This is a genomic window from Amycolatopsis sp. CFH S0740, assembly GCF_004522315.1.
Taxonomy (GTDB): domain Bacteria; phylum Actinomycetota; class Actinomycetes; order Mycobacteriales; family Pseudonocardiaceae; genus Amycolatopsis; species Amycolatopsis nivea.
On sequence record NZ_SDLS01000001.1, the window covers coordinates 274,243 to 328,949 of the forward strand.

Annotated in this window: 53 protein-coding genes (2 of these 53 only partly in view); 23 read left to right on the forward strand and 30 right to left on the reverse strand. The window is 70.3% G+C overall.

The annotated features are described in order from the left end of the window. The 3 genes from EIZ45_RS01380 to EIZ45_RS01390 all read right to left on the reverse strand — a co-directional run. Nucleotides 1-497, reverse strand: the 5' portion of a protein-coding gene (locus EIZ45_RS01380; RefSeq protein ID WP_043834366.1) for a GAF and ANTAR domain-containing protein. 325 nt of this gene lie to the left of the window's left edge; 497 of the gene's 822 nt are visible here — the first part of the coding sequence; it begins with the start codon at nt 495-497; its stop codon lies off the left edge, out of view. A gap of 144 nt (nt 498-641) precedes the next feature. Further along, nucleotides 642-818, reverse strand: coding sequence for a CsbD family protein (locus tag EIZ45_RS01385; protein WP_043834367.1), 177 nt, complete (start codon nt 816-818; stop codon nt 642-644). A gap of 72 nt (nt 819-890) precedes the next feature. After that, nucleotides 891-1,382: a hypothetical protein gene (locus EIZ45_RS01390; RefSeq protein ID WP_043834369.1), complete on the reverse strand. Its 492-nt coding sequence runs from the start codon at nt 1,380-1,382 to the stop codon at nt 891-893. 251 nt (nt 1,383-1,633) lie between these two features. Between EIZ45_RS01390 and EIZ45_RS01395 the strand changes: the two genes are divergently transcribed. Continuing rightward, nucleotides 1,634-2,068: an ATP-binding protein gene (locus EIZ45_RS01395; protein ID WP_134661608.1), complete on the forward strand. Its 435-nt coding sequence runs from the start codon at nt 1,634-1,636 to the stop codon at nt 2,066-2,068. Between the two features lie 183 nt (nt 2,069-2,251). Here EIZ45_RS01395 and EIZ45_RS01400 read toward each other — a convergent pair whose 3' ends face one another. From EIZ45_RS01400 to EIZ45_RS01415, 4 genes are read right to left on the reverse strand one after another with little or no spacing between them, the layout of a single operon-like run. Further along, nucleotides 2,252-3,712, reverse strand: a complete 1,461-nt coding sequence (locus tag EIZ45_RS01400; protein WP_043834372.1) for a glycoside hydrolase family 3 protein — start codon at nt 3,710-3,712, stop codon at nt 2,252-2,254. After that, nucleotides 3,709-4,539, reverse strand: coding sequence for a carbohydrate ABC transporter permease (locus tag EIZ45_RS01405; protein ID WP_043834374.1), 831 nt, complete (start codon nt 4,537-4,539; stop codon nt 3,709-3,711). The genes EIZ45_RS01400 and EIZ45_RS01405 overlap by 4 nt, the downstream gene beginning before the upstream one ends. After that, the gene (locus EIZ45_RS01410; protein ID WP_037805758.1) at nt 4,536-5,522 is read right to left on the reverse strand and encodes a carbohydrate ABC transporter permease; all 987 of its coding nucleotides are present in this window, start codon (nt 5,520-5,522) and stop codon (nt 4,536-4,538) included. Before EIZ45_RS01410 ends, EIZ45_RS01405 begins: the two co-directional genes overlap by 4 nt. Next, a complete protein-coding gene (locus EIZ45_RS01415) occupies nt 5,519-6,811 on the reverse strand; it encodes a sugar ABC transporter substrate-binding protein (RefSeq protein WP_134661607.1) in 1,293 nt (430 codons plus the stop codon). The genes EIZ45_RS01410 and EIZ45_RS01415 overlap by 4 nt, the downstream gene beginning before the upstream one ends. Before the next feature lie 663 nt (nt 6,812-7,474). Here EIZ45_RS01415 and EIZ45_RS47570 point away from each other — a divergent pair. Genes EIZ45_RS47570 through EIZ45_RS46395 form a run of 3 tightly spaced genes read left to right on the forward strand, consistent with a single transcriptional unit; the run spans nt 7,475 to nt 9,710 of the window. Beyond that, nucleotides 7,475-8,779, forward strand: coding sequence for a lysozyme (locus EIZ45_RS47570; protein WP_134661606.1), 1,305 nt, complete (start codon nt 7,475-7,477; stop codon nt 8,777-8,779). Nucleotides 8,780-8,838: 59 nt separating this feature from the next. Next, nucleotides 8,839-9,204: a DUF2568 domain-containing protein gene (locus EIZ45_RS01425; RefSeq protein ID WP_134661605.1), complete on the forward strand. Its 366-nt coding sequence runs from the start codon at nt 8,839-8,841 to the stop codon at nt 9,202-9,204. A gap of 53 nt (nt 9,205-9,257) precedes the next feature. Further along, nucleotides 9,258-9,710, forward strand: coding sequence for a hypothetical protein (locus EIZ45_RS46395; protein WP_134661604.1), 453 nt, complete (start codon nt 9,258-9,260; stop codon nt 9,708-9,710). A 4-nt stretch (nt 9,711-9,714) separates the two neighbouring features. Here the strand turns inward: EIZ45_RS46395 and EIZ45_RS01435 are convergent, their stop codons facing one another. Next, nucleotides 9,715-11,925, reverse strand: a complete 2,211-nt coding sequence (locus tag EIZ45_RS01435; RefSeq protein ID WP_134661603.1) for a serine/threonine-protein kinase — start codon at nt 11,923-11,925, stop codon at nt 9,715-9,717. Nucleotides 11,926-12,015: 90 nt separating this feature from the next. Between EIZ45_RS01435 and EIZ45_RS01440 the strand changes: the two genes are divergently transcribed. Next, nucleotides 12,016-13,605 (forward strand): acyl-CoA synthetase, encoded by a 1,590-nt coding sequence (locus EIZ45_RS01440; RefSeq protein WP_134661602.1) that lies wholly within the window; start codon nt 12,016-12,018, stop codon nt 13,603-13,605. Between the two features lie 55 nt (nt 13,606-13,660). Further along, nucleotides 13,661-14,194 (forward strand): GNAT family N-acetyltransferase, encoded by a 534-nt coding sequence (locus EIZ45_RS01445; protein ID WP_134661601.1) that lies wholly within the window; start codon nt 13,661-13,663, stop codon nt 14,192-14,194. Here EIZ45_RS01445 and EIZ45_RS01450 read toward each other — a convergent pair. Beyond that, a complete protein-coding gene (locus EIZ45_RS01450) occupies nt 14,184-14,633 on the reverse strand; it encodes a MarR family winged helix-turn-helix transcriptional regulator (protein ID WP_134661600.1) in 450 nt (149 codons plus the stop codon). The two genes, EIZ45_RS01445 and EIZ45_RS01450, sit on opposite strands and share 11 nt — an antisense overlap. An 89-nt stretch (nt 14,634-14,722) precedes the next feature. Between EIZ45_RS01450 and EIZ45_RS01455 the strand changes: the two genes are divergently transcribed. Further along, nucleotides 14,723-16,969 (forward strand): FUSC family protein, encoded by a 2,247-nt coding sequence (locus EIZ45_RS01455; RefSeq protein ID WP_134661599.1) that lies wholly within the window; start codon nt 14,723-14,725, stop codon nt 16,967-16,969. A 12-nt stretch (nt 16,970-16,981) separates the two neighbouring features. Here EIZ45_RS01455 and EIZ45_RS01460 read toward each other — a convergent pair whose 3' ends face one another. Beyond that, nucleotides 16,982-17,623, reverse strand: coding sequence for a S1 family peptidase (locus EIZ45_RS01460; RefSeq protein WP_134661598.1), 642 nt, complete (start codon nt 17,621-17,623; stop codon nt 16,982-16,984). A 322-nt stretch (nt 17,624-17,945) separates the two neighbouring features. Between EIZ45_RS01460 and EIZ45_RS01465 the strand changes: the two genes are divergently transcribed. From EIZ45_RS01465 to EIZ45_RS01485, 5 genes are read left to right on the forward strand one after another with little or no spacing between them, the layout of a single operon-like run. Then, nucleotides 17,946-18,887, forward strand: coding sequence for an ABC transporter permease (locus tag EIZ45_RS01465; RefSeq protein WP_037805769.1), 942 nt, complete (start codon nt 17,946-17,948; stop codon nt 18,885-18,887). After that, nucleotides 18,884-19,885 carry an ABC transporter permease gene (locus EIZ45_RS01470; RefSeq protein WP_240690521.1) on the forward strand — a complete coding sequence of 334 codons (1,002 nt, stop codon included), beginning with the start codon at nt 18,884-18,886 and terminating at the stop codon, nt 19,883-19,885. The genes EIZ45_RS01465 and EIZ45_RS01470 overlap by 4 nt, the downstream gene beginning before the upstream one ends. 19 nt (nt 19,886-19,904) lie before the next feature. After that, complete coding sequence (locus tag EIZ45_RS01475; RefSeq protein WP_043834389.1) at nt 19,905-21,593, forward strand: ABC transporter substrate-binding protein; 1,689 nt, start codon at nt 19,905-19,907, stop codon at nt 21,591-21,593. 4 nt (nt 21,594-21,597) lie between these two features. Beyond that, nucleotides 21,598-23,214: an ABC transporter ATP-binding protein gene (locus tag EIZ45_RS01480; RefSeq protein ID WP_134661597.1), complete on the forward strand. Its 1,617-nt coding sequence runs from the start codon at nt 21,598-21,600 to the stop codon at nt 23,212-23,214. Nucleotides 23,215-23,267: 53 nt separating this feature from the next. Continuing rightward, entirely contained in the window at nt 23,268-23,786 is a 519-nt protein-coding gene (locus EIZ45_RS01485; protein ID WP_134661596.1) for a dihydrofolate reductase family protein, read from the forward strand. Nucleotides 23,787-24,008: 222 nt separating this feature from the next. Here EIZ45_RS01485 and pip read toward each other — a convergent pair whose 3' ends face one another. After that, on the reverse strand, nt 24,009-24,953 hold the full coding sequence (gene pip / locus EIZ45_RS01490; RefSeq protein ID WP_134661595.1) for a prolyl aminopeptidase: 945 nt from the start codon (nt 24,951-24,953) through the stop codon (nt 24,009-24,011). 588 nt (nt 24,954-25,541) lie between these two features. On the opposite strand from pip, the gene EIZ45_RS01495 reads away from it, so the two are divergent. Next, nucleotides 25,542-26,198 (forward strand): hypothetical protein, encoded by a 657-nt coding sequence (locus EIZ45_RS01495; RefSeq protein ID WP_205669771.1) that lies wholly within the window; start codon nt 25,542-25,544, stop codon nt 26,196-26,198. A 55-nt stretch (nt 26,199-26,253) separates the two neighbouring features. After that, a complete protein-coding gene (locus EIZ45_RS01500; RefSeq protein WP_043834396.1) occupies nt 26,254-27,108 on the forward strand; it encodes an SAM-dependent methyltransferase in 855 nt (284 codons plus the stop codon). Between the two features lie 3 nt (nt 27,109-27,111). On the opposite strand, the gene EIZ45_RS47310 is transcribed toward EIZ45_RS01500, so the two are convergent. From EIZ45_RS47310 to EIZ45_RS01530, 7 genes are all read right to left on the reverse strand, one after another. Further along, on the reverse strand, nt 27,112-27,984 hold the full coding sequence (locus EIZ45_RS47310; protein WP_255442918.1) for an APC family permease: 873 nt from the start codon (nt 27,982-27,984) through the stop codon (nt 27,112-27,114). Continuing rightward, entirely contained in the window at nt 27,947-28,588 is a 642-nt protein-coding gene (locus EIZ45_RS47315) for an amino acid permease (protein ID WP_255442920.1), read from the reverse strand. Before EIZ45_RS47315 ends, EIZ45_RS47310 begins: the two co-directional genes overlap by 38 nt. Before the next feature lie 31 nt (nt 28,589-28,619). Beyond that, nucleotides 28,620-29,963, reverse strand: a complete 1,344-nt coding sequence (locus EIZ45_RS01510) for an MFS transporter (RefSeq protein ID WP_037805780.1) — start codon at nt 29,961-29,963, stop codon at nt 28,620-28,622. A gap of 154 nt (nt 29,964-30,117) precedes the next feature. Next, a complete protein-coding gene (locus EIZ45_RS01515; RefSeq protein ID WP_134661593.1) occupies nt 30,118-31,524 on the reverse strand; it encodes an aspartate ammonia-lyase in 1,407 nt (468 codons plus the stop codon). 25 nt (nt 31,525-31,549) lie between these two features. After that, nucleotides 31,550-32,674 (reverse strand): M20 family metallopeptidase, encoded by a 1,125-nt coding sequence (locus tag EIZ45_RS01520; RefSeq protein ID WP_134661592.1) that lies wholly within the window; start codon nt 32,672-32,674, stop codon nt 31,550-31,552. After that, nucleotides 32,674-33,351: a DUF1028 domain-containing protein gene (locus EIZ45_RS01525; RefSeq protein WP_134661591.1), complete on the reverse strand. Its 678-nt coding sequence runs from the start codon at nt 33,349-33,351 to the stop codon at nt 32,674-32,676. The genes EIZ45_RS01520 and EIZ45_RS01525 overlap by 1 nt, the downstream gene beginning before the upstream one ends. Continuing rightward, entirely contained in the window at nt 33,348-33,770 is a 423-nt protein-coding gene (locus EIZ45_RS01530) for a RidA family protein (RefSeq protein WP_037805786.1), read from the reverse strand. The genes EIZ45_RS01525 and EIZ45_RS01530 overlap by 4 nt, the downstream gene beginning before the upstream one ends. A gap of 226 nt (nt 33,771-33,996) precedes the next feature. On the opposite strand from EIZ45_RS01530, the gene EIZ45_RS01535 reads away from it, so the two are divergent. Beyond that, complete coding sequence (locus EIZ45_RS01535) at nt 33,997-35,277, forward strand: NAD(P)/FAD-dependent oxidoreductase (RefSeq protein WP_134661590.1); 1,281 nt, start codon at nt 33,997-33,999, stop codon at nt 35,275-35,277. Nucleotides 35,278-35,337: 60 nt separating this feature from the next. Here the strand turns inward: EIZ45_RS01535 and EIZ45_RS01540 are convergent, their stop codons facing one another. Beyond that, a complete protein-coding gene (locus EIZ45_RS01540; RefSeq protein WP_134661589.1) occupies nt 35,338-36,276 on the reverse strand; it encodes a beta-ketoacyl-ACP synthase 3 in 939 nt (312 codons plus the stop codon). A gap of 64 nt (nt 36,277-36,340) precedes the next feature. Between EIZ45_RS01540 and EIZ45_RS01545 the strand changes: the two genes are divergently transcribed. Next, nucleotides 36,341-36,934, forward strand: a complete 594-nt coding sequence (locus tag EIZ45_RS01545) for a TetR/AcrR family transcriptional regulator (protein ID WP_134661588.1) — start codon at nt 36,341-36,343, stop codon at nt 36,932-36,934. 207 nt (nt 36,935-37,141) lie between these two features. On the opposite strand, the gene EIZ45_RS01555 is transcribed toward EIZ45_RS01545, so the two are convergent. Together EIZ45_RS01555 and EIZ45_RS01560 are read right to left on the reverse strand one after the other, a co-directional pair. Next, on the reverse strand, nt 37,142-38,053 hold the full coding sequence (locus tag EIZ45_RS01555) for a LysR substrate-binding domain-containing protein (RefSeq protein WP_134661587.1): 912 nt from the start codon (nt 38,051-38,053) through the stop codon (nt 37,142-37,144). A 14-nt stretch (nt 38,054-38,067) separates the two neighbouring features. Then, nucleotides 38,068-40,002 (reverse strand): primary-amine oxidase, encoded by a 1,935-nt coding sequence (locus EIZ45_RS01560; RefSeq protein WP_255442924.1) that lies wholly within the window; start codon nt 40,000-40,002, stop codon nt 38,068-38,070. A 99-nt stretch (nt 40,003-40,101) separates the two neighbouring features. Here EIZ45_RS01560 and EIZ45_RS01565 point away from each other — a divergent pair, with 99 nt between their 5' ends. After that, entirely contained in the window at nt 40,102-40,710 is a 609-nt protein-coding gene (locus EIZ45_RS01565) for a TetR/AcrR family transcriptional regulator (RefSeq protein WP_205669770.1), read from the forward strand. Here EIZ45_RS01565 and EIZ45_RS01570 read toward each other — a convergent pair. Both EIZ45_RS01570 and erm read right to left on the reverse strand, forming a co-directional pair. After that, nucleotides 40,701-42,161, reverse strand: coding sequence for an aldehyde dehydrogenase family protein (locus tag EIZ45_RS01570; protein ID WP_134661584.1), 1,461 nt, complete (start codon nt 42,159-42,161; stop codon nt 40,701-40,703). The two genes, EIZ45_RS01565 and EIZ45_RS01570, sit on opposite strands and share 10 nt — an antisense overlap. Nucleotides 42,162-42,382: 221 nt before the next feature. Beyond that, nucleotides 42,383-43,144, reverse strand: a complete 762-nt coding sequence (erm, locus tag EIZ45_RS01575) for a 23S ribosomal RNA methyltransferase Erm (protein ID WP_205669769.1) — start codon at nt 43,142-43,144, stop codon at nt 42,383-42,385. A 462-nt stretch (nt 43,145-43,606) separates the two neighbouring features. Between erm and EIZ45_RS01580 the strand changes: the two genes are divergently transcribed. Next, a complete protein-coding gene (locus EIZ45_RS01580) occupies nt 43,607-44,464 on the forward strand; it encodes a DUF2382 domain-containing protein (protein ID WP_134661582.1) in 858 nt (285 codons plus the stop codon). Between the two features lie 64 nt (nt 44,465-44,528). Here EIZ45_RS01580 and EIZ45_RS01585 read toward each other — a convergent pair whose 3' ends face one another. Genes EIZ45_RS01585 through EIZ45_RS01595 form a run of 3 tightly spaced genes read right to left on the reverse strand, consistent with a single transcriptional unit; the run spans nt 44,529 to nt 47,906 of the window. Beyond that, the gene (locus tag EIZ45_RS01585; RefSeq protein WP_134661581.1) at nt 44,529-45,272 is read right to left on the reverse strand and encodes a succinate dehydrogenase/fumarate reductase iron-sulfur subunit; all 744 of its coding nucleotides are present in this window, start codon (nt 45,270-45,272) and stop codon (nt 44,529-44,531) included. Continuing rightward, complete coding sequence (locus EIZ45_RS01590; RefSeq protein ID WP_134661580.1) at nt 45,269-47,197, reverse strand: fumarate reductase/succinate dehydrogenase flavoprotein subunit; 1,929 nt, start codon at nt 47,195-47,197, stop codon at nt 45,269-45,271. The genes EIZ45_RS01585 and EIZ45_RS01590 overlap by 4 nt, the downstream gene beginning before the upstream one ends. Nucleotide 47,198: 1 nt before the next feature. Further along, entirely contained in the window at nt 47,199-47,906 is a 708-nt protein-coding gene (locus EIZ45_RS01595; protein WP_107050837.1) for a succinate dehydrogenase cytochrome b subunit, read from the reverse strand. An 83-nt stretch (nt 47,907-47,989) separates the two neighbouring features. Here EIZ45_RS01595 and EIZ45_RS01600 point away from each other — a divergent pair, with 83 nt between their 5' ends. After that, entirely contained in the window at nt 47,990-48,913 is a 924-nt protein-coding gene (locus tag EIZ45_RS01600; protein WP_134661579.1) for a LysR family transcriptional regulator, read from the forward strand. Between the two features lie 92 nt (nt 48,914-49,005). Here EIZ45_RS01600 and EIZ45_RS01605 read toward each other — a convergent pair whose 3' ends face one another. Further along, nucleotides 49,006-49,566: a TetR/AcrR family transcriptional regulator gene (locus tag EIZ45_RS01605; protein ID WP_134661578.1), complete on the reverse strand. Its 561-nt coding sequence runs from the start codon at nt 49,564-49,566 to the stop codon at nt 49,006-49,008. A gap of 90 nt (nt 49,567-49,656) precedes the next feature. Here EIZ45_RS01605 and EIZ45_RS01610 point away from each other — a divergent pair, with 90 nt between their 5' ends. Next, nucleotides 49,657-50,469, forward strand: a complete 813-nt coding sequence (locus tag EIZ45_RS01610; RefSeq protein ID WP_134661577.1) for an SDR family NAD(P)-dependent oxidoreductase — start codon at nt 49,657-49,659, stop codon at nt 50,467-50,469. Here the strand turns inward: EIZ45_RS01610 and EIZ45_RS01615 are convergent, their stop codons facing one another. The 3 genes from EIZ45_RS01615 to EIZ45_RS01625 are packed head-to-tail and all read right to left on the reverse strand — an operon-like array spanning nt 50,470 to nt 52,665. After that, entirely contained in the window at nt 50,470-50,850 is a 381-nt protein-coding gene (locus tag EIZ45_RS01615; RefSeq protein ID WP_037805805.1) for a PPOX class F420-dependent oxidoreductase, read from the reverse strand. 11 nt (nt 50,851-50,861) lie between these two features. Further along, nucleotides 50,862-51,464: a dihydrofolate reductase family protein gene (locus EIZ45_RS01620; RefSeq protein WP_037805807.1), complete on the reverse strand. Its 603-nt coding sequence runs from the start codon at nt 51,462-51,464 to the stop codon at nt 50,862-50,864. A 19-nt stretch (nt 51,465-51,483) separates the two neighbouring features. Continuing rightward, complete coding sequence (locus EIZ45_RS01625; RefSeq protein WP_240690520.1) at nt 51,484-52,665, reverse strand: FAD-binding oxidoreductase; 1,182 nt, start codon at nt 52,663-52,665, stop codon at nt 51,484-51,486. Nucleotides 52,666-52,949: 284 nt separating this feature from the next. Between EIZ45_RS01625 and EIZ45_RS01630 the strand changes: the two genes are divergently transcribed. The 3 genes in view from EIZ45_RS01630 to EIZ45_RS01640 are tightly spaced (at most 55 nt apart) and all read left to right on the forward strand, a layout consistent with a single transcriptional unit that may run on beyond the window. Next, nucleotides 52,950-53,711, forward strand: a complete 762-nt coding sequence (locus EIZ45_RS01630; protein ID WP_037805808.1) for a hypothetical protein — start codon at nt 52,950-52,952, stop codon at nt 53,709-53,711. Continuing rightward, entirely contained in the window at nt 53,708-54,337 is a 630-nt protein-coding gene (locus tag EIZ45_RS01635) for a cytochrome c oxidase subunit 3 (protein WP_134661575.1), read from the forward strand. The genes EIZ45_RS01630 and EIZ45_RS01635 overlap by 4 nt, the downstream gene beginning before the upstream one ends. Before the next feature lie 55 nt (nt 54,338-54,392). Beyond that, nucleotides 54,393-54,707 carry the start of an SDR family NAD(P)-dependent oxidoreductase gene (locus EIZ45_RS01640; protein WP_134661574.1) on the forward strand. It continues 429 nt past the right edge of the window, so only the first 315 of its 744 coding nucleotides appear in the window; its start codon is at nt 54,393-54,395; its stop codon lies off the right edge, out of view.

Sequence of the window (54,707 nt, forward strand, 5' to 3'; positions counted from 1 at the left end):
GGCGGGAGGTCGGACTTGGCGTCCGGCAGCAGCGTCGTGGCCAGCAGCGAGCCGAACCCGAGCCGTCCGGCGCGCACGCCGAATTCGGGGAAGGCGCCCGACTCCGGAAGGTTGTTGGTCAAGGCGTGTCCCGGCCGTTCGTGCCGGGCGGCTTCCAGGCACGGGCCCTCGCCGGTCCGGTACTGGATCCGGTCCAGCTCCTCGGCGGCCGGGTCGGTAAAGACCGGGGTGTGGAACCCGCCGTCGGACGACCGCAGGGTGATGCTGGCCAGATCGGCTTGCGGCACGATGCGCAGCGCGGCGGACACCACGCGCTCCATCGCTTCGTGCAGGGAGTCCGCGTCGAGCAGGAGAAGCGCGAGCGTGCCGAACTGCCGGGAGAGCGGGCCTTCGAGGGCCACGCCGCTGCGGGCCCAGCCGTCGACGGCCGGTTCCGCGCAGAACGCGACCCGGTCGGCTTCCCAGCCCTGATCGGTCTGCGTGTCGGTGTCCGTCACCCCGGCCTCCTCGTTCGCCGCCCGCCACCGGGCCGCACCGCCGGACTTTACCGGGCCGCGAAACCGGACCGGCGGTCTGGAGGAAGGGCGGACACACAGCGGCGGCCGGAACCGCGGGTCCCGGCCGCCGCTCGGTGCCGCGGGTCAGTCTTTCACGCCTTTGGCGGCGTCCTTGACCTTTTCTCCCGCTTGCTTGAGCGCGCCCTTGGCCTGTTCGGCCTTCCCCTCGGCCTGCCACTGCTCGTTCCCGGTGGCGTTGCCGAGCGCTTCCTTGGCCTTGCCCTTGAGCTCCTCGGCCTTGTGTCCGGCGGTGTCGCTCATCGTCGATGCCTCTCTTCGTGTCCGGGGTTCCCGGGCTACCCGCTGAAGGCGGTGGGCAAACCGGCCGCGCCGTCAGCGAGGAGCCTTCGCGGCGGCGATGTACTGATTGGCTTCCGGCAGAAAGGAAAGGACCACGCCGAGCACGGCCAGGCCGGTGCTGACGTAGCCGATGACCGTGCTCTGCCCGGCCAGCAGGGAAATCACCTGGAGCGCGGTGAGCACGGTGAGCACGATCCTCGCCCAGTTGCGGCCCGCGCGTAGTTTGAACGCGAACAGCAGGCGCAGCAACGCGATCACGACGGCGATCACGACCCCGACGACGATCCCGATCGTGACCGCCTGGTCGATCTGGGCGTCGGTGAGACGCGCGGAGTTCTGCCCGTTCGCTCTTCGCATCGCGTCGGCCAGCGTGTCATGCGCGAAAAACAGGAACACGGCTCCGGCCAATCCGACGAGCGTCGCGGCGACGAACGCCCAGAAAGCGCCCGTGATCACCGCGGGGCGCGGCGGGGCTTCGGCGGGAGTTCCGGCGGAAGGGGACGGGTAAGCAGGCATGTCAGTCATGAAAAAACGGTGGCACAGCACACGAAACCCCGCACGGCAAGCGCGAAACCGGGCCGGGAAAACTGCGCGGCGGGCGACTTCGCGCACCATTCCCGGGATTCCGGTTTGCGGCCTCCTTCCCGCGGGTACCCAGTTCCGGGGAAGTGCGGGGAATCGCCGCGTAATTCGCGGGCAGCGCCACAAGATTGGCAAGACGTCGCGCGGGTACCTGTCCCCGGACAGGCGCAGCACGGCCGAGAGGAGGTCAAGCGATGAGTGTGGACGAATTCCAGCCCAGCCGCTTGCCCGCGCGCGCCGCGTCGCCGGAGGGCGCGATCCCGCGACTGGACTTGATGCTGGCGCGGGATTCCACGACGTTGCGCGGGATCCGGGACCAGGCGGCCGCGTTCGTGTACGGCCACCGCCCGCACGCCGACGCGGACGCGGTGGCGGACGTGCGCCTGGTGCTCGACGAAATGGCCTCCAACGCGATGCGCCACGCGCGTCCGCCGTGCACGCTCGCCCTGTCCTTGCCCGGCGACCGGCTCCTGATCGAGGTGTCCGATTCGCTTCCGGCCCTGGCCCGGTACCGGGAGGGGTACGAGGGCGGCGGACGCGGATTGGCCTTGATCAACGCGATCGCCGTGCGCTGGGGCCAGACGCCCCGGGAAGGCGGGAAGACGGTCTGGGCCGAACTGGCCCTCTGATCCGCTCTGTTGCGGCCGGGGTTAACCGCGCGAATGTACGTGAGGGGAACCCTGAGGGAATCAGATTCCCTCAGGGTGGCCCTCACGGACCGCTGACCCCACGCCCGTCCCGGCCACACCGCCGACGTGGGCAAATCCCTGGCATTGACCAGCGCGCCGTGAGGGGTCCCTTCACGTACAGAGTCAGGCGCGAGCGAGATACTCCGCCGCTGCCCGCAGGCTCACGTAGGAGCCGCTGAACGTGTCGACCCGCGGCGCCGCACCGGCTTCCGGCCCCGGCACCCCGGTCTCGACCCGGATGTAGTCCACAGTGGACAGACCGGCCAGGAACTCCCGCACCGCCGGGTGCCGGTGCGCTTCCCGGGTCACCACCACGACGCTCTCCGCCGACGAGGCTTCGGCCACGACCGTCGCGACGTCGTCCGGGGACACCGAAAGCGTCCGGGTGCCCGGAACCAGTTCCGCCAGATGCGCGCCCAGTCCCCACGGCATCGGCCCGGCGGCGATGCCCGGTTCGGTCTGCACGTCCACCACGAGCGACCGGCCGGTCAACCGCGGCGTGCCGGTGATCCGCAAGGCGGCCCGCGCGGCGGACAGGCCGAGCGAGTAGTCCACCGGCTGCACCGCGGCGGGAGCGGGGGAGGAGCCCAGCGACGCGGTCCGGGCCGCGGCGTCGGCCAGGCGCGCCAAGGAAAGCCGCCCCTCGGTCACTGCCGCGACGATCGCCTCGGCGGTCCGGTCCAGCGTCTCCGCGTCGAACGCGGCCCCGCCGAGGCACAGCGCGTCCGCGCCGCCCAGGAGAGCCCGGACCGAGGCTTCGCCGATCCCGTCGTGCCGCCCGTACGCCCCTGAGATGGCGCCCATCTCCAACGCGTCGGTGATGACCGCCCCGGTGAACCCCAGTTCGCCGCGCAGCACGTCGACGAGCGCGGTCCGGTTGAACGTCGCCGGTTCCTCGCCCCATTCCCGCACGACGAGGTGCCCGGACATGACCGTCCGGACGCCCGCCTCGATCGCCGCGGCGAACGGAACCAACTCCACTTCCCGGAGTTCGGCGGCGGTCCGCGGCAGCACCGGCAGCGAGAGGTGCGAATCCTCGGTCGCCGCGCCGTGTCCGGGGAAGTGCTTGGCGCACGCGGCGACGCCGTACTTCTGCATGCCGGTCACGAACGCCGCCACGTGCGGCGAGGCGGCCGCCGGGTCCGAGCCGAACGCCCGCACGCCGATGCCCGGATCCTCCGCCGCGAGCGTGAGATCCGCGCACGGCGCGAGGTTGACCGTGACCCCGCACGCCGCGAGCCGCTCGCCGAGAGCGGCCGCGACGGACGCGGTCAGCTCCGGATCCCCGGCCGCGCCGAGTGCGAGCGGGCCGGGCACGAACGAGCCCTTGCCGACGTCGAGGCGGGTGACGTCGCCGCCTTCCTCGTCGATCCCGACGACCACGCCGTCCCGCTCGGACCGCAGCGCCGAGGTGAGCGCGGCGACCTGTTCGTCGTCGACCACGTTGCGGCCGAACAGGATCACGCCGCCGAGCCCCTCGGCGAGCCGGCGGCGCACCCAGTCCGGCGCCGTGGTCCCGGCGAATCCGGGCAGCAGAACGGCTTCGGCCAGCCGGCGGGTTTCGGACAGGTCAGCCACCGTCATCCCTTCACCGCGCCAGCGGTCATGCCGGACACGAGTTTCCGTTGCACGATCAGGAAGAAGATCACCGCCGGGATCGCGTAGATCACCGATGCGGCCATGACGCCGCCCCAGTCGATCGAGAACGCCGTCTTGAACGACGACAGCCACACCGGCAGCGTCTGCTTCGACTGGTCGCGCATGAACACCAGGGCGAACAGGAATTCGTTCCACGCGGTGATGAAGCTGAACACCGACGTGGTGACCAGTCCCGGCCCGAGCAGCGGCAGCGTGACCCGGCGGAACGCGCCGACCCGGCTGCAGCCGTCGATCATCGCGGCCTCTTCGAGGTCGTACGGGATGCCGTTGACGAACCCGTAGAGCATCCACACGGTGAACGGCAGCGACGTCGCGAAGTACACCAGCAGCAGCGACGGCAGCGTGTTCAGCAGCCCGATGTCGCGCATCAGCAGGTACATCGGGATGAACAGCGCCGAGAGCGGGGCCAGCTGCGCCACCAGGATCAGCAGCAGGAACCCCTTGCGGCCGCGGAAGCGGAAGCGCGCGAGCGGGATCGCCGCGAGCACGCCCACCACCAGCGCGGCCAGCACCGCGCCGAGCGTCACGATCAGGCTGTTGGTCAGGTACGTGACGAACCCGGGCTTGGTCAGCGCCGACGCGAAGTTCGACAGTGTCGCCGAAGTCGGGATCAGGTCGTACTTCGGCGACAGCACGTCGCCCGGCGTCTTCAGCGACGTCGTGAACATCCAGTACGTCGGGAAGAGGAACAGCAGCGCCACGAGGATGCCGGCGGCCGACACCAGCACCCGGGCGGGCAGGGACTTCCTCATGCGATCTCCCCGTCCTTGGTCCGGACCAGCAGCTGCACGTACCGGCCGGTGACCAGCAGGAGCAGCACCAGCATGATGGTGGCGATGGCCGCGGCGGAGCCGAAGTGGCTGCCCGCGATGCCCTTGAGGTACTGCAGGATCGCCAGCGTCGTGCTCGCGCCGTCCGGGCCGCCCTGGCGGATGGCCCACACCTGGGCGAACATGTTGAAGTCCCACAGCATCGACAGGAACGTGACCATCGTCAGGATCGGCCGGATCGCGGGCCAGCTGACCGCGCGGAACGTCTGCCACGGCCCGGCGCCGTCGATGCCCGCCGCCTCGTACTGCTCGCGCGGCACGCCGATGAGGCCCGCGTAGAGCGTGAACGCGACGAACGGCACGGCCTGCCACAGCACCAGCAGCCCGATCACCACGAGCGTGCTCGTGCCGGTGGAGAACCACGAGTACCCGATGAACGAATGGAAGCCCAGCCGGTCCAGCGTCTTGTTGAGGATGCCGTACTGCTGGTCGAAGATCCACTGGAACACCGTGGTGGTGGCGATGACCGGCACCGCCCACGCGAGCACCAGCGAGACCTGCACGAAGATCCGCAGCACCGGGTTGAGGTGCCGCATCAGCACCGCGATCAGCAGCGCCACGAGCAGGGTCCCGGCGACGAGCGCGCCGGTGAAGAGGATCGTGCGGAGCGCGACTGCCCAGAACTCGGGGTCGGACAGCACGTCGGTGTAGTTCTTGAAGCCGATCCACACCATCTTGCCGGTCACCAGCTCGCGCAGGTCGAGCTGGCGCAGGCTGATGCCGAGCATCTGGACGGTGGGCCAGCCGAGCAGCACCAGCACGGCCGCGAGCGCGGGAAGGATCAGCAGGTACGGCATGAGCCGTTCGCTGAACCAGCCGCTTCCCCGCTTCCGCGCCGCCCCGACGTGCGCCGATGCCGGCGGGGTCGCCCCCGCCGGCATCGGCTTGTCCTTCGTCGCGGTCATCCGCCGATGATCTTGTCGAGGGCCGTGTTCGCGTCGGCCGCCGCCTGGTCGAGAGTCTTCTTCCCGGTCAGGTACGCGGTCAGCATGTCCTTCAGCGGGTTCTGGCCGGATTCGACCTCGCCCCACTTCGGGCTGGCCGGCATCGCGCGGCCGTTCTTCGACGCCTTCGCCATCACCGCGCCCAGCGGGTCCTTGTCCAGGGCGCTGACGTCGGTGGAGGTGCCCGGCACGTAGCCGCCGGCGGCGAGCTGCGTCATGTACTTGGTGCTGGTCAGCAGCTTCAGGTAGTCCTTGGCGAGGTCCTGGTGCTTGCTGTTGAGCGGGACGACCAGGTTCGAGCCGCCGAGGAACACCGGGGCGGTCTGGCCCGCGGTCTTCGACGGGATCGGGAACGCGCCGGTCTTGGCGGTGATGCCCGGGTCGGTCTTCGCGGCGGTCGCCACCTCGTTCGGGGTGCCGATGAACATGGCGACCTTGCCCGCGCCGTAGATGCCCGCCTGCTGCGGCGTGGCCTCGTCGTTGTCTTTGGGCGCGGTGGTGCCCGAGGCGTCCACGAGCTTCTTGTAGAACTCGAGGCCCGCCTTGGCTTCCGGCGTGTTGAGCGACGACTTGAACGACTTGCCCTCGGCCTTGGCGATGTCGCCGCCGTTGTCCCAGATGAACGACGACAGCGCGTACCAGTTCTGGCCCGGCATGTAGAGCGGCTGGAACTGCGGGTCGCTGCCGAACTTCGTCTTCAGCTTGGCGATGTCCGCGAGCCATTCGTCGTTGGAGGCGGGCGGCTGGGTGATGCCGGCCTGCTCGAACATGTCCTTGCGGTACATGACGACGCGGTTGGCGGCGTAGAACGGCACGCCGACGGTTTTGCCGTCGTACTGGCCGGATGCCTTGAGCCCGGCGAGCCACTGCCCGCCGTTGAGGTTGTTGACGTCGCCGGAGAGGTCGGCCAGCACGCCCTGCGCGGCGAACGCGGGCGTCTGGGTGTTGCCGACCTCGATGACGTCCGGCGGGGTGTCGCTTGCCAGCGCGGTGGTCAGCTTCTGCTGGATGCCGTTCCACTGCTGGATCTGGTAGTCGACCTTGACGCCGGGGTGGGCGGCTTCGAATTCCTTGTTCAGGGCGGCGGTCAGGCTGTCCGGCGCGGAGCCGGTCATGAGCCAGACCGTCAGCTTGCCGTCCTGCGCGCCCCCAGCGCTCGAGGCGTTCTCACTCCCGCCCGAACCGGCACAGCCGGCCGTGGCGAGCGTGATGGCGGCGGCTCCCGCCGCCAGCATGAGCCAGCGCTTCACGTGTCTCGTCCTTTCGGTGCCCGGTCGTCGGCGACCGGGGCGGTATGACAAATGGTGTAGACCAATGTCCAGCAGAGTGGTCCGGACCACAGCCGGTGTCAAGCCGGTTGCCAAGATGTTGCGAAGACATCCGCCTGGTTGACGCTGTGTGTCCGGTCGATTACCGACGCTGGCGCGAAAAGTGCTGGTAGAACGCGATTTCCGCAGTGCGGGCAAGGGTTTCCGGCGCGGGGGAGTTGTTCGTGAACGGCTCGCCGGGCCGGGCGTGTCGCGCGCCGCGGGCGGGTCTCGGACAGTTCCGGGCGAACGACCTTCGGCCCTTGCGCGACGACAAGACTTCGGATCCGGGGCGGCCGCTGTCCGGTCCGGACACGACGGCTGCTCCGGCGCGGCCGAGCGTGATTACCCGCTGCTACGAGTGCCGGAATCGCCGCCGACAGTGACCCGGGGTGGGTGAGTTTCATTCCGGCGCGGACCGGGCGCACCCCTGGTGACCTCGGAAAACCTCTTGTGTACCACGCGTCACATCACTCCCAGTGGTTTACAGGCGTCCCGCGTGTCACACACACTGGGGGCTCGCCCAGGTGATCCGGTGCCGCTCTTGGGGAAGAGAGGCGGACGGCCGGAGCGCTCCCAGGGCGGGAAAAGAAGAGGGAGTAGAGGATGACGGGCTCCGGGCGGATAGCGGCTCGGGCGGGTGCGGTCGTCGCGGCGGCAGCGGTGGCTGCCGTCGGAGCGCTGGGGCTGCTGCACGCGCCCCAGGCGGTGGCAGCGCCTGCCGAGGTGCCGGGCATGGACGTGTCCGGGCACCAGGGCAATGTGGACTGGAAAGCGGCCTGGAACGCGGGCGCGCGTTTCGCGTACGTCAAGGCGACCGAGGGCACCGGGTATCGCAACCCGTACTTCGCGCAGCAGTACAACGGTTCTTACGAGGTCGGGATGATCCGCGGCGCGTACCACTTCGCGCGTCCGGACGTGTCCGACGGCGCGACGCAGGCGGACTATTTCGTCGCGCACGGCGGCGGCTGGTCCGCGGACGGCCGCACCATGCCGCCGATGCTGGACATCGAATACAACCCCTACGGCTCGACCTGCTTCGGCCTGTCCAAGCCGGCGATGGTTTCGTGGGTGAAGTCGTTCTCCGAGCGGCTGCACGCGAAAACGTCGCGCTGGCCGATGCTCTACACCACGACCGACTGGTGGAAGACCTGCACCGGGAACTCGGCGGCGTTCGGCGACACGCATCCGCTGTTCATCGCCCGGTACGCGCAGAGCGCGGGCCCGCTGCCCTCGGGCTGGCGCTACTACACGATCTGGCAGTACTCCGACTCCGGCAACAAGCCCGGCGACCAGGACTCGTTCAACGGGTCGATGGAGCAGCTGATCAAGCTCGCCGGCGGCGAAGCCCCGAAGAGCGAGGCCCCGGCGCCGCCGAAGCCAAGCACCTCGACGAAGCCGCCGACGTCGGCCAAGCCGACCACGAGCGCGCCGCCGACGTCCTCGGCGACCAAGACTCCGACGAAGACGCCGACCAGTTCGGCCACCGCGTCGCCTTCGCCGAGCACCACGACGAAGGCGAGCCCGACGACGTCCAGCAGCCCGACGTCCTCGGCGACGAAGCCGCCCGCGTCCACCTCGTCGACCGCGGCGAAGAAGGACATCAGCGGTCTCGTCTGGGCGGGCGGCAAGCAGGCGAACCCGCCGGGGTCGCTGTCGGACGCCAAGCACGCCGACTCGCTCACCGCCCGCGTCCACGAGGTCGCGAAGGTGACGCCGAAGGCTTCGGCTCCGCAGAAGGTCACGAGCAGCCAGCCGACGCAGACCTCCGCGCCGGAGGCCAGCCAGCCGAAGCAGCAGGCGCTCGCGAAGACCGGGGTGAGCACGCCGCGGCTCGCGGTGTTCGGTGCGGCGTTGCTGGTGTTCGGGGCGATCCTGATGACGTTGTCCCGGATGGTGGCCCGGCGCTGATCCCGGCCGGGTCCGCACTCCGCGCACGGAGCGCGGGCCCGGCCGTTAGGCTTCGCGGCGTGACCACCACTCGACCCGCATTGCGCGGTTTCCCCGGCGCGGTGCTCGCCATCCGCTTCCTGACCGAACTGGCGCTGCTGGCCGGTCTCGCGGTCGCCGGCGCGCGGCTGGGCGGGAACGTGTTCCTGAACATCTTGTCCGCGGTGCTGTGGCCCGCGCTGGCGGCGGCGATCTGGGGGCTCGTGATCGCGCCGAAGGCGAAGCGGCGCAGTCCGGAGCCGACCCGGTTCTTTCTGGAGGTCGCGCTGTTCGCGGCCGCGGCGCTCGGGCTGATCGCGTCCGGGCTGCTGGTCGCGGGGATCGTGCTCGGCGTCGCCGGGATCGCGGTCGCGGTGGCCGTGCGGGTGTGGGCGAAAGACGGCTGAGCGGATTTCCCGAGCGGGGACCGGTCCCGGCCGCGGATCAGTACGGTGCGCGCATGGAACTTCGCACTGCTGCCCGGACGGTGTTCGCGCCGGTCGCGCTCCTCGCCGCACTGACCGCGTGTTCGGGCAGCCCCGCCCCGGCTCCCGCGCCCGCACCGGCGCCGTCGTCTTCTTCCGCCGCGCCGGTCAAGGAACAGGTGCCGGATCGCCAGCCGCACACGCTCGTGCTGAACGCGACCGGTTCCGGTTCCCTGAAACAGATCACCTACACCTTGGACGGCGTCACCAAGGAAACCGGGCAGGTGAAGATGCCGTGGCGGCAGTCGCTCACCGTGCCCGCCGACGGGAAACCGCACCAGTGGACGCTGGAGATCACCTATTCCGGCGCGAGCGGCCAGGTGGACATGTACTCCGTCGTGGACGGCAAGGAATCCGTGCACACCGCGAGCGGCGGGCACGGGAACGTCACCGGGTCGGCCTCGATCGGCGGCTCCGTGGAGGGCTGAGCGCTCAGGACGGGCCGGAGTCGTGGTTCCACCAGTCGATCATCGCGAACGGCTCGGTGCCGCGGTGCGCGACCGCGAGGATCCCCGACTGGTCGTCCGTCCACTTGAGATAGCGCTCGCCGCTGGGCCGGAGGGTCGCGCAGGCGAGGCGTCCGGTGCGGCCGCCGCGCGCGTACGGGCGGTCGGCGGCGAAATCGGGCGGCTGGTCGGTGCACGCCTTCTCGGTGGTCTGGGTGCTGTTGAAGACCTGGTTCATCGTGGCGGCGTCGGGCAGTTGGTAGTAGACGACCAGTCCGGCGCCGCTGGTCTGTCCACACGCGACAGCGGCGTCCGCCTGCACCGCGCCGAGGTCTTGCCAGCGCTGGTCCGCGGACGGGCGCACGCAGTTGATCCGCGAGGCGGGCGGGATCCGGTGCAACAGCGCGTTTTCCCCCGGGGTCGGGAACGCGGGGGAGGACTCGCGGTTGACCTGCGCGACGATCCGGCTCAACGGCGCGAGATGCCATTGCGTCCACCAGCCGCCGGTGCCTTCCGGGCTGGCGCCGGCGACGTGGCCGAGGACGTGGAAGGAATCGAGGCTCCAGTCGATCGCGACGGTGCCTTCCCGGCCGGGACGGCAGAGGACCTGGCCGAGGTCGACGCTCAGCCAATCGAAGCGGGTGGTGCTCGGCGACGCGCCCGGACAAGGTTTCCCGCTCGGTGCCTTCGCGGCGGTGACGAGACCGTCGAAGCTGGCGCGCAGCGTCCGGGTGTCGGGGAAACGGTAGTAGGACACGTCGCGAGCGCCGGTCCCGCGTGGCGTGCAGGAGATTCCGGCGATGGCTCCGGGGTAGTTGCCGAGATCCGCTGGTGCCGCGCGATGGCATTTGTTCCCGGCGGCGATCTCGGTGAGGGCGGTTTCGTCCGCGGTCGGGAATGCCGGTGCCCCGGTCCAGCCGACCCAGGCTGCGCGCAAGGCGGCGTCGTCGTGCGCCGAAGCCGTGGCGGTGGTGACCGCGCGGGCGGCGTCGTCCTTCCAGACCACCATGGACTGTCCGCCCCCGGCATGGCAGAACACGCGGCCGAGAGCGGGACCGGTTGCCGGGTAACGATGTTCGGCCCCCGAAGCGACGGCGCAGTCTCCTTGCCCGGCCGTCTCGCCGACGCGCGACAGCGAGGCGGAGTAGGCGTCGGCGGCTTGTTTCGGGTCGGCGTACAGCGCGGTCGTCGCGGCGCGGCCGGACGGGTCGTGGCAGGTGATGGTCGCGGTCGCGCCGGAGACGGGCGTGTCCGCGGTCGCGCAGTCGGTCCGCAAAGCGGCGGGCATCCGGGCGAGCGTGGCGTCGTCCACCGCGGACAGGGCACCGGTGGTCAGCGAGGCGACGAGCAGCCCGGCCGCGGCGACCGCCGGGACTCCCGCGCGCAGCAGCCGCCGGCGCCGCCGGTCCCAGCGTTCGGCGGCGACCAGATCGTCGACCAGCGCGGTGCAGGTCGGATGCCGGGCGGCCGGATCGGTGCTGAGCGACCGGCGGAGCGCGCGCACGCCGGGGTGGCCGAGTTCGGCGTGGTGGCCCGGGGGAGCGCCGGCCAGGCATTCGCAGAGCACGCAGGCGAGCGAGTACACGTCAGCCGCCGGCCCGGCCGGTTTGCCCTGGCGTTGTTCGGGCGCGGCGTAGCCGACCGTGCCGAGGAACGCTCCGGTCGCGGTGAGCTGCGTGAGGTCGAGCTGGCGGGCGATGCCGAAGTCGCACAGGTACGCGCGGCCGTCGGCGTCGAGCAGGATGTTGCCGGGTTTGACGTCCCGGTGCACGAGCCGCCGGTCGTGCGCCGCGTCGAGGGCGGCGGCGATCTCGCGGCCGATGCCGAGAGTCTCCTTGAACGACAGCGGACCCCGGTCGGCGAGCGTTCGCGCGAGGTTCGTGCCCCGGACGTACTCCATCGCGAGGTAGCCGAGGTAGCCGTCTTCGGTGAACCCGGCGTCCAGCACCGGGACGACGTTCGGGTGCTCGAGCTCGCGCGCGATCCGGGTTTCCCGCTCGAACCGGGTGCGGAATCCGGGCACCGCCATGAACTCCGGCCCGACCACCTTGAGCGCCACCGCGCGCCCGTCCGTCGTGTCGGCCGCCTCGAAGACCTCGCTCATCCGGGTGCGCGCGAGCTGGCGGACGAGCCGGTACCGGGGCAGCCGGCCGGTGATGTCCGGCCGGTCGAGCGTCGGTGCTTCGGTCTCGTCCACGCGCCCCTCCCCGGGTGGTGCCGGAGAGCCTACCGAGGGCCGCCGCCGGTCCTGCTTGCGCGCGCCGCGCCGGTGGATGAGACTCCCGCTATGCCGAGCCCGTTCAGCGCCGAAACGGCGGAAGCGATCCAGCACGCCCGCCAGCACTCCGTCGGGGATCTCCTGCGGCGCACCGCGTTGCGCCTGCCGGACAAGCTCGCGATCGTCTCCGGCGAGCGCCGCGCGACCTACCGCGAGTTCGACGCGGCGGTCAACCGCTGCGCGCACCGGCTCGCCGAGCGCGGCCTCGCGAAGGGCGACCGGCTCGCGCTGCTCAGCCGCAACTGCTGGGAGTACGCGGTGCTCGTGTTCGCCACGGCCAAACTGGGCGTGGTGCTGGTGCCGGTGAACTTCATGCTCGGCGCGGAGGAGGTCGCGTTCATCCTCGGCCACGCCGGAGTGTCCGGGCTGATCGCCGAGGACGCCTTGCTCGACACCGCCGCGGAGGCGTTGAAGCGCTCCGGCCGCACCGACGCGCTGCGGGCCCGGATCGGCGGCAGCGGCGGCGAATGGGAGAGCGTCGCGGAGTGGATCGACGAGCCCGGCGACGAAACCGCGCCCGCGGTGCTGGTGGCGGACGACGACCCGCTGCGGCTGATGTACACCTCGGGCACCGAATCGCGGCCGAAGGGCGTGCTGCTGTCGAGCCGTTCGCTGATCGCCCAATATGTCTCATGCGCGATCGACGGCAGCATGACCGGCGACGACATCGAGGTGCATTCGCTGCCGCTCTACCACTGCGCGCAGCTGGACTGCTTCCTGTCGGTCGACGTCTACCTCGGTGCGACGAGCGTGATCCTGCCCGGCCCGGACCCGGCGGCGCTGCTGGCCGCGGTGGAACGGGAACGCGCGACGAAGCTGTTCGCGCCGCCGACGGTGTGGATCTCCCTGCTGCGCCACCCGGCGTTCGACACGACCGACCTGTCGAGCCTGCGGAAGGGCTACTACGGCGCGTCGCCGATGCCCGCCGAGGTGCTGCGCGAACTCGCGCGCCGCCTGCCGGACGTGCAGCTGTGGAACTTCTACGGCCAGACCGAAATGGCTCCGCTCGCCACGATTCTGCGCCCGCACGAACAACTCGCGAAAGCGGGTTCGGCGGGCAGGGCGTCCATCAACGTCGAAACCCGGATCGTCGGCGAGGACGGCCGCGAACTGCCGCCCGGCGAGGTCGGCGAGATCGTGCACCGCAGCCCGCACGCGACGCTCGGCTACTACGAGGACGAGGAGAAAACCGCGGCGGCTTTCGAGGGCGGCTGGTTCCACTCGGGCGACCTCGGCGTGCTGGACGAAGAGGGCTACCTCTCGGTGGTGGACCGGAAGAAGGACATGATCAAGACCGGCGGCGAGAACGTCGCGAGCCGCGAGGTCGAGGAAGCGCTGTACCTGCTCGACGGGATCGCCGAGGTCGCGGTGTTCGGCGTCGCGCACCCGCACTGGATCGAAGCGGTCACCGCGGCGATTGTGCCCCGCGAGGGCGTCACGCTCACCGAGGACGAGGTGCTCGCGCACGCCCGGCAGCATCTGGCCGGGTACAAGTGCCCGAAGTACGTGGTGTTCGTGGACGCGCTGCCGAAGAACCCGAGCGGGAAGATCGTGAAGCGCGCGCTGCGGGAAGGGCACGCGGACCTCGCGCAGGCGTGACGCCCGGACGCGGAAATGAGCTGTGCGGCGGGCTTCCGGCAGGAAGACTGGCCCGATGATCCGTCTCGTCGAACCGCCCCGTCTCGTCTTGCCCACGACTGCGGTGCGGACGTCGTACCTCGTCGGAGAGCAGGCTGACTGCTTGCTCGAAGGCCGTCCGACCGAATGGCTGGACGAGGCGAGCGACGACTTCGCCGGGTTCGTCGCCGCCCGGCGCGGAGTGCGGCAGCGGTGGGGAGTGCCGTCCACGATCTTCTGGTACGTCTCCGGCGAGTACTACCTGGGCACCCTGGTGGTCCGGCACGAACTCACCGCCGAACTCGCCGAAGCGGGCGGGCACATCGGGTATCACGTGGTGCCCCCGTGGCGGCGGCAGGGCCATGCCACGCGGATGCTGGCCGCCGGGCTCGCGGAATGCCGGGGCCTCGGCCTCGACCGCGTCCTGTTGACCTGCGCCGAGGACAACGAACCCTCGCGCCGGGTGATCCTCTCGAACGGCGGCGTGCCAGATGGTCGGAAGCGGGGCGAGGATCGGTTCTGGATCGACCTCGGCGGCGGCGGGCAGCCGTCCGGCGAGGTCAGTCGCTGAGGTAGCGGCGGGTGACCGCGCTGTTGTAGCGGGTCAGCAGTTCGGCGAAGGCGTCGAGTTCGCCAGGCGTCCAGTCGCCCAGCAGTTCCCCGACGGTGGATCGCCGCCGGGCCCGGGTGCGGTGCATGAGGTCGCGGCCGTGGTCGGTCGGGGTGATGACGCAGCGTCTGCGGTCGTCGCTGGCGGGGTTGCGTTCGGCCAGTTCCTTGCGGAGCAGCGCCGAGACCTGCCGTCCGGCGGTGGACGGGTCGAGGCCCAGCGCGCCGGCCAGGGTGCCGATGTCGGCGGGGCCCAGGTCGTCGAGCGTGCGCAGGATCAGGTACTCGGCCTGGTCCAGTTCGGCGTAGACGTCGGTGCGGCGGCGCAGCATCTCGAAGTTGCGCACCAGCACCGCGGTGGCGCGTTCCAGCACGTCGAGCGGTTCGGGGGGCTGGTCCATGGCCCGGGTCCTCCGATGAGCCGAAGAGGCGTCGCGAAAATATCGGTATCATACCGGTGATCGCGCACGAGGACGGGAAGGCGGGGTGGATGCTGCCCAGGGCAACGGAGATCCGGGACCGGGTGGCCGCCTCGGACCCGGGGCTGAGCCGGTTGCGCTCGGCGCTCGCGGCGACCGTGTCGATGGGCACCGCGTTGGGGGTGGAGTACCTGCTGGCGCATCTCACCGGCGCGGATCCGAAGGGCGCGCTGGTCGGGATGCTGCTCGGCGCGGTGGTCGCGATGATGGGGTCGATGGCCCTCGGCGACTCGCCCGCCTGGACCAAGGTGAAGACCGCGGTGTTCTTCCCGGTCGCGTTCGGGGCCGGGATGGCGCCGGGAGCCGCGGTCGGCGCGCATCCGGACCTGATGCTCGTCGTCTTCGTCGTGGTGATGTTCCTGGCGGTGTTCGTCCGCCGGTTCGGGCCGGTTTTCTTCTTTTACGGCTTCATGGCCTGGATGGGCTATTTCTTCGCGTCGTTCCTGCACGCCAGCGTCGCGACGCTGCCTTCGCTGCTGCTCGCCGTGGTGGTGGCGTCGGCGTGGGTGCTGCTGTTGTCGCTGACGGTGCTGCGCACCAGCCCGAAACGCACGCTCGGCCAGGTGGTGCGCGCGTTCGACGCACGGGGCCGGGCGCTCGCCCGGTCCTGCGCGGATCTGCTGAGCAGCCCGGACCCGCATCAGGACGCGCGGCTCCGACGGCGAGTGCAGCGGCGGCAGGCGCGGATCGCCGAAGCGGCACTGATGATCGAGGCGTGGTCGGCACAACCCGGTGCGGTGCCGGAAGGTTTCTCGGCGGCCGCGCTCCGGCGCGCGATGGTCGACGCGCACCATCTGCTCGACCAGTTGGCGACCTCGGCGTGTGCGCTCGTCGACAGCGGTTCCGGGCTGACCGTGCTGGCCGCGGAGGTGTCCGACCGGCTGGCCCGGCACGACGACCAGGGGGCGGCGCAGGTCGCGTACCGGCTGGCCGCGCTGGCGGAGAGGACGGGCGGCACGGCGGGCGGGTGGTGGCCCGCCCGGCACTTCGCGGCGGCCGCGCTCGAACTGGCCCCGGTGCTCGAACGGGCGCGGCGGCCCGGTGCGGCCGGGGCCGAACCCGTCGACGATTTCCAGCCGGCGGTGGGCCTGGTCTTCGGCGCGCTCCCGGGTTCGGCGGCGGCCGCGGGCGAGGTCCCGGCGCGGCACGCCGGGTGGAACCCGTTGTCCCGCCTGGATTTCGTGAGCAGGCAGGCGGTGCAGGGCGCGATCGCGGGCGCGCTGGCGATCCTGGCCGGCAAGCAGTTGTCCGACGCCCGCTACTACTGGGCGGTGCTGGCCGCGTTCGTCATGTTCACCGGCACCGCCACCCGCACCGAAACCTTCCTCAAGGGCTTCAACCGAGTGCTCGGCACGTTCGTCGGACTCGCCGCGTCGATCGGCCTGGCGGCGCTGACCGCGGGCAACGCGGCGGCCGTGCTGGCGACCATCTGCGCGAGCATGTTCTTCGGCTTCTACCTGATCCGGCTGTCGTACGCGTACATGATCTTCTTCGTGACGATCATGGTCGGCCAGCTCTACAGCGTGCTGCACGAGTTCTCGCCCGGCCTGCTCCTGCTGCGGCTGGAGGAAACCGCGATCGGCGCGGCGGTCGGCCTGCTGGTCGCGCTGCTCGTGACCCCATTGTCCACTCGGGACACTGTGCGCACGGTGCGCAACAACCTCCTCGGCGCGCTGCACGAGGTGCTGACCGCAGCCGCGGCGCGGCTCGAGCGGAAACCCGGCGCAGAGGCGGACTTCGACGCCCTCGCCCGCGATCTCGACCACCGGCTGTACCAGCTCGCACTGGTCGCGCGTCCGCTCACCCGCCCGGTCCTCGGCGGCACGACCTCGCCCCGGTTGCGGCACCGGTTGTCGCTCTACGCCGCGCTGACCACGCACGGCAGGGCGCTCGCGGTCGCGATGCGGTCGCCCGGTTCGTGCACTCGGCATCCCGAAGGCCCGGTGGCGGCGTGCACCGCGCTCGCCGAGGCGGTCGAGGAATTGACCGCGGCTCCGCCGGGAACGGGTCGACCGGCCGCGGAGGGCCCGCTGGCGCGCGCCGACGTGGCCCTGTTCGCGTACACCCCGGCGGCTGCTGGAGAGCGGGCGAAAGACCCGGCTTTGCGCGCGCTGAGCCACCTTTACCACGTCTTGTGCGATCTGGCCGCGACCGGATCGGCCAGCCCGCGCCGGTTGTCGGCGCTGCCCGCACCGACGGTGCCGCGGTTGTACCGGCAGGTCCGCGCGGGGATCCCAGGGGAGGCCCCGAGCGCGTGACGCACAGCGCGCTCAGGCGAGCGTCGCTCCGTAGGCGGCGAGCACCGGCGGCAACGGCTGGAAGAAGCTGACCTGGTTGTTCCCTCCGGACAGCACCCCGTACCCGACCCCGGCGTAGAACAACGGGCCGCCGCTGTCGCCGGCCCCGACCGGGATGTCCGTGGCGATCGTCCCGACGACCTGCTTGCCGTCGCCGAAGTTCACGGTCTGGTTGAGGCCCAAGACCTTTCCGCACGTCTTCTTGGTGGTCATGCCGCTCTTGCACACCAGCTGCCCCACCTGCGGGGTGCCCGCGCGCAGGATCCGCTGGGTACCGCCGTCGTAGAGATCGACCTGGCTGTGCCCGGAACCGGAGCGGTCCTCGACGCGGCTGTAGTCGGTCACCGGGAAGTGGCTGTCCACGTTGCGCCCGATGTCTTTCCAATCGAGCCCGTGCTCGGTGCAGTGCCCCGCGGTGAGGAGGTACCGGACGTCCTTGACCAGGATCGCGAACCCGGCCGAGCAGTAGTAGGGCTCGCGCCCAGGGCCCGGCGAGACGGTGTACATCGCGTCGCCGCCATTCACCGCCGCACTGGCCGCCGACGCCGGCGGGCTGACCAGCAAGACGGCCGCGAAAACGAGCATTCCGGCCAGCTTGCGCGAGCAGCGAGACATCGGCGGGTCCTTCCGTCCACAGGAGACTGGCTACGTGCGCCCAGTCCAGTGCCGGGCGGGCGGCGGCACAAACGGAGTCAGCCGACTGTCCCGGGACTGCGTCCGAACGGGTGACAACAAGGCTGGCCGGACAGGTGTCCGCACGGCACACTGGCCCGGGCCGCGCGACCGCCGGTGACCTGCGCGAACACCACGTATTCCCGGGGGAGGTGCGATCTTGCCGGCGTCTCACGATCCGGGAAGGGCACCGCCGTCGTGGTGAATTTCCTTCGGGTTCTTTACTGTCACGTCGTCAAGTAACGCTGATCTGCATAGGGAACCGTTGTCCGACATCCTGTCGCCGGGCGGCGCTGGGGTCCCGGCGGCCGCTCCGGCCTCCCGGAACCTGTGGCGCGCGTTGCGGCACGACCGCTGGGCGCAAGCCAGCGCGGTCGTCATCGTGCTGGTGATCGTCACCGCTCTCGCGGCTCCTCTGCTCGCCCTGATCGAGGGCCAGGATCCGTACACGTACCACACCGACCTGCTCAATCCGGCCGACGGCACCGGCGCGGGATTCCTCGGCGGCATCAGCGGCAGCCACTGGTTCGGCGTCGAACCGCTGACCGGGCGGGACCTCTTCGCGGTCGTCGCGTACGGCGCGCGCACGTCGTTCCTGATCGGGCTCGCCGCGACCGCGGTGTCGATGCTGCTGGGCGTGCTGCTCGGGGCGAGCGCCGGATACCTCGGCGGCTGGTGGGACACCGCGGTGAGCCGGGTGACCGACGTGCTGCTCGGGTTCCCGCAGCTGATCTTCATGATCGCGCTCGGCGCGGTCGCCCCGCAGTCGATCCCGCGGCCGCTGCTGCTGATCGCGGTGATCGGGCTGTTCGGCTGGCCGCGGGTGGCCCGGGTGGTCCGCGCGCAGACGCTGAGCCTGCGCAACCGCGACTTCGTCAAGGCGGCCCGGGCGCTCGGCGCGGGCGGCGTGCACGTCTTCCGCCGCGAACTGCTGCCGAACCTGTGGGCGCCGATCATCGTGCTGGCGACGGTGAGCATCCCGGCCAACATCGGGCTGGAAGCCGCGCTGTCGTTCCTCGGCGTCGGCATCCCGCCGCCCACGCCGAGCTGGGGCCGTTCCATCAGCGACGCGATCAACTGGGTGCAGACCGATCCGATGTTCCTCATTTTCCCCGGCGCCGCGCTGTTCGTCGCGACGCTCGCGTTCAACATGCTCGGCGACGGGCTGCGCGACGCCCTCGACCCGAAGACGGCGGTGCGCCGGTGAACCGCACCCTGCGTTTCGTGGGCATCCGCCTGCTGGGCATGCTCGGCGTGCTGCTCGTGGTCAGCTTCGGCACCTTCGCGGTGTTCTACCTGCTGCCCACCGACCCGGCGTACATGTCCTGCGGCAAACCGTGCACGCCGGAGAACCTGGCGCTGGCGCGGGAGTTCATGGGCTTCGACAAGCCGTGGATCCAGCAGTACTTCGACTTCCTCGGCGGCATCTTCACCGGCCGCACCTTCGGCGCCGGCGTGACGGCGATCGTCTGCTCCGCGCCCTGCTTCGGCTACTCGTTCCAGCAGAGCGAACCGGTGCTGACGCTGATCGGCGACCGGCTGCCGATCACCGTCTCGCTGGCCATCGGCGCGTCGGTGATCTGGCTGATCGCCGGGGTCGCGACCGGGGTGTTCTCCGCACTGCGGCGCGGGAAGTTCGCCGACCGGGCCGCGATGACGGTGACGCTCGCCGGGGTGTCCGCGCCCGCGTACCTGGTGGGGCTGCTGGGGATTCTGCTGTTCGGCTTCACGCTCGACGTGGTGCCGGTGAGCGGCTACGTGACGTTCGCGCAGAGCCCGGTCGACTGGGCGTGGCACCTGGTGCTGCCGTGGCTGGTGCTGGCGTTCATCAACGCCGCGGTGTACGCCCGGCTCTCGCGCGGGCAGATGCTCGAAATCATGGGCGAGGACTTCATCCGCACCGCGCGGGCGGTCGGCCTGCCGGAGCGGACGGTCATCGGGAAATACGCGCTGCGCAACGTGTTGCTGCCGGTGGTGACGGTGTTCGCGGTCGACCTCGGCGCGCTGCTCGGCGGCGCGGTGATCACCGAGCGGGTGTTCGCGCTGCCCGGGCTCGGCGGGCTGCTCGTCGACGCCGTGCACCAGGTGGACCTGCCGGTGCTGATGGGCGTCAGCCTGTTCGCCGCCTTCTTCGTCGTCCTCGCGAACTTCGCGGTGGACGTGCTCTACGGGGTCCTCGACCCCCGCGCTCGGCTCGGTTCGTGAGAAAGGGAACGGAAAAACCATGGATCGCAGGGACTTCCTGAAGGCGCTCGGCATCACCGCCACGGTCACCGGGGCAGGGGCGTTCCTCGCCGCGTGCAACGCGAACGAGCAGTCCGGCGGCGGGGGAGCGGTCGCGGTTTCGTCCGGTGGCACGCTGTACATCCTCAGCGACACCACGTCGCAGCACCTCGACCCGGCGAAGAGCCAGAACCTGGCGATCACCACGATCAGCCTGATCCACCGCAGGCTCACCGCGTGGAAGACGGCCGGGGACGGCCCGGCGACCGTGGTCCCGGACCTCGCCACCGACACCGGCCGGGCGAGCGCGGACGGCAAGACCTGGACCTACACGCTCAAGGACGGCCTGAAGATGGCCGACGGAACGCCGATCACCAGCGCGGAGATCAAGTACGGCATCGAGCGGTCGTTCGACTCGGCGTTCTCCGGCGGACTGGGCTACCACAAGAACCTGCTCGCCGGCGGACCCGGCTACCAGGGCCCGTTCAAGGGCGGCGAACTGGCGTCGATCGAGACGCCGGACCCGAAGACGATCGTCTTCCGCCTGGCCCGCCCGTACGGCGACTGGCCGTGGATCGCGAGCATGCCCGCGTTCGCCCCGGTGCCGAAGGGCAAGGGCACCGACGCGACCTACGACACGAAGCCGGTCGCGTCCGGCCCGTACCAGGTCGAGTCGTACCAGAAGGGCGTGCAGGTCAAGTTCGTCCGGAACCCGAACTGGGACGCCAAGACCGACCTCGCGCGCACCGGGCTGCCGGACGCGGTCGTGATCCAGATGGGCCAGGACACCGGCGTCGTCGCGAAGCGGCTGCTGGCCAGCCAGGGCAACGACGCGTTCGCGTTCGGCTCGTCGTTCGTGAACCCGGCGCAGCTGGCGCAGATCCGCACGAACCCGGCGGCGAAGAACCAGCTCGTCACGTCGAAGTCCGGCGCGCTGGCCTATCTCGCGCTGAACACCAAGCGCGGCCCGCTGGCGAATCCCAAGGTGCGCCAGGCGTTCCAGTACGCCGTGGACAAGACCGCCTACCAGGTCGCCACCGCGGGCAGCGCCGACTTGGCGGGTCCGATCGCCACGACGCTGATCACCGAGGGCATCGCCGGGCGCGAGGTGTACGACCTCTACCCGGCCCCGCCGTCCGGCGACGTGGCGAAGGCCAAGCAGTTGCTCGCCGAGTCGGGCTTCCCGAACGGTATCGACAACCTGGACTTCCCGGTGTCGACGGCGAACAACGACGCGGACAAGGCGCAGGCGATCCAGGCCGCGCTGCAGCGCGCGGGCATCCGCACCAAGCTGCGCCCGCTCGACGACGAGGCGTGGACCACGCTGGTCACCGGCAACGACGGCAACTACGACCTGACGCTTGGTTCGTGGCAGCCGGACTTCCCGAGCGCCAACGCGAACATCGAGCCGCTCTTCGGTACGTCGGAGATCGGCAACGGCGGGTACAACGAGTCGCGCTACTCGGTGCCCGAGGTGGACGCGCTGATCACGCAGGCACAGGGCACGGTCGACCCTGCGGCGGCCGGGAAGCTGTGGGCGAAAGCGGACAAGCGGATCATGCAGGACTCGCCGGTGGTCCCGCTGATCTACACGCGCAACTCGTTCCTGCACGGCGCGAAGGTCGGCAATTTCGCGATCGGCGCGTTCCCGGCGTACCCGAACTACCTCCAGATGGGCCTGGCGAAGTAATCCCGTGTCCGAGCAGCTGCTTTCCCTGCGCGACGTCTCCGTCCGGTTCGGTTCCGCCGAAGCCGTGCGGGAGGTGACGTTCGACGTGCGCCCCGGCGAGGTCGTCGCCCTCGTCGGGGAATCCGGTTCCGGCAAGTCGGTCACCGCGCTGTCGCTGCTCGGCCTGCTGCCGGACACCGCGACGGTGACCGGGTCCGCGGTGCTCGACGGCCGCGATCTGTACACAGTGGACGGTCCGGCGCTGCGTGCGGTGCGCGGCGGCGAGATCGGCATGGTGTTCCAGGAGCCGATGAGCGCGCTGAACCCGGTGTTCCGGATCGGCACGCAGCTCGTGGACGCGGTCCGGGCGCACCGGAAGGTGTCGCGGGCCGCCGCGCGGGAACGGGCCCGGGAACTGCTGGAGCTCGTGGAACTGGACGCGCGGCGCGTGCTGCGGGCGTACCCGCACGAGCTGTCCGGCGGGCAGTTGCAGCGGGTGGTCATCGCGATCGCGCTGATCCACGACCCGAAGCTGCTGGTCGCGGACGAGCCGACGACCGCGCTGGACGTCACCGTGCAAGCCGGGATCCTGCAGCTGCTGCGGTCGCTGCGGGACCGGCTCGGCACGGCGATCCTGCTGGTGACGCACGACATGGGCGTGGTCGCGGACGTCGCGGACCGGGTCGTCGTGCTGCGCGAGGGCCGGGTCGTCGAGCAGAACACCGCGGCCGGGCTGTTCGCCTCGCCGCAAGCCGACTACACGCGCGAACTGCTGGATTCGGTGCTGTCGCTGGGTTCCGCGCCCGGCGGTGCGGTGCGGCCGGCGTCGGCTCCGCTGGTGTCGGTGGAGGATCTCGCGGTGACCTACCGGGTCGGCGGCGGCGCCCCGCCGGTGCGCGCGGTCGACGGCGTGTCGCTGACCATCGGGACCGACGAGGTGCTCGGTCTCGTCGGCGAATCCGGTTCCGGCAAGAGCACGATCTCGTCCGTGCTGACCGGTTTGGTCGCTCCCTCGGCGGGCTCCGTGCGGATCGACGGCGTGGACGTCGCGCGCGCGTCGGCCCGGCAGCGGCGGGAGATCCGGCGGCAGATCGGGATCGTGTTCCAGAACCCGGCCTCCGCGCTCAACCCGCGCGCGACGATCGGCGCGAGCATCGCCGAACCCCTGGTGGTGCACGGCGAACGCGGCGAACACCGGGAGCGGGTCGCGGAACTGCTCGCCGCCGTGCGCCTGGACCCGGGCTGGAGCAACCGGTACCCGCACGAACTGTCCGGCGGGCAGCGGCAGCGGGTCGGGATCGCGCGGGCGCTGGCGCTGCGGCCGCGGCTGCTGATCGCGGACGAGCCGACGAGCGCGCTGGACGTCTCGGTGCAGGCCTCGGTGCTGGACCTGCTGGCGGACTTGCAGCGGGAACTGGCGTTCGCGTGCCTGTTCATCAGCCACGACCTGGCGGTGGTGGAGCGGGTCGCGGACCGGGTCGTCGTGCTGCACCACGGCAAGGTGGTCGAGGAGGGCCCGGTGGCGTCAGTGCTGGGCTCGCCGCAGGAGGACTACACGCGCCGCCTGGTCGCCGCGGCCCCGGTGGCGGATCCGGAACGGCAGCGGGAACGCCGGGAGGCTTGGCGCGCGCTGTCCGGCTGACCGATGAGTTTCGGCCCTTCCGGGAGTCGGTACGGCAAACGGAAGGGGCTGACATGGGAAAGCTGCTGTACTCCGCCGCGATGTCGCTGGACGGATTCATCGCCGGGCCCGGCGGGGACATGGGATGGCTCGCGCCGTACACCGGGGACGCCGCCGACGACTTGGCCGCGGAGGTCGGCGCGCTACTGGTCGGCCGCCGGACGTTCTCCGGCGACGACCCGTATCGCGGCACCGGGGGCGAAGGCAAGGCTTTCGGCGGCGGCTGGGAAGGGCCGCAGGTGGTCTTGACCCGGGGTGACCCGCCCGCGGTGCCCGGGGTGACGTTCTGCTCGTCGCTGGAGGAAGGCGTCGCGACGGCGCGGGCGGCGGCGGGGGAGAAGACGGTGAACGTGCTGGGCGCTTCGGTCGGGCGGGCTTGCGTGGAGGCTGGCCTGCTGGACGAGGTCGTGGTGGTGGTGATGCCAGTGCTGCTCGGCGGCGGGGTGCGGCTGTTCGAACGGCCGGGCCCGCCGGTGCGGTTGGAGTTGCTGGCGCAGCGGGGGACGAACCTTCGCTACCGCGTGCTGCGCTAGCGATCCTCGCAGCGTGGCCGCTGAGTGTCCACAAAGGACGTCAAGCTCCACGGAATGCCCGGTTCGGCGCCATCTGGCTGGTTCCGGCGGTGCGCGAGGGGAACCCTCAGGGAATCAGATTCCCTCAGGGTTCCCCTCACGTACCGCGCATCTCACCCCGGGGTGCCGCCGATGACGCCGCTCTGGCACGGGGGAGTGCGGCAGGAGTTCCCGCGCCGATCGTCAACGGTCCTCGAAGCGGGCGATCGCCTCCAGCGCCGCCGTCCCCATCGACGGGCTCCCGGTGTGCCCGGCGTCGTCGATCACGACGAGTTCGGCGTCCGGCCAGGCCCGGGCGAGCTGCCACGCTTTCCGCAGCGGAGCGCTCAGGTCGGCGCGTCCGTGGATCAGCACTGCCGGAATGCCGTGCAGCAGGTGGATGTCGCGCAGCAGCTGATCGTCCTCGAGCCAGGCGTGGTGGCGGTAGTAGTGCGCGCAGAGGCGGGCGAGCATGATCAGTTCGTCGTCCGGGACCGCGCTGAACTGGCCGGTTCGTCCGCCGACCCATTCGTGCGAGATCACCGCGTCTTCCCAGGCGCACCAATCGCGGGCGGCGCGGAGCTGCACCGCGCGGTCCGGGCTGGCGAGGAGCTGCGCGTACCCGGCGAGGAGGTCTCCGTCCGGGTCGGGCGCGCCTGCCCGGAACGCTTCCCATTGCGCGGGCAGCAGCCGCCGGACGCCGCGGTAGAGCCAGTCGATCTCGTCCGGCGACGAGGTGAACGCGGCGACCAGCACGATGCCGCTGACCCGTTCCGGACGCCGCTGCGCGTAGGCCAGCGCGAGCGTCGCGCCCCAGGAACCGCCGTAGAGCAGCCAGTTCTCGAAGCCGAGGTGGACGCGCAGCCGCTCCATGTCGGCGGTCAGGCGGTCGAGGGTCTGGTGCTCCAGGCTCACCGCCGGGTCCGCGACGCTCGGCGTGCTCCGTCCGCAGCCGCGCTGGTCGAACACCACGACGCGGAACTTCTCCGGGTCGAAGCCGCTGCGGCCGAAGCTGCCGCCCCCTCCGCCGGGGCCGCCGTGCACGCACAGCACCGGCTTGCCGGAGCCGCTGGCGTCCCAGTAGATCTGCTGTCCGTCGCCGGCGTCGAGCATGCCGGTCGCGTCGGGTTCGACCGAAAACGGCCGCATCGCGGGCCTCCTCCCCGGGCCGGAAACCCGTCGAGCGTACTGGATCACGCCCGAGCCGGGTTTACAGCGCGGACGCGAGGAACTTCAGCCCGTGTCGCAGGCGCGTCGCGAGGCGCGCTTGCCCCAGACCGCGAGGTTTGCCGTCCGTGAGGGTGACTCTGATTCCCAATGCCAGGAACTCAAGGCGGCGCTGCAGGTGCGTTCGAGCCGTGTCCGCCCAGGTCGAAGGTCTCGCCTGGCCTGGGACGCGGGTCGTGCGGGTCCGTGAGGGCCACCCTCAGGGAATCTGATTCCCTCAGGGTGGCCCTCACGGCCCGCGCGACACGGGCAGATGAGAATGAATCGGGCATTTCGGCGGTGGTGGCGTCTCTTGTGGACGGTGAGCGGGACTGCGCCACGCCGCTTAAGTTTCTGGCATTGGGAATGAGACTCCCTCAGGGTTCCCCTCACGGCCCGCAAGAACCGACGCGGCGGCCGCGATGTCGCCTTGAGTTCTGGCCTCGGGTTTACAGCGCGGACCGGGGGTCCCTAGGATCTGGCGCGCCGGAAGCGCCGCGGACGCGCGGCCCCGGAGGGGTGGAGGTCTGGATGGGGAACCCGGAGTCCGGCAGCGACCTCGAGTCGGTCGCGAACCTCGTGCGGCTGTCCGAGACGGCGCCGATGCCCCGGATCGACGGCAGCGAACCCCCGCCGCTGGTGCGCCGCCGGGCAGACAGCGCCGACGAACCGACCTCGGCGTTCGGCGGGGTCCTCGACGTTTCGACCGGCTCCCCGGCCGAGCAGCTCGCCAAACGCGGCCCGGCACCCGCCGCCGACCCGCCCGCGCCGGCCGCCGAGACCGCGCCGCCCGCTCAGCGAAAGCCGCGTTACGGCCTCTTCGCCGGCGCCGCGGTGGTGGTGTGCGCGGGGCTGGGCTCCTGGGCGTTGTGGCCGTCGGCGTCCGGCGGGACAGATCCGCAGCCGGTGCAGCCGCCGCCCGCTCCGGTCCGCACCACGTCGTCCGCGCCGCCCGCGGTGAGCACGCTCAGCGCGTCCCCGGCCCCGGCGAGCGACCAGGTGCGAGACACGGTGATCCGGGCCAGCAGCCGTCCCGCGACGACCGCGCCGCCGCGCGTCCAGCCGACGCAGAACCCGCAGCAGGACAGCCGGGACCAGTCCCACGACTCGATGGAAGACGCGTTCCGCTCGGCGGTCAGCTCGTACATGGAGCAATGGGGCGACGGGCCGCGCCGCTGGCACGGCTGAGCGGCAGTACTACTCTGAGTAGGTCACTGCCGACCGACCGCTCCGCGAGGTGTCCATGACCGGCTCGTCGTCCCCGTTGTCGCCCAGCCAGGTGCCGGTGGGGGTGGACCCGAACCGCCCGAGCATCGCGCGGATCTACGACGGGTTCCTCGGCGGGAGCCACCATTACGAGGTGGACCGCGCGGTGATGGAGAAGATCAGCACGGCGGTCCCGGAGGCGGTGCACATCGCCCGCGGCAACCGCGGTTTCCACAACCGCGTGCTGCGCATGCTGGCGAGCCAGACCGACATCCGCCAGTTCCTCGACTGCGGTTCCGGCCTGCCGACCGCCGAGAACACCCACCAGATCGTCCAGCGCTACCACCGCGACGCGCACGTGGTGTACGTCGACAACGACCCGGTGGTGCTCGCGCACGGCCGCGCGCTGCTGGAGGACAACGACTTCACGCACATGGTCGAGGCCGACATCTTCGAGCCGCGGGCCGTGCTGCAGCACGAAACCGTGCGCGAGTACATCGACTTCTCCGAGCCGGTCGCGCTCCTGCACATCGGCACCATGCACCACTACGAGGGTGACGGCGCGGTCGAGGTGATGCGCGAGTACATCGACGCCCTCGCGCCCGGTTCGTACGTCGCCATGGCGCACTTCTACGACCCCGAGGTGCCGGAGCTGACCGCGGTCGCGAAGCGGATCGAGGAGATCCTCGTGTCCGGACCGCTGGGCGCTGGGCGGTTCCGGACCCGCGCCGAGATCGAGGCGATGCTGCCCGGTCTCGAACTGCTCCCGCCGAGCCGGACGGACGGGCCTGGCTTGTCGGTGGCCGACGAGTGGTGGCAGGACGGTCCGAGGCTGAAGCCGCTGAGCGACGCCGCCCGGTGCGTGGCGGGTGTGGTGGGCCGGAAGGTCTGATTCCTACGCCGGTTGCGGGACTTCCGCGACCGGCGCGGGTTGCCTGCGGGCGATGAGGTAGCCGACGAACCCGAACCCGATCAGCACCGCCAGCGTTCCGGCGGTGAACAGTTCGAAGGTCAGCCGCGACACGCCCCAGGTGCCCTCGAAGTCGTAGGGCACCCCGAGCGCGCGGTCCAGCACCCCGGGCACCACCGTCTGCCACGCGCCCAGCAGGATCCACGCGTAGATCAGCACCGAGCTGACCCACAGCCCGATCCGTCCGCCGGGAACCCGGAACGGGCGGTCCGCCGCGGGGTATTTCCGCCGCAGCACCAGGATCGTCGGGAAGATCAGCAGGTACGACAGCAGCAGCGTGCTCACCGCGATGTTGAGCACCACCGCGAACACCGCCGAGGCCGAACTGCTCTGCACGATCGTCGCCACCACCGTGAACGCGGTCGCGACCACGCCGGAGAGCAGGTTGACCCGCAACGGCGTGTTGAGCTTCGGATGGAACGCCCCGAACCAGCGCGGGAACGCGCCGTCGACGGCGGCCATCGCCTGGATGCGGTCCGAGGCGATCATCCACGAGCAGCCCTGGTTCAGCAGGACGAAAATGAACACGACGGCGGCGAGCGTCAGCATCCCGTCCGCGGCGCCGCCGTAGACGGAGAACACCTGGCGCACCGCGTCGAGGAACCCGCCGAGCCCGTTGATCTTGTCCGGCGGCATCACCAGGACGATGCCGAAAACCGGCACCAGGTAGCACAACGCCGACACGAGACCGGAAACGCCGACCGTGATCGGGACATCGCGCCGCGGGTTGTGCATCTCCTCCGCGGCGCCGTTGGGCGCCTCAAACCCGACGAGGGCGAACATCAGAACCGGGACCACGGCGAGGAATCCGCCGATGGTGGGGGGAGAAGGCCAGCGAGCCGTGGACGCCGTTGCGCGCCGCGTAGATCGCCGCGGTGACGGCGAAAAGCACCACGAGCCCGACCTTCAGCAAGGCCCCGGCGGCGATGAACCACTTGCCGTACCGCAGGCTCACCACCGCGCCGAGGATGGCCAGCCAGATGAACACCAGCTTGAACGCGTAGTCCGCGAACCCGCCCGGCGAGGCCGGCACGAGGTACTGCTGCCAGGTCGCCGCCGCGAGGAAGGTGATCGATCCGCCGAGCCACACCGGGTTGGTGATCCAGTACAGCAGCGTGCCGAGCGCGGCGGGCAGCTTCCCGAACGCGAGGCGCAGCCACACGAACGGCCCGCCCTCCGCCGGGAACGCGCTCCCCAGTTCGGCCATGACCAGGCCGTACGGGAACAGGAACAGCACGAGGAGCACGGCGGTCCAGGTGACCGCCTCCGCCCCGGAGGTCGCGATCTGGCCGATGGTGTCCACCGAGATGATGGCCGCGATCGCGAGGAAGATCGAGTCGATCCGGCGCAGATTCCGGCGCAGGTTTCCGGATTCGCTGTTGACGAAGGTGGGTTCGGACACGCTTCACCGCCTTTGGTGAATCGAGGGTGAGTCAGGCTTCGGTGTTCTCCAGGTCTTCCTTGTGCAGCAACGGGGTTCCGGCGGTCTCGCGCATCGAGAACGCGGCGACGAGACCGACCGCCGCGGCGGCCATCAGGTACGGGCCGGGCACGAGCGTGCTGCCGGTCGCGGAAATCAGGACGGTCATCAGGTACGGCACGGTGCCGGCGAACAGCGCCGCGGTGATGTTGTACGCGATGGACAGTCCGCTTTGCCGGGTGCGGGTCGGGAAGATCTCCGCCGACCACACCGCGTAGGTGCCGAGGATCGCCGCCAGGATCGCGCCGAGGGCGAGCCCGCCGATCCAGGTGCCGACGAGGCCGGTGCGCATCAGCAGGTACGCGGGGACGGCGAAGACGAACAGCGCCGCGCCCGCGCCGATCAGGACCGGCTTTCGCCCGACCCGGTCGGAAAGGCGGCCGAAGAACGGCACGAGGACCAGCCCGACGAGCGAGATCACCGTGGACAGTGCCGCCGCGCTGCCGGACGAGTGGCCGAGGTAGTCGGTCTCGTAGGTGACCAGGTAGGTGAGCACGGCGTAGAACGGCACGTGCATCATCGTCATCAGCCCGGCCGCCTGGAATAGCTGCTTCTTGTTGTGGCGGAACAGTTCCCGGACCGGGCTGCGGGGCACGTTGTCGGTCGCTTCGAGGGCGCGGTACTCGGGCGTGTCCTCGATCTTGCTGCGGATGACGAACCCGATGATGCCCAGCGGCGCGGCGATCAGGAACGGGACGCGCCAGCCCCACGACGCCAGCTGTGCGTTCGTCAGGCCGATCGACAGCAGCAGGAACACGAACGAACCGGCGAGGAAGCCCAGCAGCGAACCGACTTCGAGCCAGCTGACGCCGAACCCGCGACGCCGCCGCGGCGCGTACTCGGCGAGGAAGCTCGCCGCGCTGCCGAATTCGCCGCCCGCCGCGAGGCCCTGCAACAGGCGCAGCAGCACCAGCAGGATCGGGGCCGCGATGCCGATCGTCGAGTAGCCCGGCAGCAGGCCGATCACGAGCGTGGCCCCGGACATCACGAAGATGACCACCGACAGCGTGCGCTTGCGGCCGATCTTGTCGCCCAGCGGCCCGAAGATCAGCGCGCCGACCGGCCGGATGCCGAACGACACCGCGAAGACGCCGAACACCGCGAGCAGGCCCGCGGTCGAGTTGCCCGCCGGGAAGAACACCGAGGCGATGGTGCCGGCGAGGTAGGCGTAGGCGGCCCAGTCGAACCAGTGCACGAAGACGCCGACGGCACCGGCGGCGACACTGCGGCGCAGCGTCGCGGGATCGGCGCTCTGTTCGGCGAGGTCGGGCGCCGGAGAGGCGTCGGATGCGGTCATGAATGGCCTCCTTGGACCGGTTCTCCGGGAGGACGCTAAGAGCGGCCCACGGCATCTAACAAGAAGTAATAAGCAAAGCAATGCATCGGTTCGAGTTATGCAGAAGCGCTGAGCTGTGCCGATACGAGGGTCTGACGGCGGCGAAACACCGTGTTCACGTGCGGGACGGCCCGCCGGTGAGGGCCTGCGGGGTGATCAGCGCGCCCACCTGGTCGTCGGTCAGCAACCGCCGTTCCCGCACCAGTTCCAAGGCTGGGCGTCCGGTTTGGTGCGCTTCCAGGGCGAGCCCGCACGCGGTTTCGTAGCCCAGCGCCGGGCTCAGCGCGGTGACCAATCCGGTCGAGGTGGCGACGAGATCGGCGAGGTGCTCCCTGCGCGCGGTGATGCCGCGTACGCAGTGTTCGGCGAGCACCCGGGCGCCGGCGGTGAGATGGTCGAGCCCGGCGGTCAGCGCTCGCGCGATGATCGGTTCGAAGGCGTTGAGCTGGAGCTGTCCGCCCTCGGCGGCGAGCGTGATCGTCACGTCGTGGCCGATGATTTCGAAGGCGATCTGGTTGACCGTCTCCGGGACGACGGGGTTGACCTTGCCCGGCATGATCGAGGACCCGGCCTGCCGGGCGGGCAGTGCGATCTCGCCGAACCCGGCCTGCGGCCCGGACGAGAGCAACCGGAGATCGTTGCAGATCTTGGACATTTTGACCGCCACGCGTTTCAGCACGCCGGACAGTTGCACGAACACGCCGACGTCCTGGGTCGCCTCGATCAGGTCGGGCGCGGAGACGAGCGTCGCGATGCCGGTCAGCTCGCGCAGGTGCGCGACAGCCCGCTCGCGGTATCCGGGACGCGCGTTGAGGCCGGTGCCGATCGCGGTGCCGCCGAGGTTCAGCTCGTGCAGCAGCAACCGGGCTTCGGCGAGCCGCTGTTCGTCCTCGCCGAGTGTGGCGGCGAACGCGCCGAACTCCTGGCCGAGCGTCATCGGGACGGCGTCCTGCAGCTGGGTGCGGCCCATCTTGAGGACGTCGGCGAACTCGATCGCCTTGTCCGCGAACGCTTCCCGCAGCCCGGCGAGCGCGGCGAGCAGTTCGGCGAGATGCCGGTCGAGGGCGAGTTTGACCGCGGTGGGGTAGACGTCGTTGGTGCTCTGGCCGAGGTTGACGTGGTCGAGCGGATGCAGCTCGGTGTACTCGCCGCGGGCGTGGCCGAGCAGTTCCAGGGCGCGGTTGGCGATGACCTCGTTGGCGTTCATGTTCGTCGACGTCCCGGCTCCGCCTTGGATGAGGTCGACGACGAACTGGTCGTGCAGCCGACCGCCCCGGATTTCCGCGCACGCCTGCCCGATCGCCGCGGCTCGCTCCGGGGAGAGGGCACCGACCTCCGCGTTGGCCCGCGCGGCGGCCTCCTTGACGGTGGCGAGCGCGGCGACGAGGTGCGGCCGGTCGGCGAGGGTTTCGCCGGTGATGGGGAAGTTGACCAGTGCACGGGCGGTGTGCGCGCCGTAGTAGACGTCGCCGGGCACGCTGATCTCGCCGAGCATGTCGTGCTCGGAGCGGGTGCTGGACATCGGTGTCCTTCCCGGTGCAGGAGGTTCAAAGGGTGCGGTCGACGCCGGTCCACGCCAGCGCGACAGCACCGTCGAGCAGGGCGCGCTCCGCGGCGCCGCCGACGCAGTGCGCGGCGAATTCGCGCTGGTGGTTGATCGCGGGCAGCGACCCGATGCCGATGTAGGGATGAATCGCGGGCACGACCTGCGAGACGTTGCCCATGTCGGTGGACGCGCGGTTCATCCGCGAGGCCGTGCCGTCCGGCGCGAACTCGCGGCCGAGTTCGAGGGCGTTGGCGCGATAAGCCGCTAAAGCCGGTTCATCGGCGCGGAATTCGGCGTACGGCTTGCTTTCCGGCTCGACGGTCAGCTCGCAGCCAGTGGCCAGCGCCCCGGCTTCGAAGGCCCGCATGACGCGTGGCTCCAATTCGGACAGTTCCGCCAGCGTCTCGGCTCGCACGTACCACCGGCCCGACGCGTGTTCGGGGATCGCGTTGGGTGCGTCCCCGGCGTGCGTCACGATCCCGTGCACGCGTGCCGAGGCCGGAAGTTGTTGCCGCAGAAGGCCAATCGCGACCTGGGCGACGGTGAACGCGTCGGCGGCGTTGACCCCGGCTTCGGGATATGCGGCCGCGTGCGCGGACTTGCCGGTATAGGAAATCCTCGAGTGGCTGACGGCGAACGGCCGCGCTTCGGCGACGTCGACCGGTGCCGGGTGCACCATCATCGCGAGGTCGACACCCGCGAAAGCGCCGCGCTCCAGCAGCTCGATCTTCCCGCCGCCGCCCTCCTCAGCCGGGGTTCCGTAGACCTCGACGGTGATCCCGAGGTCGTCGGCGACTTGGGCGAGCCCCAGCGCGGCCCCGATTGAGCTGGCCGCGATGAGGTTGTGCCCGCACGCGTGGCCGAGGCCGGGCAAGGCGTCGTACTCGGCGCACAGCGCGATTCGCCTGGGCCCGGAGCCGAAGCTGGCGTGGAACGCGGTGTCCAGACCGAGGTACTTCGCCGTGACCGCGAACCCGGCCCGGTCGAGCAATTCCGGCACTGCGGCAGCCGCGCGATGCTCTTCCCACGCGGTTTCCGGGTCCGCGTGCAGGCGCTCGGACAGCTGGATCAGCTCGTCGGCGTGCCGCTCGACCACGGCGCGGGCGGCCGCTTTGGGCGCGGCCATCACTCGTCTCCCGGCACGCCGTAGGACGGCGCGGCGGCGGGGTTCAGGCCGCGGGTGACGTAGTCGTCGCGCTGGGGGAGCCAGACGTCGAGGAGTTCGGCGAGCCGCTCGATCGGCTCATCCGCCCAGTCCACGCGCAGATCAGTGACCGGCCAGTCCGCCCCGGACACCACGACCAGCCCGGCCGACCGCACCGGGCCTTCCTCGCCGCCCGCCGCGAGCCCGGCCCGCATCGCCGCGACGAGCCGCTGCTCTAGCTCGCCAGTCGAGCCGGCGAAAGCGTCCACCATGGACTGCGGAATGTGGTCGCCCGCCAGCATGTTGCCCGCCGCCACCACGCCGTCCGCGGTCGCCGACGCGTGCGTGCCGAGGGTTTTCGAGCCGCTGTAAGCGAAACCGGGCCCGGTCCGGCCGAGCACGGTCAGCTGCCGGTACTCGATGTGCTCCGCCGCCGACGTGACTTCGGCCAGCGCCTTTTCCGGGTCGCCGTGCTCGGCGAGCCGGTCCAGCAGCCGTCCGCCGAGCCGCGGGTCGGTGATGTTCTGCGAGGCCGCGGCGCCGAGGCCCGGGCGCAAGTGCGCGACCCGGGCGACGACCGCCGGACTGGACGAGCTGGCCGCGATGCCGAACCGGACGGCGCCGCCGGACGTGTCGCGGGCGACGATCGAAAAGGTCACTTCTCCTCCTCCGGGATCACCGCGATGGCGTCGATCTCGCACAGCCATTCCGGCCGGGCGAGCGCGGACACGACCACGCCGGTCGAGATCGGGTGCACGCCCTTGGTCCAGCGCCCGACGGTGCGGTAGACCGCCTCGCGGTAGCGCGGGTCGACCAGGTAGATGGTGAGCTTGACCAGGTGTTCCATCCGGCTGCCCGCTTCTTCCAGCAGCATCTTGATGTTCGCCATCGCCTGTTCGGCCTGCGCGGCGACGTCGCCGATCCCGACCGATTCGCTCGTGTCGAGGTCCTGCCCGATCTGGCCGCGCACGTAGACCGTGCCGTTGGCGACGACGGCCTGGCACAGGTCGTTGTCGAGGTTCTGCTCCGGGTAGGTGTCCCGCGTGTTGAACGGGCGGATGCGACGGTGGACAGTCACTGCGGGGCCTTCCGTGCGGCGGTCGTCGGACGCCTCAGCCTGACCGCGCCGCCGAGGTTCTGTCCAGTAGATGTTTCCGGACCAATGCATCTGTTGGATCGATGCACTCTGCATCGGGAAATCAGATCTTGAGTGCCGGAAACATCTGTTGGACACGGGCAGGGCGGGCCGTGAGGATCCGGGGAGGCGGCGCTGAACCGCGCCGGAGCCGGAGCGGAGGTCTGGGATGTCGAGCGAACAGGTGGAGGCCCTCGTCGTGGGCGGGGGACAGGCCGGCCTGGCGATGAGCGAGCACCTGAGCGAGTGCGGCGTGCCGCACGTCGTCCTGGAACGGAACCGGATCGCCGAACGCTGGCGCTCGGAACGGTGGGACTCGCTCGTCGCGAACGGCCCGGCGTGGCACGACCGGTTCCCCGGCCTGGAATTCCCCGACGTGGCCCCCGGCGAGTTCGCGTCGAAGGAGCAGGTCGCGAACTATTTCGAGGCGTACGCGGAAAAAATCGCCGCTCCGGTCCGCACTGGAGTGGAGGTGACGTCCGTGCGGCGGCACGAGGGCAGGCGCGGATTCCGCGTCGAAACCTCGGACGGCGCCCTCGACGCCCGGTACGTCATCGCCGCGACGGGCCCGTTCCAGCGTCCGGTGATCCCGCCGATCGTGCCCGCCGACGCCGGACCGGTGCAGCTGCACTCCAGCGGTTACCGGAACCCCGGGCAGCTTCCCGAAGGCGCGGTCTTGGTGGTCGGCGCGGGTTCGTCAGGGGTGCAGATCGCCGAGGAACTCCGCCGCGCCGGCCGCGAGGTCTACCTGTCGGTCGGCCCGCACGACCGGCCGCCGCGCAGCTACCGCGACCGCGACTTCTGCTGGTGGCTGGGCGTTCTGGGGAAGTGGGACGCCGAGACGCCGCCTGCCGGAGCGGAACACGTCACCATCGCGGTGAGCGGCGCGCGCGGCGGGCACACCGTGGACTTCCGCGCGCTGGCCGGGCTCGGCATCACGCTCGTCGGCATGACCGGCGCGTACGCCGAGGGCAAGCTCAGCTTCGCGACCGACCTGGCGAAGAACATTGCGGCGGGCGACGAGAATTACCTTGCCCTGCTTGACGAAGCCGACGCCTACGTGGCTCGCAACGGGCTCGACCTGCCCGAGGAACCGTCCGCCCGCGACCTCGGCCCAGACCCGGCGTGCGTCACCGATCCGGTGCTGGAACTGGATCTGGCCGCGGCCGGGGTGACCTCGATCGTCTGGGCCACGGGGTTCGCCGTCGACTACAGCTGGCTGCAGGTGGACGCCTTCGACGAGAACGGACGGCCGAAGCACCGTCGCGGAGTGTCGGTGGAGCCGGGCGTGTACTTCATCGGCTTGCCGTGGCTGGCGCGGCGCGGGTCGAGTTTCATCTGGGGCGTCTGGCACGACGCGAAGTTCGTGGCCGATCACGTGGCGATTCAGCGCGGGTACCAGAGCCAGCCCTCGACGGCGGCCAGGCTGCGGTCCGGCACCCGGGAATGAACGCGGTGCCGGACGCTGACCTGGACCGTTTTCGCCGGGAACGAGCGGATCCCAGGTCCTTCACGGACACGTCACGACCTGTCCGGCCCAGGAGAGCCCGCCGCCGAACGCGAACAGCAGCACCGGTCCTCCGGCCGGCAGCTCGCCGCGCGAGACCATTTTGGACAGTGCGAGTGGGACGGACGCCGCCGACGTGTTGCCGGAATCCACCACGTCACGGCCGACTACCACGTCCTCGCGCAGTTCGAGCCGGGCAGTCAGCGCCTCGATGATCCGCAGATTCGCCTGATGGGTGACGACTCCGGCGAGGTCGGTGGTGGCGATGCCCGCGCGAGCGCAGGCTTCCGCCGCGACGGCGGGCAGTTCCTGGGTCGCCCAGCGAAACACCGACTGGCCGTCCTGGGCGAACGCGGGCTGCCATTCGTCCACGAGCCGGACCAGCTGCCGGCGCGTCGGGTCGGAGCCCCAGACGACCGGGCCGACCGCCGGAGCGTCTGCTGCGCTGAGGATTGCGGCACCTGCTCCGTCGCCGAGCAGGACGCAAGTGCTGCGGTCGGTCCAGTCGGTGATGTCCGACATCTTCTCCGCGCCGATGACCAGCGCGTGCCGGGCCGCACCGGCTTGGACGGCGTGGTCCGCGGTGGCGAGCGCGGTGCAGAAGCCGGCGCAGCCGTTGTTGAGGTCGAAACAGACCGCGGCCGGGATGCCGAGACGGCCCGCGACCTGGGCGGCGATCGACGGGCAGCGGTCGATCGCGCTGCAGGTGGCGACCACGACCAGGCCGATCTCGCCGAGTTCGAGCCCGGCCCCGGCCAGCGCTTTCGCGGCGGCTTCGGCGGCCAGGTCGGCGACCGAGCCGTCCGCGATGTGCCGGGTGGCGATGCCGGTGCGGCGGCGGATCCATTCGTCGGTCGTGTCGACCATGTCTTCGAGGTCGGAGTTGGTCAGCACGCGGGCGGGCTGGTGGTGGCCGAGCGCGGTGATGCGGGAAGCGGGCATCTGGGTCTCCTCACGGGGTCCGGTTCAATATAGCGACCGATCGTTCGTAATCTATAGTGGTTTCATGAGTCCCCGGAAGACCGCCGCCGAGACCCGCCACACCCGGCAGCGCATCCTCGAGCTCGGCCTGGTGCTCGCCTCCGCCGAAGGCCTGGAGGGGCTGACCATCGGGCGGCTCGCCGCCGAGCTGGGCATGAGCAAGGCGGGCGTGATCGGGCATTTCGGCACCAAAGAGAGCCTGCAGCTGGCCGTGATCGACGCCGCCGCCGAACTGTTCGTCCGCGAGGTGCCCGAACGCGCCTGCGGCGTCCCGCGCGGCCTGCCCTACCTCCGGGCGGCGGGGGAGGCCTGGATCTCCTACCTGGAACGCGACCTGCTGCCCGGCGGCTGCTTCTTCACCGCGGCGGCGGCCGAGTTCGACGGCCGCGAAGGACCGGTGCGCGACGCCGTCGTCCGGATGAGCGCGTTCTGGCAGCGGGAGCTGCGGGTCAACATCTGGCGCGCGGTGAGCCTCGGGGAACTGCCGCCGGACACGGACATCGACCAGCTGCTCTACGAGATCGTCGCGATCATGCTGGCGCTGAACCATTTCCGGCAGCTGCACGGCGATGTGCAGGCTGCGGCTCGCGCGCGTCGGGCGTTGGAGCGGCTGCTTTGACGCGGATGTTCGCTCAGGAGGAGTACTGCGCGCGGAATTCCTGCGCCCGCCGGGTGAGTTGAGGTCCGCGCATCGTCGTGCAGCTGCTCTACGAGATCGTCGCGATCATGCTGGCGCTGAACCATTTCCGGCAGCTGCACGCCGATGGCCAGGCGGCGGCCCGCGCGCGCCGGGCGTTGGAACGGCTGCTTTGACGCGGATGTTCGCTCAGGAGGAGTACTGCGCGCGGCACAGCTCCCGGAATTCCTGCGCCCGCCGGGTCAGCCGAACCCCGCGCATCGTCGCGAGCACGATCTCCAGCGACGGAACATCGTCCGTCAGCGCGAGCGGCACCACGCTCGCCCCCGCGTAAGTCGTGTCAGCAGGCGGGCGCTGGTTGAGCAACGCGAAGCCGTGCCCGGAAGCCACCAGCGCCCGCACCGTCTCGTATCCGCTCGTCCGGTGCCGAACCCGCGGCGCCACCCCGGCGTCGCTCAGGATCGACTGCAGGTACTCCCGGCTGTGCGGCAGATCGAGCAGCACCATCGGCTCCTCCGCCAGCTCATGCAGCGACACCTTGCGGTTCTTCCGCCGGGCGAGCCGGTGGTCCTCGGAGACGAGCGCGTACGGCGCGGCGGTGCCGACCACCTCGCGGTCGATGTCGTCGTCGAGGTCGTAGCCGTACAGCATCGCCAGCTCGGTCTCGCCGGCTCGCAACGCGGCCTTGAGCGCCTTGTGCTCGCCCTCGCGCAGGGACACGTGCACGCGCGGATGCCGGGTTTCGAACTCGGCCAGCAGGCTCGGCAGGCGGAACGGCGCGAGCGTGGTGAAACAGCCGACGGTGAGCGTGCCGACCAGGTCGGTGCCGGACTGCCGCGCGGTTTCGACCAGCTCCGCGCCGTGCGCCAGGAAATCCAGCACCCGCTTGTAGAACTCCTCGCCGGCGGTGGTCAGGCTGAGCCCGCGGGCGTGGTGTCGCAGCAGGAACTGCACGCCCATTTCCTTCTCCAGCTGCGCGATCGCCGTCGAAACGGCCGACTGCGAAACCATCAGCTCCTTCGATGCGGCAGTCATGCTCAGGTGCCGCGCCGCCGCCTCGAAATAGCGCAGCTGCACGAGGGTGAAGGAAGGCTCGCTCATGCCGACATCCTGCCTCAGTGGCAGCAGCCGGGATGCTGCGGTTTCGGCGCGGGCGTGTCCAGCGCGGGGTTGACGTCGAAGAATCCGCTGGGCTTGAGCGTGAACCCGGTGTGGTCGACAGGCATGATCGGCCAGTCCTCGGTGCGCGGGTAGTGGGTGAGCCCGAAGGTGTGCCACACGACGAGGTCGGCGCCGTCGAGGTCGCGGTCGGCCTGGATCCAGGTGTCGATGCCGGTGTTGCCGTCGTTCTGGTTGACGTACTCGCCCGCCGGGAAGCGTTCGTCCTCGGCATACGCGGTGACCCAGAGGTGCTTGCGGGTGAAGGCGGCGCGGCGGGCGATCGAGGATGCGTCGTCGGCCAGCAACGGCGGCTGGCCTTCGGGATGCAGCGTGTACCCGACGGGCTTGCCGAGGGCGTTGCAGGACTCGGGATTGCTGATCCGCCAGGTGCGGCCAAGGTTGCCGTCGGCGAGCCGCGCGGCCTCGGATTCCTTGGCCAGCCTGGTGATCTTCCGGGTGAAAGCGTTGCCGTGCAGATTGCCCGGACCGATCGGGACGCGTTGCGCGTCGATCTCGTCGACGGCGTTCGTGAGGCCGTCGACCATCATGTCCAGCCGCGCGGAGAACAGGTGCTGGTGGAACGGCGCGCCGATGCCGGGGGCGATTTCGGTGGCCCACGGGTAGTCGTCGTCGGCGGGGAAGGCCGAGGTGAAGACGATCCCGGTGGCCTTGCACTCGAGTTCGATCGTGCCGTCGAGGTAGAGGTACCAGTAGAAGCCGTAGTCGTAATTGCCGACCGTCACGAAGAACGAGATGACGAGCCGACGCTGCCGGCGGGTGGAAACACTGCCGTTGTAGTGGTCAGTGTGCTTCCACAGCACGCCAGCGTCTTCCTCGTGCATGCAGATCGCGTTCGGGATGGTGTGCGGATGCCCGTCGTCGTCGTGCAGGACGGCGTCGAAGTAGCGGATCTCGCCGAGACAGTCGCAGCCCAGGGTCAGCGAGTTGGCTTCCTTGCCCAGTGAATACTCGCCGGCGTCGAAGTAGTTCTGCCAGAACCGGACTGGGCTCGGATCCCCGTACGGCACGACCATCTCGGCGACCGACGCGCGGTAGACGACCGGACGCAGCCGGTCGCCGTCCTGGAAGCCGATTTGGTGCAGGGTAAGGCCTTCGACCGCGTTGAAGCCGATCCGGAACTGCCACTTCTCCCACGTGACGACGTCGCCGTCGACAGTGAAGCTCGGCCCCTCGGGCTGGGTGATCACGATGGGTTTCTGCGTGTCGCGGACGGGTCCGTCGAGGTGGTAGTCGTAGGCGGTGCGCGGGATGTCGGCCGGACCGTCGTCGACGAGGTCGTGCACGCGGCCGGCGATCAGGTCGACGTAGGCCACGACGCCGTCGATCGGGTGCGCCCAGAGGTTGTCGTCCTTGTTGAGCTGCAGAAACGCCAGGCAGCGCACGAGTCGCAGCCCGATCTCGCCAGGGATGTCGAAGCACCCGGCGCTCAGGGCGGAGATCCGGACCGAACGGGGTTCGTCGATGCCGCGACGGCGCATCGCCGCGTTCCACGCCTCGTCCTGCCAGAGGATCTCCTCGACCAGGTCGAACTCCTCGTGCAGGATCGGCGGCTGCCCCTCGGCGACGACGTCCACCTCCCGGTCGGCCACGACCTCGCCGCTGGTCAGCGACACGACCGTTTCGCGCACCGCGCCGGTCCGCCGGTCGAGCAGCAGCGAACGGACGCGGCGGTCGACCGGGTCGCCCGGCTGCCAGGCCAGCACGGCGGCTTTCGCCGGTTCGAGCAGCGAGACGAGCGCGAACCGGGTGCTCTCGGTCGCGATCCCGGCTCCGGCCAGCAGCGCGCGGTTGCGGGCGACCTCGTCTTCGGTCAGGCGCGAGAGGGGGTGGGCCATGCGCGTCTCCTCATTCTTTGCGGTCTGTCGCAAAGAATGCGCGCTGCCGGTCCGGGAGGCAAGGCCCTTACGGGGTGGGTTCTCCGGAACCGGTACTGGGTTTTTCGATGCACGTCATCAATAATCCTGGACGTGGCACGACCCAAGGACCAGGCGAAGCGGCGCGACGAGCTGGTGGCGGCGGCCGCCCGCGCGGTCCGGACGCGGGGGCTGGCCGGGCTCCGCGTGCGCGACGTCGCGGAGGAGGCCGGGCTGTCGGCAGGCTCGGTCAGCTACTACTACCCGGACCTCGACGACCTGCTGTTCGAACTGCACCGCGACGCGGTCGACCGGTTCTACTGGGCGCGAGCGCGCGCCGCGGAAGCCGAGGACGATCCGGTCCGGCGGCTGGTGCGGCTGGTCGACGCGGGGCTCCCGGCGGGCGAGGGCGATCCGCTGAGCCGCGTGCTGTACGAAATGCACGTCCACGCGGCGCGCAACCCGGCGCACGCGGTGTTGATGACGGCGTTGTGGGACCGCGAGGTGTCGCTGTACTCGGCCGCGCTCGCCCACGGTCAGGACACCGGGGCGTTCCAGCTGCGGTCGCCCGCAGCGGACATCGCGGCGAACGCGGTGGCACTGGAAGACGCGTACGGCCTGCATCTCGCCGGACGCAACACCAGCCTGTCCGCAGCCAGGACACGCGAGCTGCTGCTCGGCTACCTGGCCGCGGAAACCGGACGCGACCTCGGTCAGGCGTAGGCCGTCCAGACCGTCTTGAGCCCGGTGTACTTGTCGAACGAGTGCAGGGAAAGGTCGCGGCCGAAGCCGGACTGCTTGAAGCCGCCGAACGGGGTCGCGGTGCTGAGCGCGTCCACTGTGTTCACCGAGACGGTCCCGGCGTGGATTCCGTCGGAGACGCGGTGCGCGCGGGCGAGGTCGCGGGTCCAGACGGACGCGGCGAGGCCGTACGGGGTGTCGTTGGCGAGCCGGATCGCTTCGGCTTCGGTCCCGAACGGGAGGGTGGCGAGCACCGGCCCGAACAACTCGTCGGTGACCAGCGGATCGTCGGCGGCCAGGCCGGTCACGAGGGTCGGGTCCAGGAACGCACCGCGACGCGTGCCGCCCGCGAGGACGGTTCCGCTGCTGGCCTCGACGGCAGCCAGCACGCGCGTCGCGGAGTTCTCGTCGATCATCGGACCCAGTTTCGTGGCCGGGTCCAGTGGATCCCCGGGCACCCACTCGCCGACCTTCTCCCGCAGCCGGGCGAGGAATTCGTCCGCCGCCGATGCCTCGACGAGCAGGCGGGTCGTCGCCGAACAGACCTGGCCGGAGTTCGCGCAGAACCCGAACGCGACCAGATCCGCCGCGGCGTCGAGGTCGGCGTCGGCGAACACCACGACCGGGCTTTTGCCGCCGCATTCGAGCCAGACCTGCTTGAGGTTCGACTCCCCGGCGTAGCGCAGGAACAGGCCGCCGACCGGCGTCGATCCGGTGAAGGCGAGGACGTCGACGTCCGGATGCCTTCCCAGTGCCTGTCCCGCGGTTTCGCCGAAGCCGGGCACGACGTTGAGCACCCCGTCCGGAATTCCCGCCTCCGCGGCCAACTCTCCCAGCCGCAGCGCGGACAGCGGCGACTGTTCAGCGGGCTTGAGGACGACGCTGTTGCCCGCGGCCAGCGCCGGGGCGAGCTTCCACCCGGCGATGTCGAGCGGGAAGTTCCACGGCACGACCGCGCCCACCACTCCGAGCGGCACCCGCCGGATCGCCGCGAAATTGCCCGGAGGGGTGGGCGCGACCTCGTCGTAGCGCTTGTCGAGCGCTTCGGCGTACCAGGCGAAGCATTCGGCGGTCGCGGGCACGTCCTGGCCGAACGTGTCCGAGATCGGACGGCCGACGTCCAGGGTGTCGCAGAGCGCCAGTTCCGGTCCGTGCGCTGTGATCAGCTCGGCCAGCCTCAGCAGCCGTTTCTTGCGCTCGGCCGCGGCGAGCCGGGACCAGCGGCCGTCCTCGAACGCGCGTCGCGCGGCGGCGACCGCGGCGTCGATCTCGTCCCGGCCGCATTCAGCCACGTGCGCGACTGGGTGCCCGGTGGCGGGGTTGACGTCGGCGAAAGTCTTGCCGGACTTGGCTTCGAGCCAGTCACCGTCCACAAAGGCCGCTTCGCGGGGCCGCAGTCGCGCGGCCTCGTGCACCCAGTCGCCGTGGTTCATTCCCGGAACCGCCTTTCGTCGCTTCCGTTCACTATCACCAGCTCCCCGGGGTGCGGGAAAGCAGAGCTTTTCGCTGCCCTGCATCGGGCTAACCGATGCAGACCCCCTGCCAATGGCCCGGCGCGCGATGCCCAAGGTCCGTGAGGGCCACCCTGAGGGAATCAGATTCCCTCAGGGCGACCCGCACGCACTTCCACGGGAGCGAAGTCACGCCGCCCGTCTCACCGCGCCAGCTCCCACAGCGACGCCCATTGCTCGGCGGTCAGGTCGCGGGGGAGTGCTTGCGGCGACAGCCGTTGCCGGGCAAGCCAAGTCCGCGTCGCGCGGACGCTGAGGCGGCCGGTGCGGGGCAGGATCCCGCCGAGCCCGCGGCCGCGTCCGGTGAAGACTTCGCGGACGAACTCCTGGTACTCCGCCTGGCCGGTGACGAGCGGTTCCGGGCGGCGGGTGATCACGAGGATCCCGCCGTCCACCGCCGGGCGAGGACGGAACGCGTGCGCCGGGACCCGGGCGGGGACGGCGAACTCGAACCACGGCCACCAGGCGGCGGTCATCTGGGAGGCGCCGCCGATCCCGGCCCGGCGGCGGGCGACCTCCCACTGCACCAGCAGCACCGCGAGTTCCCAGTGCGGCTGCCGGAACAACCGGCGCAGGGCCGCGGTGGTGAGGTGGAAGGGAAGGTTGCCGACGACGGTGTGCGGAACGTCGGGCAGCCGGTGCTGGAGCAGGTCGCCGTGGACGACCTCGACGTGGTCGCCGGTGCGCCGGGCGAGGCGGCGGGCACGGCGGGGGTCGAGTTCGACCGCGGTGAGCGGGCGGCCGGTGCGGCTGAGCGGGACGGTCAGCGCGCCGTCGCCCGCGGCGAGTTCCACGAGGGGGCCGGTGGTGCGGTCGGCGGCAGTGCAGACAGCGGCGATGACGGCGGGGTCGGCCAGGAAGTTCTGGCCGAGCTCGTGCCGTCCGCCGAAAGGCCGGGCAGACATAGGGGTGTGTACTCCGCGCATGAGGAAGCGACCCGGGCGCCAGGACAGGCAGCCCGGACGGACAACGGGAGAGCGCGACGGAGCGGTGTGCGTCCGGCGCTCAGGCGTTGCGCAGGCGAGTCAGCGCGCAGGCGGAGAAAAAGGCACCCATGGGCCGGAAGCCTAGCCGACCGGTCCGGCAGGTCGCATCCGGTTTTCGCGCAGGCGAATCCCTTCGGGCCGCGTGCCGCCTCCGGAATTCGCTGGCGGCTATTCTTTCCCCGGTGGGCGAACAATTCGCGCCCATTCCGCCGGGCCCGTGAGAACGGTCCTCTTACGACGGAAGTACCCGCTGATTCCGGTCCGCAAACTGACACGAAACGGGGTCGCTCGGCTGAGGGGTACGACGCTTGCGCGGGGCTGTGACCAGCCGGAGAGTGGGACGCGGAGGAGAAATTCCGATTCGGGAAATGGAGTGGATCCATGGTACGCGCAATGCAGCCGCAGGACCTCGTCGACAGCACCGTGATGGACAATTCCGGCAGCAAGATCGGCAAGGTGGGCACGGTTTATCTCGCCGACGACACCAGGCGGCCGGAGTGGGTGACGGTGAAAACCGGGCTGTTCGGCCAGAAGGAGAGCTTCGTGCCGCTGTCGGGCGCGGACATGGAGAGCGACGGCCTGCACGTCCAGGTCGCGAAGGACCAGGTGTCCGACGCGCCGCGCATCGACGCCGAGGGTCATCTCTCCGAAAAGGAAAGCGTCGAGCTGTACAAGTACTACGGCCTGCCCGCTCCGCGCGCCGGGAACGGCGAGAACATGCGGGACCGCGGACGCGACGCGGCAGCTGGCGGTGCGGCAGGCGGCGTTGCTGGCACGACGCGGCCGACCGGCCGGGACGCCGCCCAGGCCAAGGGACACCCGACCGCTGAGCACGCAGCCAAGGGCGGACGGCACGACGCGTCCGGCGCCGGCGACGTGGTGCGGTCCGAGGAACACCTGCGGGTCGGCACCGAACAGGTCGAAACCGGCCACGTCCGGCTGCGCAAGTATGTGGTGACCGAGGACGAGCAGGTGACCGTGCCGGTCACGCACGAGGAGGTCCGCGTCGAGCGCGAGCCGATCACCGACGCCAAGGCGGCGGGCCGGACCGAGATCGGCGAGGCTGAGCAGGACGTCGTGCTGCACGCCGAGAAACCGGTGGTGCAGAAGGAAACCGTGCCGGTGGAGCGGGTGCGCCTGGGCACCGAGCAGGTCACCGAGGAGCAGACCGTCCAGGGCAAGGTCCGCAAGGAGCGGATCGACATCGACGACGACACCAAGCGGGGCAGGAAGTCCTGACCTGCCCGCGCCGCGGCTGTCTCCCACCGGAGCCGTTCCGGACGGGAGACAGCCGCGCGTCTGGTTACCGTCGTGAGCGGCTGGCTTTCAGGAATTCGCGGTTGAGGTTCGCGATGCTGGTCAGCGGGATGCCTTTGGGGCAGGAGGCGACGCATTCGCCGGTGTTGGTGCAGCCGCCGAAGTCGGCTGCGTCCATGGTTTCGACCATGTCGAGCACGCGCTGAGCGCGTTCCGGCTGGCCCTGCGGCAGCGAGTTCAGGTGCGCCACCTTCGCCGAGGTGAACAGCATCGCCGACCCGTTCGGGCAGGCCGCTACGCACGCGCCGCAGCCGATGCAGGTGGCGTTGTCGAAGGCGAGGTCCGCGTCCGGCTTCGGCACCGGCGTCGCGTGCGCTTCGGGTGCGCTGCCGGTCGGGGCGGTGACGTAGCCGCCCGCCTCGATGATCCGGTCGAACGCCGACCGGTCGACCACCAGGTCCTTGATCACCGGGAAACCCTTGGCGCGCCACGGTTCCACGTCCAGCACGTCGCCGTCGCGGAACGAGCGCAGGTGCAGCTGGCAGGTCGTGGTGCGTTCCGGGCCGTGCGCCCGGCCGTTGATCACCACGCCGCACGAACCGCAGATGCCTTCGCGGCAGTCGTGGTCGAACGCGATCGGCTCGGCGCCGTCCTCGATGAGGTGCTGGTTGAGGACGTCGAGAAGTTCCAGGAACGACATGTCCGGGCTGGCGTCCTCGACCGGGTAGTCGACCAGCCTGCCGTCGTCGTCCGGGCCGGACTGGCGCCAGACCCGCAGGGTGAGTTTCACGTGTAGCTCCGCTGGGTGGGGTGGACGTGCTCGAAGTTCAGGATTTCCTGGTGCAGTACCGGCTTTTCGCCGTGCTCCCAGGCTGAGACGTACGAGAACCGCTCGTCGTCGCGCTGCGCCTCGCCGTCTTCGGTTTGGTGTTCCTCGCGGAAATGGCCGCCGCACGATTCCTCGCGCACCAGTGCGTCGAGCAGCAGCAATTCGGCGAGTTCGAGGAAATCGGCGACGCGACCGGCCTTCTCGAGTTCCTGGTTCAGTTCCGCTCCGGTCCCCGGGACGCGGACGTCCCGCCAGAATTCGGCGCGCAGCTCCGGAATGCGGTCGAGCGCTTTCCGCAGGCCTTCGGCGGACCGGGACATCCCGCAGTGGTCCCACATCAGGTGGCCCAGTTCGCGGTGGAAGGAGTCGACGCTCCGGGTGCCGCGCACCGACAGCAGCCGTTCCAGCCGGTCGCACACCGCGGTTTCCGCTTGCGCGACTGCCGGATCGGCAGGGTCGAGCGCGGGGAAGCTGCCGCGGGCGATGTAGTCGTTGAGCGTGGCCGGGAGCACGAAGTAGCCGTCGGCGAGACCCTGCATCAGCGCTGACGCACCGAGCCGGTTCGCGCCGTGGTCGGAGAAGTTGGCCTCGCCGATCACGAACAGGCCGGGCACCGTGCTCTGCAGGTCGTAGTCGACCCACAGCCCGCCCATCGTGTAGTGGATCGCCGGGTAGATCCGCATCGGGACCTCGTACGGGTTCTCCGCGGTGATCCGCTCGTACATGTCGAACAGGTTGCCGTACTTGGCTTCGACCGCCGGGCGGCCCATCCGCTCGATCGCGTCCGCGAAGTCCAGGTACACGCCGAGCCCGCCGGGACCGACGCCGAACCCGGCATCGCAGACGTTCTTCGCGGCCCGCGACGCGATGTCGCGCGGCACCAGGTTGCCGAAGCTCGGGTACATCCGCTCCAGGTAGTAGTCCCGTTCGGATTCCGGGATCTCCTGCGGCGGTCGCGGGTCCTGCGGCTGCTTCGGCACCCAGATCCGGCCGTCGTTGCGCAGCGACTCGCTCATCAGCGTCAGCTTCGACTGATGTTCGCCCGAACGCGGGATGCAGGTCGGGTGAATCTGCGTGAAGCACGGGTTCGCGAAGTACGCGCCGCGCTTGTGCGCCCGCCAGATCGCGGTGGCGTTGGAGCCTTTCGCGTTGGTGGACAAGTAGAAGACGTTGCCGTAGCCGCCGGTCGCGAGGACGACGGCGTCCGCCAGATGCGTGGTCACCTCGCCGGTGACCAGGTCGCGCGCGACGATCCCGCGTGCCTTGCCATCGGACACGATGAGGTCCAGCATTTCCGTGCGCGGGTGCATCTCCACGCCGCCGGCGTCGATCTGCCGCGCCAGCGCCTGGTACGCGCCGAGCAGCAGCTGCTGCCCGGTCTGGCCGCGGGCGTAGAACGTGCGCTGCACCTGGACGCCGCCGAAGGAGCGGGTGTCGAGCAGCCCGCCGTACTCCCGGGCGAACGGCACGCCCTGGGCCACCGCCTGGTCGATGATCTGCGTGGACACCTGCGCCAGCCGGTACACATTGGACTCCCGGGACCGGAAGTCGCCGCCCTTCACCGTGTCGTAAAAGAGCCGGTAGACCGAATCGCCGTCGTTGCGGTAGTTTTTCGCCGCGTTGATCCCGCCCTGCGCGGCCACCGAGTGCGCGCGCCGCGGCGAGTCCTGGAAGCAGAACTGGACCACGTGGTAGCCCTGTTCGGCGAGCGTCGCTCCCGCGGACGCCCCGGCGAGGCCGGTGCCCACCACGATCACCCGGTGCCGCCGCCGGTTGGCCGGGTTGACCAGCTTCGCGCCGAAGCGGCGGCTGTCCCAGCGGTCCTCGATCGGACCGTCCGGCGCTTGCGTGTCGGCGATCGGCTCGCCGAGCGTGTAGTCGCTCATGTCAGGCCACCCATCCCGCCATCACGGCGATCGGCACGATCAGGAAGCCGCCGGTGATCACGACGGCGAGCACGGACCCGACGGTTTTGAGCGCCCGGTCGCGGGTTTTGCTGGTGATGCCCAGCGTCTGCGCCGCGCTCCAGAAGCCGTGGTTGATGTGCAGGCCGAGCATCAGCAGCGCGACGATGTAGATCAGGTTGACCCACCAGACCTGGAAGTCCGCGACGATGTTGTGGTACGGCTGGCCGTCGCGGAAGTCCTGGTTGGCCACGCCGACGGTGAGGTCCAGGATGTGCCACACGATGTAGAGCGCGAGCGTCGCGCCGCCCCAGCGCATGGTGTGCGTCGCGAAACTGGCCTTGCGCCGCTGTCCGTGCGCGTACTTGACCGGACGCGCTTGCCGGTCCCGTTTGGACAGTTGCACCGCCGCGACCACGTGCAGCACCAACGCGATCAGCAGCACGACCCGCTGGATCGAGAGGTACCAGGCGTTCTGCAGCACCGGTTCGCCGATGGTGCGCAGCCAGGCGGCGTAGTCGTCGAAATGCTGCGGTCCCAGGAAAACCTTGAGATTCCCGGCCATGTGCACGAACAGGAACGCGACGAAGATCAGGCCGGTGACGGCCATGACGACTTTCTTGCCGATCGTCGAACGCCAGAACGTCACGAGCGCCGGGCGACGGCGGGGCGGAGCGGGTGCGAGTGCCACGGAACCGACGGTAAGTCGGCGCTGACGAGAGGGCAAACACATGATTTCTCTCGACAGGATAGGCAGCGCCTATGATGGCGGTCATGCAGTTCCAGCAGCTGGCGTATTTCCTGGCAGTGGCCGAGACACGGCATTTCACGCGCGCCGCGGAACAGATGCGTGTGGCGCAGCCCTCACTGTCGCAGCAGATTCGCGCGCTGGAACGGGATGTCGGCGCGGGACTGTTCCACCGGATCCGCGGGAACGTCACGCTCACCGAAGCGGGGGAGACGCTGCTGCCGATCGCGCGCCGGATCCTCGCCGAGACCGAGACGGCGTACCGGGCCATCCGGGAACTGGACGAACTGGGCCGCGGCCGGGTGCGGCTGGGCGCGACGCCGAGCCTGTGCACCGGCCTGCTGCCCGCGATGCTCGCCGCGTTCCGCCGGGACTATCCCGGGATCGAGCTGGTGCTGCACGAAAGCGGCTCGCGGGACCTGCAGACCGCGCTGTCGGAAGGCGGCCTGGACCTGGCGATGATCGTGGACAGCCGCGTGCACGACGACCCCCGGCTGGAGAGCCGCGCGCTGTTCGTCGAGGACCTCGTGGTGATCTCGCCGAAGGACGCGCCCGCACCGGTGCGCGGCCGGATGCCGATCGCCGCGCTCCGGGACCGGCCGCTGGTGATGTTCCGGCAGGGCTACGACCTGCGCGAGGCGACCGTGGCCGCCTGCCGCGCGGAGGGTTTCGACCCACTGTTCGCCATCGAAGGCGGCGAGATGGACGCGGTGCTGGAGCTGGTCCAGGCCGGATTGGGGCTGGCGGTCGTGCCGAGCACCGTGGTCGGAGACCGGTTCCGCCGCACGCAATTCACCTCGCCCGGGCTCAGCCGGGTGGTGCGGCTGGCGTATCGGCGGGATGTCGAGCAGCCGCGTGCGGTGCGGGCGTTGCAGGAGGCGGTGGTGCAGTACCTGGGCGGCGGGGTGGCGCAGTTGCCGCCTGGTACGCGTCCGCTGGTGGGCCGGTGATTCTGCGGGCGAGCAAGAACGCGCTGGTATGCCGACGAGGCGGCCCGGTGGCGCAGTTGCCGCCTGGCACGCGTCCGCTCGTTGGCCGGTGATCAGCGGGCGAGCGAGTCCAGCACCAAGCCGATCAACCGCTGCGTCTGCGGTTTTTCGCAGTGCTGCGCGGAGTACGCGATCCCGCCGATCAGCACCAGCACGTCGTCGGCGCGCACGTCGTCCCGGAGCGTGCCGTCCGCCGCGCCTGCGGACAGGAGCTCGCTGACAGCGTCGACGAGCAGCTTCCGGCTGTCCGAGTAAGGATCGACGCCGGACGCGATCACCGCGTTGAGCGCCTCGGACATCCCGTGCTTCGCGCTGACGTAGGCGAGGAAATGCGTCAGCCACTCCCGCAGCGCTTCCGCGGCCGGGTGCTGCGCGAGGAGCGTCGATGCCTGTTCGCAGACCACCGCGAGCTGATGCCGGTAGGCGGCGTCGATCAGGGCTTCGCGGGTCGGGAAGTGCCGGTAGAGCGTGCCGACGCCGACCCCGGCCTGTTTGGCGATCGCTGCCGGCGCCGCGTCGAGGCCTTCCGCGGCGAAGGCCTTCGCGGCGACTTCCAAGAGCCGGGCGCGGTTCTCGAGCGCGTCTCGGCGGGGGCGGCGCGGGGCGTCGGGCATCGGTTCCTCCGGGGTTGCTATCCGGAATGCATTCCGGATAGCGTGAACCGGAACGCATTCCGGTTGACCTTACCCCTGGAGGATCCCGTCATGCCCGCACGGCATTGGTTCGTCACCGGCGCTTCCGGCGGTCTGGGCCGCCACCTGGTCGAGGAGGCGCTCCGGCGCGGCGAGCACGTCACCGCGACGGTCCGACGGCCGGACGCGTTGCCGGAGTCGCCGCGGCTCACCGTGGAGCAGCTCGACCTGACCCGTCCGGCCGACGTCGCCGCCGTGGTCGAGCGGACGTTGCGGCGGCGGCCGGTGGACGTGGTCGTGAACAACGCGGGCTACGCCGTCGTCGGCGCGGCCGAGGAGATGACGCCCGAGCAGATCCGGGACCAGATCGAGGTGCTGCTGCTCGCCCCGATCCTGATCACCCGCGCGTTCCTCGGCCCGATGCGCGAGCGGGGCGGCGGCCGGATCCTCCAGATCTCCAGCATGGGCGGGCAGATCGGCTCGCCGACGCACAGCGCGTACCACGCGGGGAAGTGGGGTCTGGAGGGGTACACCGAGAGCGTCAGCCGGGAGGTCGCCGAGTTCGGCGTCCACCTGACGCTGGCACAGCTCGGCGGGACCCGGACCGGCTTCGCGTCCGCGCTGCGGTACACCGCCGAAACGGCTCCCTATCGCGACAGCGCGGTCGGCCGGACCCGCCGATACCTCGAATCCCTCGACGACAGCGACCTCCCCGGCGACCCGGCCAAGATCGCCGCGCTGCTCTACGAGACCACCCTCCGGCCGGACCCGCCGCTGCGCCTCTCCCTTGGTTCAGACACCTACGAAGCCGTCCACAATGCACTGACCGAACGGCTGAACGTCCTTGAGTCGCAACGGGAAACGGCCGCGTCGGTCGCCTTCTGACTACATCCCCACCGACTGCGTCTCCGGCTCGATCAGGCCCACGACGCGCACCTGCTCGCGCGTGTAGGGCTGTCCGATGTACTTCTTCGCCACCTCGTCGACGATCTCCCACGCCGGATCGCCCTCGATCCATTCGGCCACCCGGCCGCGGATGATGATCGGCTCGAACGGATTGTCCGGCGGGGTAAGGGAAATCGCCACCCGGGGGTCGCGGCGGAGGTTGCGGGCCTTGCGGCTGTCCGGGCCGGTCAGGAAGACGATCCGGTCGCCGCGCGTGCCGATCCACACCGGGACGACGTGCGGCGACCCGTCCGGGAGCACGGTCGCGAGGTGGGCGATCGGGGTGCCGTCGAGGACGCGGCGGACTTCGGGGTTCAGCATGGGGATTCCTTTCAGCGGAGGATTTCGTAGTGAAGGTGGGTGACGCCGGGTGCCGGGACGGCCTCGACCAGCCGCAGCCGCACGTGTTCGGGCAGTTCGCCGAAGAAGCTCCGCCCGCCGCCCAGCAGGATCGGCACCTGGTGAAGCACGACTTCGTCGACCAGCCCGGCCTTGATCGCCTCGGTGACCAGAACGCCGCCCATGAGCGCGACGTCCTTGTCGCCGGCCGCCGCCCGCGCGCCTTTGACGGCTTCTTCGACGCTGGTCGCCTGGGTCTGCGCCTCGCTCAGTTCCGGCACCGGCTGGTGGCTGACCACGAACAGGGGAGCGGTCGGATGCGGACCACTACCGCCGAAGTGGCTTGAGTGGTCGTACGTCGCGTGCCCGACCACGGTCGCCCCGACGCGCGCCGCGAGCGAGTCGAAAACCTGCGCGCTGGGCTCGGAAAGCTTGAACCCGTCGAAGACCTTGCTGGGCGTGTCGCCGGTGAAGTACCAGTCGAACAGCGCGCCGGCGTCGCCGAGCCCGCTCCCGACCTCGTCCGCCCCTTCCTCGCGGCGGCCGCTGATGTACCCGTCCACCGAAACGGACAGGGCACTGAACACTTTGTTCATGACGCTCCTTAGTAGTCGCTCAGAGAGCCTGGGGAAAGTCGAAAAGGCGCTGCGGGTCGACGCTTTTCTTGACCGCGGCGAGCCTGGCGCGGTTGCCCGCGTGATACGCGCGGCTCGGATCCTCGAGCGCGAGATCGGGAAAGTTCGGATAAACCCGGCCGGACCCCTCCGCGTGCGCGACGGTCCACGCCTCGTCCACCCACGGATCGCCCGGGTCGCCGGCCTGCTCCAGCAAGTACCGCTCGCCCCGGTGGGCGAACGCGGTGTCCTCCTCCGCGACCCGGTTGTACGCCCCGCCCATCGCGGTGAACGCCAGCCGCCGGTTCCCGCCGAGACCCCGGAGAAGCTCGCTCGCGGTCCGCTCGGACATCGTGCGCGCGAAGAACTCCGACCGGAAGCGGCGGGTTTCCGGGGCGGGATCCACCACGCTGAATGTCGGCTTCACCATGCTGTAGGGAACATCCAGTCGGATGTCTATTGCATACAGAACACCGGCACGTGCGGTGAACTCCCGGAGCAGCCCCTCCGTCTCCGCCTGCGGCAAGGTGGAGATGCCGAAGAGCGTCACGCGTCCCTCTTGGACGGCGAGGTTCACGGTCAGCCCGTCCGGGGCGTCGGGTGCCCAGTCCAGCCAGGTCTGGACGAGGTTTCCGTCCGTCCAGGTCCCCTCGATCCGGCAGACCGACGGCTCCGGCACCGTCTCGAACCGCAACTCCGTGACGATTCCGAACTGCCCGCCGCCCGCGCCGCGCAACGCCCAGAACAGGTCGGTTTCCCGGTGCTCGGAGCACTCCACGACGCTCCGGTCGGCGAGCACCACCTGCGCGCCGACGAGCCGGTCGCAGGTCAGCCCGTACTGGCGGCCGAGCAGCCCGATGCCGCCGCCGAGCGTCAGCCCAGCGATGCCGACGGTGTCGCCGCACCCGGCGGGAATCGTTCGGCCGTGCTCGTGCAGCGCCGCGTACACCGGTCCAAGCCGAGCGCCCGCCCCGATCGTCGCGATGCCAAGGTTGTCGACCGCGATCCGGTCCATTCCGGACAGATCCGCCACGATCCCGTCGGCCGGGCACCGGTCCACGAAGCAATGCCCGCCACCGCGCGGCACCACGCGACGGCCGGTGGCGGCCGCGTAATCCAAGGCTTGGACGACGTCGGCGACCGAATGGCACCGGAGGACGTCTCGCGAGGTCTGGTCGATCACGGAGCTGACGCTACGGGCCGGAGGGCGGGCCGTTCTTGAACAAAACGCGCATGCTGCCGGGACGCGGGATCTCACCGCCTGCCGGACTCGCCGGGGACGGTCCACTGCGGACGGCGGAGATTCTCTGCGCGAGCCGGATGAATCGTGCGCGCAGCGGATCGACCGGGCGGCAGTGGCGTACCTAACATTCGCCTGCGGTCGGCGATGCTTCCCGGCAAATCGTTCTCGAGCAGCGCGGGGCGGCGTCGCGGGCAATGTCGCTCGCCGCTGGAGAGGACCAGTGAATGGGTTCGAGTCAGATCAGTCCGACGGTTAAGAAATGGTTCATCTGGTCAGGGCCGTTGTCCCTGGCTCCCTTTGTCGCCGCGCTCGTCCTGCTGGCGCGGATGGTGCCGCCGCCGAGACCTTCGTGGCCGGCCGAGCGGATAGCCGAGGTATACGCCGGAAATCAGACTGGGATCCTCGTCGCGGCCTTTGTCGCCATCGTGTCCATTGCGTTGTGGGCCAACTGGGCGGGAGTGGTCATCGCGGAGTGCCGGTCCGTGGAGACCTCGTCGCCTTTCCTGACGTACACGTTGACGATCTTCGCGTCGGCGATGTTCTTGATCACGTTGTCCTGCCCGGTTCTGCTGGGTTTCGGCGCGTATCGGGCCGGGGAAGTGCCGCCGGAGATCACCCGGCTGATCAACGACGCGTTCTGGTTCGCCGCGGAATACCCGTATTCTCCGTTCGCCGCGTTCATGGTCGTGCTCGCCATCGTCGTTTTCAGCGACAAGCGCGATACGCCGGTGTTTCCGCGCTGGGTGGGCTACTTCTGCCTGTGGTGCGCACTGTTGATGTTCCCCGGCGGCATGCTGGCCTTCTTCAAGACCGGCCCGTTCGCCTACGACGGGCTGCTGGCCTTCTATGTCCTCGCGGGGGCGTACACCACTTTCACGATCGCCTTGTCCGTGGTCATGCACAAGCAGATGAACCGAGACGCGGCGCGAGAGCGCGGATCGCGGCCTGAGGTCGCCGCGGCCGAGGAACCGGTGGTGGCGCGATGACGATCGACGGCCAGGCGGCAGTCAGCACTGAGAAAGGCGCCGCAGCACGACGCGAGCGTCTCGGAAAACCGGCGAAGCGGGTCCCGGGCGAAATCGGCATCTGGGTATTCATCTACGGCGACCTCGCTGTTTTCGGGCTGCTGTTCTGCATGTACGTCATTTACCGTCGCCGGCAGCCCGACGTGTTCGACAGGTCGCAACAGACGATGTTGCACGATCTCGGCTTCGCGAACACGGTCATCCTGTTGGTCAGCTCGGTGTTCGTCGTCATCGGCATGCGCGCGATCAAGGCCGGGGCCAGGCGCGCGGCGTCGAGAGCGCTGATGGCGGCGATGGCGTGCGGGGCGGCTTTCGTGGTGCTCAAGGCGGTGGAATGGCACGCCGAAGCGGCACAAGGAAACACTCCCTACACGAACGACTTCTATCACCTCTATTACGTGCTCACCGGGCTGCACCTCGTGCACGTCCTCGTCGGCCTCTGCGTGCTGGTCCACCTGTTCCGGACCGCACAGCTGCCGGTCGCGGGAAACACCAGGCTCGCCGCGGCCGAATCGGGTGCCTGCTTCTGGCACATGGTGGATCTGTTGTGGGTCGTCATTTTCCCGTTGATCTACCTGCTCCGGTGAGACAGCCCGGAGCGGAAAACCTGTCTCGAACACTCAAGGAAATCCAGGAGATCCGATGAAATCGCACCAGAATCGCGTTGCGGTCGTGACCGGAGCCGCGCGGGGAATCGGGCAGGCGGTCTGCCGCCAGCTCGCCGACCGGGGCGCGTCAGTGATCGCTGTCGACCTCGCCGAACCGGCCGAGACGCTGGACCAGCTGGCCGAATCCGGCCACAAAGCCCTCGGACTGGTCGCCGACGTGTCCGATCCGGACCGGACACGGGAGATCGGCGACGAAGTCCGGGAACGGTACGGACGCTGCGACATCCTCGTCAACAACGTCGGCATCTACCCGTTCGTCGACATCGGTGACCTGACCTACGAGACGTGG

What these genes read in the sequence shown, in the direction of transcription:
- EIZ45_RS01385 (WP_043834367.1), bottom strand. Translation starts at nt 818, where the DNA reads ATGAGCGACACCGCCGGACACAAGGCCGAGGAGCTCAAGGGCAAGGCC.
- EIZ45_RS01390 (WP_043834369.1), bottom strand. Translation starts at nt 1,382, where the DNA reads ATGACTGACATGCCTGCTTACCCGTCCCCTTCCGCCGGAACTCCCGCC.
- EIZ45_RS01395 (WP_134661608.1), top strand. Translation starts at nt 1,634, where the DNA reads ATGAGTGTGGACGAATTCCAGCCCAGCCGCTTGCCCGCGCGCGCCGCG.
- EIZ45_RS01400 (WP_043834372.1), bottom strand. Translation starts at nt 3,712, where the DNA reads ATGACGGTGGCTGACCTGTCCGAAACCCGCCGGCTGGCCGAAGCCGTT.
- EIZ45_RS01405 (WP_043834374.1), bottom strand. Translation starts at nt 4,539, where the DNA reads ATGAGGAAGTCCCTGCCCGCCCGGGTGCTGGTGTCGGCCGCCGGCATC.
- EIZ45_RS01410 (WP_037805758.1), bottom strand. Translation starts at nt 5,522, where the DNA reads ATGACCGCGACGAAGGACAAGCCGATGCCGGCGGGGGCGACCCCGCCG.
- EIZ45_RS47570 (WP_134661606.1), top strand. Translation starts at nt 7,475, where the DNA reads ATGACGGGCTCCGGGCGGATAGCGGCTCGGGCGGGTGCGGTCGTCGCG.
- EIZ45_RS46395 (WP_134661604.1), top strand. Translation starts at nt 9,258, where the DNA reads ATGGAACTTCGCACTGCTGCCCGGACGGTGTTCGCGCCGGTCGCGCTC.
- EIZ45_RS01440 (WP_134661602.1), top strand. Translation starts at nt 12,016, where the DNA reads ATGCCGAGCCCGTTCAGCGCCGAAACGGCGGAAGCGATCCAGCACGCC.
- EIZ45_RS01445 (WP_134661601.1), top strand. Translation starts at nt 13,661, where the DNA reads ATGATCCGTCTCGTCGAACCGCCCCGTCTCGTCTTGCCCACGACTGCG.
- EIZ45_RS01450 (WP_134661600.1), bottom strand. Translation starts at nt 14,633, where the DNA reads ATGGACCAGCCCCCCGAACCGCTCGACGTGCTGGAACGCGCCACCGCG.
- EIZ45_RS01455 (WP_134661599.1), top strand. Translation starts at nt 14,723, where the DNA reads ATGCTGCCCAGGGCAACGGAGATCCGGGACCGGGTGGCCGCCTCGGAC.
- EIZ45_RS01460 (WP_134661598.1), bottom strand. Translation starts at nt 17,623, where the DNA reads ATGTCTCGCTGCTCGCGCAAGCTGGCCGGAATGCTCGTTTTCGCGGCC.
- EIZ45_RS01475 (WP_043834389.1), top strand. Translation starts at nt 19,905, where the DNA reads ATGGATCGCAGGGACTTCCTGAAGGCGCTCGGCATCACCGCCACGGTC.
- EIZ45_RS01485 (WP_134661596.1), top strand. Translation starts at nt 23,268, where the DNA reads ATGGGAAAGCTGCTGTACTCCGCCGCGATGTCGCTGGACGGATTCATC.
- pip (WP_134661595.1), bottom strand. Translation starts at nt 24,953, where the DNA reads ATGCGGCCGTTTTCGGTCGAACCCGACGCGACCGGCATGCTCGACGCC.
- EIZ45_RS01495 (WP_205669771.1), top strand. Translation starts at nt 25,542, where the DNA reads ATGGGGAACCCGGAGTCCGGCAGCGACCTCGAGTCGGTCGCGAACCTC.
- EIZ45_RS01500 (WP_043834396.1), top strand. Translation starts at nt 26,254, where the DNA reads ATGACCGGCTCGTCGTCCCCGTTGTCGCCCAGCCAGGTGCCGGTGGGG.
- EIZ45_RS01510 (WP_037805780.1), bottom strand. Translation starts at nt 29,963, where the DNA reads ATGACCGCATCCGACGCCTCTCCGGCGCCCGACCTCGCCGAACAGAGC.
- EIZ45_RS01515 (WP_134661593.1), bottom strand. Translation starts at nt 31,524, where the DNA reads ATGTCCAGCACCCGCTCCGAGCACGACATGCTCGGCGAGATCAGCGTG.
- EIZ45_RS01520 (WP_134661592.1), bottom strand. Translation starts at nt 32,674, where the DNA reads ATGGCCGCGCCCAAAGCGGCCGCCCGCGCCGTGGTCGAGCGGCACGCC.
- EIZ45_RS01535 (WP_134661590.1), top strand. Translation starts at nt 33,997, where the DNA reads ATGTCGAGCGAACAGGTGGAGGCCCTCGTCGTGGGCGGGGGACAGGCC.
- EIZ45_RS01540 (WP_134661589.1), bottom strand. Translation starts at nt 36,276, where the DNA reads ATGCCCGCTTCCCGCATCACCGCGCTCGGCCACCACCAGCCCGCCCGC.
- EIZ45_RS01545 (WP_134661588.1), top strand. Translation starts at nt 36,341, where the DNA reads ATGAGTCCCCGGAAGACCGCCGCCGAGACCCGCCACACCCGGCAGCGC.
- EIZ45_RS01555 (WP_134661587.1), bottom strand. Translation starts at nt 38,053, where the DNA reads ATGAGCGAGCCTTCCTTCACCCTCGTGCAGCTGCGCTATTTCGAGGCG.
- EIZ45_RS01570 (WP_134661584.1), bottom strand. Translation starts at nt 42,161, where the DNA reads ATGAACCACGGCGACTGGGTGCACGAGGCCGCGCGACTGCGGCCCCGC.
- erm (WP_205669769.1), bottom strand. Translation starts at nt 43,144, where the DNA reads ATGTCTGCCCGGCCTTTCGGCGGACGGCACGAGCTCGGCCAGAACTTC.
- EIZ45_RS01580 (WP_134661582.1), top strand. Translation starts at nt 43,607, where the DNA reads ATGGTACGCGCAATGCAGCCGCAGGACCTCGTCGACAGCACCGTGATG.
- EIZ45_RS01590 (WP_134661580.1), bottom strand. Translation starts at nt 47,197, where the DNA reads ATGAGCGACTACACGCTCGGCGAGCCGATCGCCGACACGCAAGCGCCG.
- EIZ45_RS01600 (WP_134661579.1), top strand. Translation starts at nt 47,990, where the DNA reads ATGCAGTTCCAGCAGCTGGCGTATTTCCTGGCAGTGGCCGAGACACGG.
- EIZ45_RS01605 (WP_134661578.1), bottom strand. Translation starts at nt 49,566, where the DNA reads ATGCCCGACGCCCCGCGCCGCCCCCGCCGAGACGCGCTCGAGAACCGC.
- EIZ45_RS01610 (WP_134661577.1), top strand. Translation starts at nt 49,657, where the DNA reads ATGCCCGCACGGCATTGGTTCGTCACCGGCGCTTCCGGCGGTCTGGGC.
- EIZ45_RS01615 (WP_037805805.1), bottom strand. Translation starts at nt 50,850, where the DNA reads ATGCTGAACCCCGAAGTCCGCCGCGTCCTCGACGGCACCCCGATCGCC.
- EIZ45_RS01620 (WP_037805807.1), bottom strand. Translation starts at nt 51,464, where the DNA reads ATGAACAAAGTGTTCAGTGCCCTGTCCGTTTCGGTGGACGGGTACATC.
- EIZ45_RS01630 (WP_037805808.1), top strand. Translation starts at nt 52,950, where the DNA reads ATGGGTTCGAGTCAGATCAGTCCGACGGTTAAGAAATGGTTCATCTGG.
- EIZ45_RS01635 (WP_134661575.1), top strand. Translation starts at nt 53,708, where the DNA reads ATGACGATCGACGGCCAGGCGGCAGTCAGCACTGAGAAAGGCGCCGCA.